Origin of the sequence: Marinobacter sp., from assembly GCF_052091845.1 — a bacterium.
Classification (GTDB): Bacteria; Pseudomonadota; Gammaproteobacteria; order Pseudomonadales; family Oleiphilaceae; genus Marinobacter.
In genome coordinates this window covers 1-57,307 of sequence record NZ_JBQDCO010000002.1, presented here as the reverse complement: position 1 = coordinate 57,307, position 57,307 = coordinate 1, and the positions used below count along the sequence as shown (strand labels likewise).

52 protein-coding genes, 1 tRNA gene and 1 other RNA gene are annotated in these 57,307 nt (G+C 54.1%); 35 read left to right on the top strand and 19 right to left on the bottom strand.

Annotation, left to right across the window (positions count from 1 at the left end):
• Window positions 1–10: 10 nt before the first annotated feature.
• Window positions 11–445: a DUF1090 domain-containing protein gene (locus ACTHYN_RS01045; RefSeq protein WP_441810633.1), complete on the bottom strand. Its 435-nt coding sequence runs from the start codon at window positions 443–445 to the stop codon at window positions 11–13.
• A gap of 100 nt (window positions 446–545) precedes the next feature.
• Here ACTHYN_RS01045 and ACTHYN_RS01040 point away from each other — a divergent pair, with 100 nt between their 5' ends.
• On the top strand, window positions 546–995 hold the full coding sequence (locus ACTHYN_RS01040; protein WP_441810632.1) for an META domain-containing protein: 450 nt from the start codon (window positions 546–548) through the stop codon (window positions 993–995).
• Window positions 996–1,066: 71 nt separating this feature from the next.
• Here ACTHYN_RS01040 and ubiB read toward each other — a convergent pair whose 3' ends face one another.
• From ubiB to ubiE, 3 genes are read right to left on the bottom strand one after another with little or no spacing between them, the layout of a single operon-like run.
• Window positions 1,067–2,710, bottom strand: a complete 1,644-nt coding sequence (gene ubiB / locus ACTHYN_RS01035; protein ID WP_441810631.1) for a ubiquinone biosynthesis regulatory protein kinase UbiB — start codon at window positions 2,708–2,710, stop codon at window positions 1,067–1,069.
• Window positions 2,707–3,348 (bottom strand): ubiquinone biosynthesis accessory factor UbiJ, encoded by a 642-nt coding sequence (locus ACTHYN_RS01030; RefSeq protein WP_441810630.1) that lies wholly within the window; start codon window positions 3,346–3,348, stop codon window positions 2,707–2,709. The genes ubiB and ACTHYN_RS01030 overlap by 4 nt, the downstream gene beginning before the upstream one ends.
• A complete protein-coding gene (ubiE, locus tag ACTHYN_RS01025) occupies window positions 3,348–4,130 on the bottom strand; it encodes a bifunctional demethylmenaquinone methyltransferase/2-methoxy-6-polyprenyl-1,4-benzoquinol methylase UbiE (protein ID WP_441810629.1) in 783 nt (260 codons plus the stop codon). Before ubiE ends, ACTHYN_RS01030 begins: the two co-directional genes overlap by 1 nt.
• 126 nt (window positions 4,131–4,256) lie before the next feature.
• On the opposite strand from ubiE, the gene ACTHYN_RS01020 reads away from it, so the two are divergent.
• Window positions 4,257–4,535, top strand: a complete 279-nt coding sequence (locus tag ACTHYN_RS01020; RefSeq protein WP_441810628.1) for a polyhydroxyalkanoic acid system family protein — start codon at window positions 4,257–4,259, stop codon at window positions 4,533–4,535.
• A 15-nt stretch (window positions 4,536–4,550) separates the two neighbouring features.
• On the opposite strand, the gene ACTHYN_RS01015 is transcribed toward ACTHYN_RS01020, so the two are convergent.
• Both ACTHYN_RS01015 and ACTHYN_RS01010 read right to left on the bottom strand, forming a co-directional pair.
• Entirely contained in the window at window positions 4,551–5,300 is a 750-nt protein-coding gene (locus tag ACTHYN_RS01015) for an FFLEELY motif protein (RefSeq protein WP_441810627.1), read from the bottom strand.
• Window positions 5,301–5,414: 114 nt separating this feature from the next.
• On the bottom strand, window positions 5,415–6,335 hold the full coding sequence (locus tag ACTHYN_RS01010; protein WP_441810626.1) for an alpha/beta fold hydrolase: 921 nt from the start codon (window positions 6,333–6,335) through the stop codon (window positions 5,415–5,417).
• Between the two features lie 396 nt (window positions 6,336–6,731).
• On the opposite strand from ACTHYN_RS01010, the gene ACTHYN_RS01005 reads away from it, so the two are divergent.
• The 4 genes from ACTHYN_RS01005 (at window position 6,732) to ACTHYN_RS00990 (ending at window position 11,728) form a co-directional block, all read left to right on the top strand.
• Complete coding sequence (locus ACTHYN_RS01005; protein WP_441810625.1) at window positions 6,732–8,129, top strand: WS/DGAT domain-containing protein; 1,398 nt, start codon at window positions 6,732–6,734, stop codon at window positions 8,127–8,129.
• 69 nt (window positions 8,130–8,198) lie between these two features.
• Window positions 8,199–9,719, top strand: a complete 1,521-nt coding sequence (exaC, locus tag ACTHYN_RS01000; RefSeq protein WP_441810624.1) for an acetaldehyde dehydrogenase ExaC — start codon at window positions 8,199–8,201, stop codon at window positions 9,717–9,719.
• A gap of 96 nt (window positions 9,720–9,815) precedes the next feature.
• A complete protein-coding gene (locus tag ACTHYN_RS00995) occupies window positions 9,816–11,219 on the top strand; it encodes a class II fumarate hydratase (protein ID WP_441810623.1) in 1,404 nt (467 codons plus the stop codon).
• Window positions 11,220–11,251: 32 nt separating this feature from the next.
• Entirely contained in the window at window positions 11,252–11,728 is a 477-nt protein-coding gene (locus ACTHYN_RS00990; RefSeq protein ID WP_441810726.1) for a CDP-archaeol synthase, read from the top strand.
• Here the strand turns inward: ACTHYN_RS00990 and ACTHYN_RS00985 are convergent.
• Window positions 11,722–12,699 carry a metallophosphoesterase gene (locus tag ACTHYN_RS00985; protein ID WP_441810622.1) on the bottom strand — a complete coding sequence of 326 codons (978 nt, stop codon included), beginning with the start codon at window positions 12,697–12,699 and terminating at the stop codon, window positions 11,722–11,724. The genes ACTHYN_RS00990 and ACTHYN_RS00985 overlap by 7 nt on opposite strands.
• 145 nt (window positions 12,700–12,844) lie before the next feature.
• On the opposite strand from ACTHYN_RS00985, the gene msrA reads away from it, so the two are divergent.
• Together msrA and msrB are read left to right on the top strand one after the other, a co-directional pair.
• On the top strand, window positions 12,845–13,504 hold the full coding sequence (msrA, locus tag ACTHYN_RS00980; protein ID WP_441810621.1) for a peptide-methionine (S)-S-oxide reductase MsrA: 660 nt from the start codon (window positions 12,845–12,847) through the stop codon (window positions 13,502–13,504).
• A gap of 38 nt (window positions 13,505–13,542) precedes the next feature.
• Window positions 13,543–13,968: a peptide-methionine (R)-S-oxide reductase MsrB gene (gene msrB / locus ACTHYN_RS00975; protein WP_441810620.1), complete on the top strand. Its 426-nt coding sequence runs from the start codon at window positions 13,543–13,545 to the stop codon at window positions 13,966–13,968.
• An 18-nt stretch (window positions 13,969–13,986) separates the two neighbouring features.
• Here msrB and ACTHYN_RS00970 read toward each other — a convergent pair whose 3' ends face one another.
• Window positions 13,987–14,970, bottom strand: coding sequence for a calcium/sodium antiporter (locus ACTHYN_RS00970; RefSeq protein WP_441810619.1), 984 nt, complete (start codon window positions 14,968–14,970; stop codon window positions 13,987–13,989).
• Between the two features lie 489 nt (window positions 14,971–15,459).
• Here ACTHYN_RS00970 and mqo point away from each other — a divergent pair, with 489 nt between their 5' ends.
• From mqo to ACTHYN_RS00955, 3 genes are all read left to right on the top strand, one after another.
• A complete protein-coding gene (gene mqo / locus ACTHYN_RS00965; RefSeq protein WP_441810618.1) occupies window positions 15,460–16,941 on the top strand; it encodes a malate dehydrogenase (quinone) in 1,482 nt (493 codons plus the stop codon).
• A gap of 179 nt (window positions 16,942–17,120) precedes the next feature.
• Complete coding sequence (locus ACTHYN_RS00960; protein ID WP_441810617.1) at window positions 17,121–18,353, top strand: ATP-grasp domain-containing protein; 1,233 nt, start codon at window positions 17,121–17,123, stop codon at window positions 18,351–18,353.
• A 53-nt stretch (window positions 18,354–18,406) separates the two neighbouring features.
• Window positions 18,407–20,431, top strand: coding sequence for a hypothetical protein (locus tag ACTHYN_RS00955; protein ID WP_441810616.1), 2,025 nt, complete (start codon window positions 18,407–18,409; stop codon window positions 20,429–20,431).
• A gap of 55 nt (window positions 20,432–20,486) precedes the next feature.
• On the opposite strand, the gene ACTHYN_RS00950 is transcribed toward ACTHYN_RS00955, so the two are convergent.
• The 6 genes from ACTHYN_RS00950 to smpB form a co-directional block, all read right to left on the bottom strand.
• Window positions 20,487–21,371 carry a chemotaxis protein gene (locus ACTHYN_RS00950; RefSeq protein ID WP_441810615.1) on the bottom strand — a complete coding sequence of 295 codons (885 nt, stop codon included), beginning with the start codon at window positions 21,369–21,371 and terminating at the stop codon, window positions 20,487–20,489.
• Window positions 21,372–21,691: 320 nt separating this feature from the next.
• Window positions 21,692–23,272 (bottom strand): BCCT family transporter, encoded by a 1,581-nt coding sequence (locus ACTHYN_RS00945; protein ID WP_441810614.1) that lies wholly within the window; start codon window positions 23,270–23,272, stop codon window positions 21,692–21,694.
• A gap of 84 nt (window positions 23,273–23,356) precedes the next feature.
• Window positions 23,357–23,629 (bottom strand): hypothetical protein, encoded by a 273-nt coding sequence (locus tag ACTHYN_RS00940; RefSeq protein WP_441810613.1) that lies wholly within the window; start codon window positions 23,627–23,629, stop codon window positions 23,357–23,359.
• Window positions 23,622–23,786, bottom strand: a complete 165-nt coding sequence (locus tag ACTHYN_RS00935; RefSeq protein WP_441810725.1) for a YhfG family protein — start codon at window positions 23,784–23,786, stop codon at window positions 23,622–23,624. Before ACTHYN_RS00935 ends, ACTHYN_RS00940 begins: the two co-directional genes overlap by 8 nt.
• A gap of 372 nt (window positions 23,787–24,158) precedes the next feature.
• Window positions 24,159–24,525: a transfer-messenger RNA gene (gene ssrA, locus ACTHYN_RS00930) on the bottom strand.
• 72 nt (window positions 24,526–24,597) lie between these two features.
• On the bottom strand, window positions 24,598–25,080 hold the full coding sequence (gene smpB, locus ACTHYN_RS00925; protein ID WP_441810612.1) for an SsrA-binding protein SmpB: 483 nt from the start codon (window positions 25,078–25,080) through the stop codon (window positions 24,598–24,600).
• Window positions 25,081–25,259: 179 nt separating this feature from the next.
• Here smpB and ACTHYN_RS00920 point away from each other — a divergent pair, with 179 nt between their 5' ends.
• The 3 genes from ACTHYN_RS00920 (at window position 25,260) to ACTHYN_RS00910 (ending at window position 27,648) form a co-directional block, all read left to right on the top strand.
• Window positions 25,260–26,792, top strand: a complete 1,533-nt coding sequence (locus ACTHYN_RS00920) for a sodium-dependent transporter (protein WP_441810611.1) — start codon at window positions 25,260–25,262, stop codon at window positions 26,790–26,792.
• A gap of 131 nt (window positions 26,793–26,923) precedes the next feature.
• On the top strand, window positions 26,924–27,367 hold the full coding sequence (locus ACTHYN_RS00915; RefSeq protein WP_441810610.1) for a type II toxin-antitoxin system RatA family toxin: 444 nt from the start codon (window positions 26,924–26,926) through the stop codon (window positions 27,365–27,367).
• Complete coding sequence (locus tag ACTHYN_RS00910) at window positions 27,367–27,648, top strand: RnfH family protein (RefSeq protein ID WP_441810609.1); 282 nt, start codon at window positions 27,367–27,369, stop codon at window positions 27,646–27,648. Before ACTHYN_RS00915 ends, ACTHYN_RS00910 begins: the two co-directional genes overlap by 1 nt.
• 10 nt (window positions 27,649–27,658) lie before the next feature.
• Here ACTHYN_RS00910 and ACTHYN_RS00905 read toward each other — a convergent pair whose 3' ends face one another.
• On the bottom strand, window positions 27,659–27,985 hold the full coding sequence (locus tag ACTHYN_RS00905) for an outer membrane protein assembly factor BamE (RefSeq protein ID WP_441810608.1): 327 nt from the start codon (window positions 27,983–27,985) through the stop codon (window positions 27,659–27,661).
• Between the two features lie 122 nt (window positions 27,986–28,107).
• Here ACTHYN_RS00905 and fur point away from each other — a divergent pair, with 122 nt between their 5' ends.
• Window positions 28,108–28,518 (top strand): ferric iron uptake transcriptional regulator, encoded by a 411-nt coding sequence (gene fur / locus ACTHYN_RS00900; RefSeq protein WP_441810607.1) that lies wholly within the window; start codon window positions 28,108–28,110, stop codon window positions 28,516–28,518.
• 99 nt (window positions 28,519–28,617) lie between these two features.
• Here fur and recN read toward each other — a convergent pair whose 3' ends face one another.
• Window positions 28,618–30,297: a DNA repair protein RecN gene (gene recN, locus ACTHYN_RS00895; RefSeq protein ID WP_441810606.1), complete on the bottom strand. Its 1,680-nt coding sequence runs from the start codon at window positions 30,295–30,297 to the stop codon at window positions 28,618–28,620.
• A gap of 245 nt (window positions 30,298–30,542) precedes the next feature.
• Between recN and grpE the strand changes: the two genes are divergently transcribed.
• From grpE to greA, 7 genes are all read left to right on the top strand, one after another.
• Entirely contained in the window at window positions 30,543–31,133 is a 591-nt protein-coding gene (gene grpE, locus ACTHYN_RS00890; protein WP_441810605.1) for a nucleotide exchange factor GrpE, read from the top strand.
• A 103-nt stretch (window positions 31,134–31,236) separates the two neighbouring features.
• Window positions 31,237–33,156 (top strand): molecular chaperone DnaK, encoded by a 1,920-nt coding sequence (dnaK, locus tag ACTHYN_RS00885; protein ID WP_441810604.1) that lies wholly within the window; start codon window positions 31,237–31,239, stop codon window positions 33,154–33,156.
• 76 nt (window positions 33,157–33,232) lie between these two features.
• A complete protein-coding gene (gene dnaJ / locus ACTHYN_RS00880) occupies window positions 33,233–34,357 on the top strand; it encodes a molecular chaperone DnaJ (RefSeq protein ID WP_441810603.1) in 1,125 nt (374 codons plus the stop codon).
• Between the two features lie 23 nt (window positions 34,358–34,380).
• Window positions 34,381–35,181 (top strand): 4-hydroxy-tetrahydrodipicolinate reductase, encoded by an 801-nt coding sequence (gene dapB / locus ACTHYN_RS00875; protein ID WP_441810602.1) that lies wholly within the window; start codon window positions 34,381–34,383, stop codon window positions 35,179–35,181.
• A 257-nt stretch (window positions 35,182–35,438) separates the two neighbouring features.
• Entirely contained in the window at window positions 35,439–36,569 is a 1,131-nt protein-coding gene (carA, locus tag ACTHYN_RS00870; RefSeq protein ID WP_441810601.1) for a glutamine-hydrolyzing carbamoyl-phosphate synthase small subunit, read from the top strand.
• 91 nt (window positions 36,570–36,660) lie between these two features.
• Window positions 36,661–39,879 carry a carbamoyl-phosphate synthase large subunit gene (gene carB, locus ACTHYN_RS00865; protein WP_441810600.1) on the top strand — a complete coding sequence of 1,073 codons (3,219 nt, stop codon included), beginning with the start codon at window positions 36,661–36,663 and terminating at the stop codon, window positions 39,877–39,879.
• 4 nt (window positions 39,880–39,883) lie between these two features.
• Entirely contained in the window at window positions 39,884–40,363 is a 480-nt protein-coding gene (gene greA / locus ACTHYN_RS00860) for a transcription elongation factor GreA (protein ID WP_441810599.1), read from the top strand.
• Window positions 40,364–40,442: 79 nt separating this feature from the next.
• Here greA and yhbY read toward each other — a convergent pair whose 3' ends face one another.
• Entirely contained in the window at window positions 40,443–40,754 is a 312-nt protein-coding gene (gene yhbY, locus ACTHYN_RS00855; protein WP_441810598.1) for a ribosome assembly RNA-binding protein YhbY, read from the bottom strand.
• A 321-nt stretch (window positions 40,755–41,075) separates the two neighbouring features.
• On the opposite strand from yhbY, the gene ftsH reads away from it, so the two are divergent.
• The 13 genes from ftsH (at window position 41,076) to pnp (ending at window position 55,657) form a co-directional block, all read left to right on the top strand.
• Window positions 41,076–43,013: an ATP-dependent zinc metalloprotease FtsH gene (gene ftsH / locus ACTHYN_RS00850; protein ID WP_441810597.1), complete on the top strand. Its 1,938-nt coding sequence runs from the start codon at window positions 41,076–41,078 to the stop codon at window positions 43,011–43,013.
• Window positions 43,014–43,127: 114 nt separating this feature from the next.
• Window positions 43,128–43,958 carry a dihydropteroate synthase gene (folP, locus tag ACTHYN_RS00845; protein ID WP_441810596.1) on the top strand — a complete coding sequence of 277 codons (831 nt, stop codon included), beginning with the start codon at window positions 43,128–43,130 and terminating at the stop codon, window positions 43,956–43,958.
• Complete coding sequence (gene glmM / locus ACTHYN_RS00840; RefSeq protein WP_441810595.1) at window positions 43,958–45,301, top strand: phosphoglucosamine mutase; 1,344 nt, start codon at window positions 43,958–43,960, stop codon at window positions 45,299–45,301. The genes folP and glmM overlap by 1 nt, the downstream gene beginning before the upstream one ends.
• Window positions 45,302–45,377: 76 nt before the next feature.
• Window positions 45,378–46,136, top strand: coding sequence for a triose-phosphate isomerase (tpiA, locus tag ACTHYN_RS00835; RefSeq protein ID WP_441810594.1), 759 nt, complete (start codon window positions 45,378–45,380; stop codon window positions 46,134–46,136).
• A gap of 24 nt (window positions 46,137–46,160) precedes the next feature.
• Entirely contained in the window at window positions 46,161–46,529 is a 369-nt protein-coding gene (gene secG / locus ACTHYN_RS00830) for a preprotein translocase subunit SecG (protein ID WP_441810593.1), read from the top strand.
• 7 nt (window positions 46,530–46,536) lie between these two features.
• Window positions 46,537–46,621 (top strand) — tRNA-Leu (locus ACTHYN_RS00825).
• Window positions 46,622–46,951: 330 nt separating this feature from the next.
• Window positions 46,952–47,413, top strand: coding sequence for a ribosome maturation factor RimP (gene rimP, locus ACTHYN_RS00820; RefSeq protein ID WP_441810592.1), 462 nt, complete (start codon window positions 46,952–46,954; stop codon window positions 47,411–47,413).
• A gap of 54 nt (window positions 47,414–47,467) precedes the next feature.
• Window positions 47,468–48,961: a transcription termination factor NusA gene (gene nusA / locus ACTHYN_RS00815; protein WP_441810591.1), complete on the top strand. Its 1,494-nt coding sequence runs from the start codon at window positions 47,468–47,470 to the stop codon at window positions 48,959–48,961.
• 17 nt (window positions 48,962–48,978) lie between these two features.
• Window positions 48,979–51,540 carry a translation initiation factor IF-2 gene (infB, locus tag ACTHYN_RS00810; protein ID WP_441810590.1) on the top strand — a complete coding sequence of 854 codons (2,562 nt, stop codon included), beginning with the start codon at window positions 48,979–48,981 and terminating at the stop codon, window positions 51,538–51,540.
• A complete protein-coding gene (gene rbfA / locus ACTHYN_RS00805; protein ID WP_441810589.1) occupies window positions 51,540–51,962 on the top strand; it encodes a 30S ribosome-binding factor RbfA in 423 nt (140 codons plus the stop codon). Before infB ends, rbfA begins: the two co-directional genes overlap by 1 nt.
• Complete coding sequence (gene truB / locus ACTHYN_RS00800) at window positions 51,959–52,888, top strand: tRNA pseudouridine(55) synthase TruB (RefSeq protein WP_441810588.1); 930 nt, start codon at window positions 51,959–51,961, stop codon at window positions 52,886–52,888. Before rbfA ends, truB begins: the two co-directional genes overlap by 4 nt.
• Before the next feature lie 77 nt (window positions 52,889–52,965).
• Window positions 52,966–53,235, top strand: a complete 270-nt coding sequence (gene rpsO / locus ACTHYN_RS00795; protein ID WP_441810587.1) for a 30S ribosomal protein S15 — start codon at window positions 52,966–52,968, stop codon at window positions 53,233–53,235.
• 307 nt (window positions 53,236–53,542) lie between these two features.
• On the top strand, window positions 53,543–55,657 hold the full coding sequence (gene pnp / locus ACTHYN_RS00790) for a polyribonucleotide nucleotidyltransferase (RefSeq protein ID WP_441810724.1): 2,115 nt from the start codon (window positions 53,543–53,545) through the stop codon (window positions 55,655–55,657).
• A gap of 197 nt (window positions 55,658–55,854) precedes the next feature.
• On the opposite strand, the gene ACTHYN_RS00785 is transcribed toward pnp, so the two are convergent.
• Window positions 55,855–56,733, bottom strand: a complete 879-nt coding sequence (locus ACTHYN_RS00785; protein ID WP_441810586.1) for an alpha/beta hydrolase — start codon at window positions 56,731–56,733, stop codon at window positions 55,855–55,857.
• Window positions 56,703–57,307: DUF7840 domain-containing protein (locus ACTHYN_RS00780; protein ID WP_441810585.1), on the bottom strand; the 605-nt coding region annotated here is incomplete at its 5' end. The genes ACTHYN_RS00780 and ACTHYN_RS00785, both read right to left, overlap by 31 nt.

The window sequence follows — 57,307 nt, the reverse complement described above, 5'->3', positions numbered from 1 at the left end:
TAACGAGCCACTACTCGCGCCCGGGCAAATCCGACAGTTCCTCGTCAAGGCGTTTTATCTCGCTGTTCTGTTTTTCGATTTTTTCCTGGTACTTACGGATTTTATCCGATTCTCCATCTTCTTCAGCCTCTTTGAGGTCAGCCTTATACTCCACGATATCTTCCTTGGCTTCCTCTATGTCTTCGACTAAATCTTCTCTAATACCCTTGTCAGTACAATGCTTTCTGGCGCCTTCCAATGCCTTTCGTAATCCATCTTCTTTATGCTTGTTGCCCATTGTTTTAGCGATGTTAAGTTGCGTCTCTATCTCGCAGAATTTCCGTTCGCAGCCCTTTAAGCTGCTACAGTCCGAAGAGGCCAGGGCCGAAGCGGACGCTAAAAGGAATAGCAATCCAGCGAAGGCGGTTGTTGTTATTGAGAAAAGTTGAGTCGGCGTTTTGAACATGAGCGTTCTCCGAGTATGACGGTTTGGCAAGAATCCAACATAAGCATGGCTGGCGCGATATTATGATGCCAATAAATCCATCCAGAAATAGGGTATTCGAATGAAATTAAATCGACTTTTCGCCATTGGGGCGGTCAGCTCCGCGCTTGTTCTAAGCGCCTGCGCAATAATGCCGGGTGCTGATAGCGACCGGGTAACAACTGAAAACCTGGTGCAGGGTGGCGAGTGGGTTGTGGAAGATATAGGTGGCAAAGGCCTTATCGATAGCTCGCATGTCAGCATGGTATTCAGGGAAGACAACCGGGTAGGGGGCAACTCGTCCTGTAATAATTACAATGGCGAATACCAACTCGACGGATCCGAATTTACCGTTGGCGATAATATCGCATCTACCCGCAGAGCCTGCGCACCGGCGCTGATGAATCAGGAAGACCTGTTTTTGAAGCTGCTGATGAATGTAAGTGAGGCGCGTCTTGGCGATAACGGCGAATTACTGTTGAGCACCCCGGAAGGCGACACTATTCGCGCTTTCCAGTCGTCGGCCAAGTAGATACTCTGACAGGTAGTTGGGCGACAGCTCTGGCTACCTGAAGGTGCTTCCTGTCGGGTTATCCTCACCTTTTAGCCACTGCCGCGCACCACAAGCGCGCCTGCACCCGCAAGCAATGCCCAGGACCATAGCGGCGCGCTCTCTGCCCAGGCGCGAGCCTCTGGCAGGGTTCCGATGGCAGCGGCAGCGATCAGTGCCACGGCTATAATCCCCCGGCGCCAGCGTCGGTCTGTTTTGCGTTGCTGCTCCCGCAGAAGAGCCAGTGTGTCCTGATTTTGCTTCTCAGTGGGGCCCGCGTTGCGCAGTTGTAGCAACGCATCGTGAACCAGTTGCGGCATTTCGGGAGACTGTTCCAGCCAGGCTGGCAGATGGGTTTGCAGGGACTTTATCAAACCGGATGGCCCGATGCGTTTGCGCATCCAGGTTTCCAGAAAGGGCTGTGCGGTACTCCAGAGATCGAGATCCGGATAAAGCTGGCGGCCCAGGCCTTCCACGTTCAACAAGGTCTTTTGTAGCAGCACCAGTTGCGGCTGTACTTCCATATTGAACCGGCGGGCTGTCTGGAACAGTCGCAGCAGAAAGTGGCCGAAGGAAATGTCCTTCAACGGCTTTTCAAAAATGGGCTCGCACACGGTGCGTATCGCCGCTTCAAATTCATTCACCCGGGTGTCCGGCGGTACCCAGCCGGATTGGATGTGGAGCTGCGCAACCTGCCGGTAATCCCTGCGGAAGAAAGCCAGGAGGTTGCGGGCCAGGTAGCTTTGATCGTCCGGTGCCAGGGTGCCAACAATGCCAAAATCTATGGCGATGTATTTTGGGTCTGCCGGGTTGGATGCGTCTACAAAAATATTACCCGGGTGCATGTCGGCGTGGAAGAAACTGTCCCGGAATACCTGGGTGAAAAAAATCTCCACGCCCTTTTCCGCCAGTACCTTCAGGTTCACACCGGCAGCCTTCAGCGCAGCAACATCAGCAATGGGAGTGCCGTGGATGCGTTCCATAACCATGACGGATTTGCGGGTGTAGTCCCAGTTGATAAAAGGGATGTAGATCAGCGAGGACCCTTCAAAGTTGCGGCGCAACTGGCTGGCGTTGGCGGCTTCGCGCTGTAGGTCCAGCTCGTCGTGAATGGTGGAGTCGTAGTCGGCGACCACGTCTACCGGATGCAGTCGCTTGCCTTCTGTCCAGTACTTTTCAAGCAGGCCGGCCATCAGGTACATCAGGGCAAGGTCCTGGCGAATAACCTTGTCGATGCCCGGGCGCAGCACCTTTACGACAACGCTCTGGCCGTTGGGCAGCGTAGCGGCATGTACCTGTGCTACAGAGGCGGAAGCCATGGGGTCGGCTCCGAAGGTCTCGAACAGTTCTGAAACTGGCGCCCCCAGAGAGGTTTCAATAATGGTACGGGCGGCGTCGCTGGAGAAGGGCGGCACCCGGTCCTGCAGGTTTTTCAGGGATTCTGCCATGTCGTCCGGCAGAAGATCACGGCGGGTGGAGAGGATCTGGCCGAATTTCACGAAAACTGGCCCAAGCTCTTCCAGGGCCAAGCGTAGGCGATCACCCCGGCTGAGTTTCGGCTGTGGGAAAAAGTGCCACGGTGCCAGCAGGAAAATAACTTTCAGCGGCCCGGGCAGCTCAGCCAGCGGCAAAAACGTATCGAGCCGGTAGCGGCAGAATACCCAGGAAATTCGAAACAGGCGTTGCAGGCGGGTCACGGAGTCTCCGGTTTGTCAGTGATACCACGACGTTCAATCTGGTTTACGCGGGCTTCCAGGCGTTCGGTGCGTAGGCTGAGGGTGTCGATATCCTCAAAGGTCGCTTCGAGTTCCCGGCGGCCCGGCAGTGCGCGGCTCTCTTCGTGAACGTATTCTTCAATGTTGGCGTTCAGAACGCCGAAAGCCTGGCGACTCCAGCTTACTGAGCTGCGAATGCGCTTGCCAATAAAGTGGGCAGGCACATCACCAATGTGTCTGGCCATAGCCGCTTCCCAATCCGGGTTGAGCTGGTCCAGCGCCCGTTGAAACTGGTGTGCCAGGTTGGTATCGCCCACCACTGCAAGGCGGTTGTCTGCAAATACACGGTTGTCGCCCGCAGCCAGTGCGGCGAACGCCAGGGGCTTACCACTGATTGTCAGGGCAGGTTCTTCCCCGGGCTGGCTGCGCACTTGCACGCGGTTGCCTGTTCTGTGGAGCGAACAGGTTAATGAAACCGGATCGGTCATGTGAAACTGCACCGGCCCTTCAAGAGCGTCCAGCAGCGCCTGCCGGCCCGAGGGGGTCAGTTCAAGGGCGTGGTTCAGCGCTCGCTCGATGATGGCTGTTGCCGCCGCAAGCAGGGTTGGGCCGGGAAACATCAGGGTTTGATTCCCACATGAAGAGCAACAACACCGCCGGTCATGTTGTGGTATTTGCAGTTCACCAGACCGGCGTTCTCCATCATGCCTTTGAGAGTATCCTGATCCGGGTGCATACGGATGGACTCAGCCAGGTATTTGTAGCTTTCACTGTCGCCGGCAATAAGTTGGCCCATCAATGGCAGGGCGGTAAACGAATAGGTGTCGTAAGCTTTGCTGAGCAACGGGTTGGTGGGTTTGGAAAACTCCAGAATCATCAACTTGCCGCCGGGTTTCAGTACCCGGGTCATATCCCGAATTGCCTGATCCTTGTCGGTTACGTTGCGCAGGCCAAAGGCAATGGAGACGGCGTTGAAGTTGTTGTCCGGAAAGGGCAAGTGCTCGGCATCGGCCTGCACATATTCAATATTGCCGGCGTACCCGCGATCAGTAAGGCGACTGCGGCCCACCTTCAGCATGGAGGCGTTAATGTCGGCAAGTACTACCTGACCATCCCGCCCCACAAGATCTGAGAACTTCATGGTCAAATCGCCGGTTCCACCGGCAATGTCCAGCACTTTATGGCCGGGGCGCACACCGGAAAGCTCAATGGTGAAACGCTTCCATAGCCGGTGAATGCCCATGGACATCAGGTCGTTCATGAGATCATATTTGCCCGCTACGCTGTGAAAAACGTCGGCCACCTGGCTGGCTTTCTGGCTTTTGGGTACATCGCGGAAGCCGAAATGGGTCACGTCGTCCTGGCCGTTGTTGGTGTTGGCCGGCGGTTGTTGTTCACTCATGGGGCATGTCCTGTCAGAATCTGAATCCCGTATTCTAACGGTTGAGGGGGTTGCTACAAGAGTGGCGGCATGTTTAATACCGCCTTACACTGTAAATCCTTTAACTTTTGAAGAGAAAGCTGATCCATGTCTGTCATTGATGTACACCGCGCCCATACCCTTGATAAAGATCATGCCCGTGATGCGGCAGAAGCGCTTGCCCGTGATCTGTCCAGCCAGTTCGATCTTGATTCCCAGTGGGAAGGTGACCACCTGAAGTTCAAGCGCTCGGGTGTGAAAGGTTACCTCAACATCACCGCTAATGATTTGCATGTGCACCTGGAGCTGGGCATGCTGCTGCGGCCGTTCAAGGCGAAGATTGAGAGTGAGATTCACAGTCAGCTGGATCAGGTTCTGAAAGCCTGAACCTTCAGGTTTTATTCACAGGTCGTCCGGGAGTGCAAACGGCTTCGGGTGGCCGTTGAGAATATTGTCCATAACCCGCTGCTCCCGGGTCACCAGGCGGTTAATGAGCAAGTCTACGTTATCCATCCTCCGGAATGCCGAGTACCCCCTCTGAAGGAAGTTGTGCAGATCGCTCAGGTTGGCCATTTCTGCTGGTGTACGGCTCATTGAGAGCAGCCAGCCCAGGGTGCGGTTACGCACATACCGGTCGAGTTGCTGGCCGACGTCGGCTACCAGTACCACTTGCCTTTTGCGTTGTTCCAGCATTTGGCTGGCGCGGTATGCCTCACAGTAGTGTTCAGCAGTGACGGAGTTGGCGGGAATATTACGCTCGTCCAGCAGTTCCGTTAATTCAAGATCCAACCGCTGGGTTATCAGGTTCAACTCTACCAGCCCGGCAAGCATTTCCAGTTGGTGATCTGGCAACCACTTGACCATTTTCGGGAACACCCGGTCTATATTGTCATCGCGCCGGGTCATGCTGGCAGGGGCATAAAGATCGGTTAACAGGAACTCCAGGCCCGCGTGATAGCCGGGGTGCTGATACAAATCCCGGTGGGTCGATTTCAGGCGTTCTGCCTGCCAGTCTGCAATAGCGAAGGTGCTGCTTAACAGGCGGTGGCCCGCTTTATGAAGCCGGAAATCGTGATAATCCAGTAACAACCGCTGCAAGCGATGGGCGCCTTCTGAGCGTACATCCGTGTTAACGAGTCGCTCACGGTACATGGGGAAAGCTCCGGTAAGATCTGTGTAGAGACCTGTAGTTTACCGGAGGTAAGGCGAGGGTGCAGTAAGGCGAGCTAATGGCCGGGCTTACTCATTTGTCTGTGTGGCCCAATGTCAGCCCAGGGCAACAGACACCGGCTTGAAATCTGGCAGCCATTCTTTGCTGTCGAGGGTTACGAAATGGCTGGGTGCACGGGTTTCAATAATGCGCATGGTGGTAGGGCTTTGGCGTGCGCTATCGAGCATGGCCTGTCGATCCAGCAGTCGGTCCACTGCCGGCACCAGGAAGGTGCCATGGCGAATGTGTTGGTATACGTCTGTCTCTGTGCGTTCAATCCACTCGTAGATATTCTCGATGTTGCGAACAATGGTCAGGTGATCGCGGGTGGCGTAAAACAGCTTGCTTAGCAGCTGCTTTTTGCGCGGGTTCATTTTGCCGAAGAACGTTTGGCCGTAGGCAGAGGAGGGCGCGCTGTTAATCAGGCGAATCAGCCAAGGCCACATGCCGTGGCTAACCGGCTCAAGGAGTGCGGAGACCAGCGGGTGAATTTTCCCCTGGGGCAAGGCGGGAGCTTCAAGAACCACTTCAACGTTTTCAAACAAATCGGGCCGCTGTCTAACGGCCTCCAGTGTTACCGCTCCGCCCCGGGAGTGGCCGTGAACTCTGACATTGCGAGTGTTTGGCAGATTCTCCAGTGCTTGGGTCAGAATGCCGGCGTCATACTCAATGGTGCTTTGCGGGTACTTTATTGGCAGTTCCCACTCGGCTGTCTCCGGAGTGATGCCGTTAACCGGAATGTGATAATTGCTGCAGGTGAGCAGAATCAATTCAGTGGTTGGGGCGTTGTAGGTCTGGGTGAAGTAGCAGTGGTTTTCCAGAAAGCCATGTACGCCGATAACGGTTTGCTCTGCTTCGCCACTGTGATTGCGAACAGAAACCGCCCCCTCACCAACGCGATATACGTGCCCTGAGAACATCTCTGAGTAGGCGCTATCAATTGGCTTGATCAGCTTGCGGATATGGTTTGCTTTCATAATGCGTCTCCCTCCCAGCACGTCTACAGCCTGAGCCTGCTTCTGGAATTTGGTCGTTCGACCCTGTTTGCGCTGGTAACCCTTTTGTACTCCCATTCGATCTTGTATTTAGTGGCGCTGGCGGCTCAATCGGTGCCTTGCTATGGCCAATTGGTAACGATCGAAAACTGGTAATAACTATCACATCAAGGCTTATATCCAGTATAGGAGTGAAGGTATGTTCATGTGTATTTTTTTGTAATTTTGCTCTGCTAGCACCTTTGTGGAGCCGGTGATGTATGTCTGGCACAATGCGGATCGCTGATTTTTTTAACTGGCGCATTCTTTAATTCCAGCACGCTTCAATTTCACCACTTCCGGGGACGTTCGGGTTTGAGTCACGAGCAAACGCATCTTATGCTTCCTTCGGACTCAGCCTGGCTGGCTCTGGAGAGTCCTCGAAACCCCATGGCCATCACTGTCATGATGCGGGTGGATGGCCTTACGGCGCCCAGGTTGCGGGAGTTTTTGCGGGTTTACTGGATGGCTTGGGAGCGTTTCCGCTATATGCCCGGAAAACGGGCTCCGGGCTGGCGCTGGGAGCCGGATTCGACTTTCGACCTGAGACATCATCTGGATGTGGTGCTTGAACGCTTCACCGAACCGGCACTTCAGGAATGGGTTTCTGAGCGCCTGAACCAGCCTTGGCCTTTATACCGCCCGTTATGGAAATTCTGGTTGGCACCGAACGCTGAAGGCGGTTCGGTATTGTTGCTTCGAATACATCACTGCTATGCCGACGGCGTATCACTGGCAGGCATTTTCGACCGCTTGTGTTGTGCTTCCCCGCAGCAGCATCCCGCAATATATGGCGCAACGCACAACGCTGACCTATCCCCCTGGATGTCTGCCGCCAAAGAGCGGTTAAGGCAACTGGCTGGCGGTGATGTTGTGGCATCTCCTACGGCCGCCGATAGCCCACAAGCAGGTGAACCGGAAGATCACCTGGAGCAGGCCGGTGCGTTTCTGGATCAGTTGTCCAGCAATGGCTTGAAACTGGTGAACGAAGTCAGTGGCTTTCTGGCAGAACCGGACGATACGCCATCCGACCTCAAGCGCCCGCTGTTGGGTCAGCGCTGTTGTCGGTGGTCTGTGCCTGTGCCACTCGATCGATTCCGCTCGGTTGCCAAGGCGACGAACGTGACCATTAACGACGTTTTGCTCAGCTGTGTAGCGGCAGCGGTTAGGCCCCGCCTTGGTATGTCCGCAGCAAGCCTGGAAGACACCATTATGCATGCCGCGGTTCCCGTGGATATTCGCAATCGCCTTCCAGATGATTTGCAGCCAGAGCCAGACTCCATGGGTAACTACTTCGGAACAGTGTTTGTGCCTTTGCCGGTAGATGGCGAGAGCGCTCTGGAGCGCTTATACCGCATCAAACAGGAAACCCGTCGGCTGAAAAAAAGCTGGCAGCCCGGAATAGCCTGGGGGCTGTCGGCCTGCGCATCTGTCATTCCCGAGGCTCTGCGCCAGCCGCTTTCCGATGTGTTCTATCGCAAAGCCAGCGCGGTGGTTTCGAATGTCATTGGCACTCCGGAAGCCAGATATATTGCGGGCTGTCGAATTACCGAGCAAATGTTCTGGGTGCCCCAGGCCGGAAATATAGGGCTGGGGGTGAGCATTGTGAGCTATGCCGGACAGGTTCAGTTTGGTGTGGTGGCAGACGAAGCTGTATTGGCCGACCCCGCCGCGTTTCTGGAAGACTGTTTGCTGGAGTTGGCGGAATTCCCTGGTGGTTCACCTATTGTTGTTTGAGGTCTACAGTAAGTAGGTAAGCGCGAACGACCGCGTTGTCCTTTATAAACACAACAAGAGGTGACGACCATGATTTACGCACAGCCTGGAAAAGACGGCTCCGTTGTTTCCTTCAAGACCCGCTATGGGAATTACATTGGTGGTGAGTGGGTAGACCCGGTTAAAGGCCAGTACTTTGAAAACATAACGCCGATAACCGGCGACGTTATTTGCGACATTCCCCGCTCTACGACCGAGGATATCGATTTAGCCCTCGATGCCGCACACAAAGCGGCGCCAGCCTGGGGTAAAACCCCGGCGGCAGAGCGCTCCAACATTCTGCTCAAAATTGCGGACCGGATTGAAGCCAACCTGGAAAAACTGGCCATCGCAGAAACCTGGGATAACGGCAAGGCGGTTCGTGAAACCCTTAATGCTGATATTCCGCTTGCGGCTGACCATTTTCGTTATTTCGCTGGCTGTATACGCGCCCAAGAAGGCCATATGGGCGAGATTGATGAAAACACCATAGCCTACCATTTTCATGAGCCTCTCGGGGTTGTTGGCCAGATCATTCCCTGGAATTTCCCTATTTTGATGGCAACCTGGAAGCTGGCACCCTGTCTGGCTGCGGGAAACTGCACAGTGCTAAAACCAGCAGAGCAGACACCTGCCAGCATTCTGGTTTTAATGGACGTGATTGGTGATTTGCTACCGGCGGGTGTAGTCAACATTGTGAACGGTTACGGCATTGAAGCCGGCGAAGCGCTGGCAACCAGCAAACGTATCGCCAAGATTGCCTTTACCGGTTCTACCCCGGTGGGGTCTCACATTCTGAAATGCGCCGCCGAAAACATCATTCCCTCCACGGTTGAGCTGGGTGGCAAGTCGCCCAATATCTATTTCTCTGACGTTATGGAAGGCGAACCGGAATTTGTCGATAAGTGTATCGAAGGCCTGGTTCTGGCGTTCTTCAATCAGGGCGAAGTCTGCACGTGTCCGTCGCGGGCACTGGTACAAGAGGACATGTTTGATACGTTCATGCAGAAGGTGGTTGAGCGCACCAAGGCCATCAAGCGTGGCAACCCGTTGGATACCGATGTGCAGGTGGGCGCCCAGGCCAGTAAAGAGCAGTTCGACAAGATCATGTCTTATCTGGATATTGGCAGGCAGGAAGGTGCCGAGGTGCTCACCGGCGGCGGTACGGAAAGTATAGGCGCTGAATTCGATAACGGCTTTTACATTCAGCCCACGCTGTTCAAGGGTGACAATAAAATGCGTGTGTTCCAGGAAGAAATCTTCGGTCCGGTTGTGGGGGTCACAACCTTCAAAACGGAAGAAGAAGCCCTGGCCATCGCTAATGATACGGAGTATGGCCTTGGCGCCGGCGTCTGGACCCGGGATACCAACCGTGCGTATCGCATGGGGCGCGGTATTCAGGCAGGCAGGGTATGGATGAATTGCTACCACGCGTATCCTGCCCACGCAGCCTTTGGCGGCTACAAGAAGTCGGGTGTTGGCCGTGAAACCCACAAGATGGCGCTAGAGCATTATCAGCAGACCAAGTGCATGCTGACCAGCTACGATATCAATCCGCTGGGCTTTTTCTAGCCCGGTAGTGGCTGGCCGCCTTTTGAGTGAGGTGTGCCAGCCACCTACATTGATGTGTCACCAGCCACCCTGGCGCACAAGCACACAGGAGGATGTATGAGCGAAAATGGAGCTGGAAGCGCAAACAGCCAAACCAGGATAGAAGCCGACAGCCTGGGCGATGTTTATGTGCCCACCTGGGCGCTGTGGGGCGCCCAAACACAGCGCGCCGTTGATAATTTCCCCGTGAGTGGCCAGCCCATGCCGCCCGCTTTCATTAAAGCTGTGGCGCATATCAAACAGGCTGCGGCCGAGGCAAATGCCAGCCTGGGGCTTCTGGATAATGGCCGTTGCGACGCGATTACCGATGCTTGCCAGGAGCTGATCCGCGGTGAGCATGCTGACCAGTTTCCGGTTGATCGGTACCAGACTGGCTCTGGTACCAGCACAAACATGAACGTGAACGAAGTCATCGCGGCCATCGCGGCCAAAAACGGCGTTGAAGTGCACCCTAACGATCATGTGAATATGAGCCAGAGCTCGAACGATGTGATACCCACGGCTATTCATGTGAGCTCGGTCATCGGGGTGCGGGCGCAACTTATACCCGCGTTAACGCATTTGCGCGGGGTTATTTACGAGCGTGAGGCCATGTTTTCGGAGCAGGTTAAAACGGGCCGCACTCATCTCATGGATGCCATGCCCATTACCCTTGGCCAGGAGTTGCGCACATGGCGGGAGCAGATACTGGCGGCGGAAACACGCCTTGATATGGCGGCTGAAGAACTGCTCGCGCTGCCCCAGGGTGGTACAGCCGTAGGCACCGGCGTGAATGCACTGCCGGAGTTTTCTGGTCAGTTTGTGAAATTTCTGAAGGGCAATACCGGTTATTCGTTCCGCTCCCTGGCGCACAAATTTACCGGCCAGAGTGCCGTTGACAGCCCGGTTGCGCTTTCATCCCAACTGCGCGGGCTGGGTATTGTATTTACCAAAATTGCCAATGACCTGCGATGGATGAACAGCGGCCCGATTCACGGGCTTGCGGAGATCAGCCTGCCCGCTTTGCAGCCAGGCAGCAGTATTATGCCGGGTAAAGTGAACCCGGTCATTCCCGAATCTGTGGCCATGGTCGTCGCGCAGATCACAGGGCTGGACAGCGCCAATGCCATAGCAGGGCAGTCCGGCAACTTTCAGCTAAACGTGATGTTGCCCCTTGTGGGTGGCAACCTGCTGGATATGATTGGCCTGCTTGCAAACGCCACCGGCCTGCTGGCTGATAAAGCCATCCGTAACTTTGCTGTTAACACCGAAGCACTGGACGCCGGTGTTCGTCGCAATCCGGTGCTGGTAACAGCTCTTAACCCGGAAATTGGTTACAGTCTGGCTTCGGATATCGCCAAGGAGGCCTACAAAACCGGTCGGCCTGTGATTGACGTGGCTGAAGAGGTCAGCGGACTCAGCCGGGCGCGTTTGGAGGAACTGATGGATCCGCTGAAGCTGACCAGAGGCGGGGTCGACTGAAATAAACGGGCATGGAGCACCGGCTATTGCTGATGATTCTTACGTTGTTTGTGATGCTGGTGCTGGCCAACGGCACGCCAGTTGTTGCCGCAAAGGTGCTTGGGCGCCGCTGGTCGGCGCCTGTGGATGCCGGTCGGCACTGGTTTGATGGTCGCCCGCTGTTTGGTAAGAGCAAGACCTGGCGAGGCGTTGTTTCCGGAGCACTGTGCTGCGCGTTGTTTGCGCTGGCTATCGGACACGGGTTTGTGTTCGGGTTGCTGTTTGGCCTGCTCGCTTTAGCCGGCGACCTGCTTAGCAGCTTTATAAAGCGCCGGCTGGAGTTAAAACCCAGTGCGCGTATGCCATGGCTGGATCAAGTACCCGAGGCGGCGCTTCCTGTATTTTATGCCCTGGAAAAAGGGCTGGTTGGTGCGTGGGAAGCGCTGGCGCTTGTGGTGTGTTTTACACTCTCCAATATGTGGATATCGCCTCTGCTGTATCGCTTGGGTATTCGCAATCAACCTCATTGAGGCTGGTTGCGGGTCAAGGTGTGAATCGTCACTTCTGGCGGGCAGTTCAATCGCACATTGACCACAGACGTACCTGCGCCGGGTGAGGTGTATCCCTGCATGCCGTTTGCCTGCCAGTAACCACGGCCAAGATGGCGTGGGCAGTCTGCATCCAGTGTGAGCGGAATGCCCCCCGGCAAGCAGATTTGGCCACCGTGGGTATGGCCGCATAGAAACATGTGATAACCGGCGTGGGAGGCTTCTCGCCATATTTCAGGCGTATGACTGAGTAGAAGGCTGATGCCGCCTCGGGGGATATTGTCGCCTGCACGGTGCAGGTTGTGGGCTTTGTAGAAGTGCGGATCATCCACGCCAGCGAGATAGAAATGCTCGCCGCTTCTTTCTATAGGAACCATCTCATTCATCAGCAGCGAATACCCCATGTCTTCCAGAGCCGGCACCATACGCACGCTGTCGTGGTTGCCGAGCACGGCGTAGGCTGGGCCCCGAATGGCCGCACGCAGCCGCGCCATGCCTTCGAGTGCCGCTTCAACCGGCCCCCGGGTCTCTTTGCGGTAATCACCGGTGAGTACGCACAGGTCATAATCCAGCGGGGATATCGTTCGTATAACTGCCTGTAGGTTGGCTTCGTCCATATCCACGTGTAAATCCGTAAGATGCAGGATACGAAAGCCTTCGAAGTTTATCGGCAGGCCAGACAAGTGAAACTGGTTGTGTGCTGTACTCAGGCGTCGGCTGTTTTTCTGCCCGCGGCTGTGCAGCCCCGCCAATCTCAGGCAAAAACGGATAAACCCGGGGGCCGACGTTGGGTTCTGAATACGAAACGATGGCGTATCCTGGCTAAGCATTCGAGCCTCGGTTTCGCGCTCAATACCCAGGCGCTGGCGCGCGTGAACAGGCCCCAGCCGCAGGCTCAGGCGGTGCTCGAGAAGCTCATCCTGGTGTTCGGGTGTGCGGTCCGGTGAGGTCATCTGCGTTCCTTTGGTTCGGGCCGAACTTGTGCATCCGGTTTGCTGCTACCTTTGCACATTATGCTAGGCAACAGAGGGGATGCAACCTGACGAGTTAACAGCCACAATTGTAATGTGTAGACATTTTTATGTAGCGGAGGTCATCATGACATCATCTTGCAGTATTCCTGGCCTGAACGTGGCCCGCAGTCGTTTTCCCGAGCCCGAGCAGGATCTGCCAGCGGAAGAGGGCGAACAGAGAGTCGTTCTTGCCGGCGGGTGCTTCTGGTGCGTAGAGGCTGTGCTGATCGCGATGGATGGCGTTGCCCGCGTGGAATCCGGCTACGCTGGCGGGTCGCCGGAAACAGCCAACTACGAGGCCGTGTGCACCGGCACAACTGGCCATGCAGAGGCTGTGGATGTGCACTATGACCCCGCCCGGGTGAGCTTTGGCGAATTACTGAGGGTGTTTTTTTCGGTAGCCCACGATCCAACTCAGCTGAATCGACAAGGCAATGACCGGGGTAAGCAATACCGCTCTGCCGTGTTTTATGAAACCCTGGAGCAAAAGCGCGTAGTAGAATCCTATATTCGCCAACTGACTGAGGCAGGCGTTTTCTCTGATCCTGTTGTCACTACTCTTGAGCCGTTAGAGGCGTTTTATTCGGCCGAGGCGCAGCACCAGAATTTTGCTGCCAGGAATCCCGGTCAGCCATACATCATGGCGGTGGCAGCCCCAAAAGTGGAAAAACTGATTGATGGTTTCAGTGACCGGCTCAAGCCGGAGTACACTGGTGCCGACACTAATTCAAAAGCCAGCTCCTGATTTGATTGCGCGGAAAAGCTGGCCTGAGGAGATGAATAATGAGCCGTTCTGCTGCAGGTTATGATGTAACGCCTTTAACCGAGGCACAGATAGAAGAAAAGGCCGCCAGCCTGACACCTGAAGAGCGCCAGATATTGCTGGATCATGGCACGGAACATCCATTCTGTGGCACGTTACTGGACAACAAGCTGGCGGGTGTTTACCACTGCCGGCTTTGCGACCTGCCTTTGTTCAGTTCAAATGCAAAGTTTGATTCAGGTACCGGTTGGCCCAGCTTCTTTCAGCCATTCGACAAGGAACACATCCGTTATATTGAAGATACAAGCATGGGTATGGCGCGCACAGAAGTGCGCTGTGTTCGCTGTGAAAGCCACCTTGGCCATGTGTTTCCAGACGGACCTCCGCCCACCGGTCAACGCTATTGCCTGAACTCCATTGCCCTGGCTTTTCAGGAAAACAGCTGAGCGATACAGTTGTGGCTGTCAGCTGGTGCTGGCCGCCACAACTGTCGACAAGAGGTAGCCGGTGTAAGCCACATAAACCAGTAGCAAAACAGCACCATCAAACCGGCTGATCAATTTGCGCCACCCTGTCGCCCCGAAGCCCATAGCCAACAGGCCAACAGTTAGCGCCAGCATTAGCGTCCAATCCCGGTATAACACCTCTGAGGCAACCGCCATAGGCTCGATAACCGCAGCCAGACCAACGACGGCAAGCGTGTTGAAAAGGCCTGAACCAAGGATGTTGCCCAGAATAAGATCGTGCTCATTTTTACGCACCGCCGCCATAGCTGCGGCCAGCTCTGGCAAGGATGTGCCAATGGCCACGATGGTTAAGCCAATCACCAGGTCACTCACTCCCAAGCTCTGGGCAATGGTCACGGCGCCCCAAACCAGTAAGCGAGAGCTGACTATCAGTAAAACAAGGCCAACCACCAGCCACATGATGGCGACTTTCATCGACATGAGATCGCTTGTGAGCTGCACATCTGATTCGTCTGCCAGGGCACTTTCCTTGCCGCGCATACCCTGAAAAATCGACCAGCCCATGACTGCTGCAAACACGCCCAGAAGCACCCAGCCATCCAGTCGTGAGAGCTCGCCATCCAGTAGTTGTGAGCCAGCTATTAAAGTGAGCACCACAAGCAGGGGCAGCTCCTTTCGAAGCACTTGAGAGTGGACCGCGATAGGTGCAATAACGGCCGTAAGGCCCACAATTAACGCGATATTTGTAATGTTGGAGCCGTAGCCGTTGCCGAGGGCCAGCCCGGGGTTACCATCCGCTGCCGCCATGGCTGAAACCGCCAGCTCCGGAGCTGAGGTGCCAAACCCGATAATGACCATGCCAATGAGCAAGGTAGGCATGCCCAGGTGTTTAGCGGTGGCTGCAGCGCCCTCTACGAACTTGTCGGCACTCCAGACCAGCAATATAAGGCCGGCGATGATTGCGCCAATAGCCATTACCATAAATACACCTCAGTCAGAATGTGTTTTTCGTAAGGCGCCGACCAAAAACCTTGGGTCATAAGGTGTCTGGCGCCAGAAAGGAGTGCAAGATACCGCAAATGGCCCGTTGAGGTCAGCCCTTTTAAGAGGAAGTGGTATCATCACCGGCTGGCAAAGGCATGACACTGAAGTTGCGACGATTCTGCGAGGTAAAGAAGGGAAGGTTTGCGGTACCTTGCTGCTCCATGTGCGGACTATTACTTATAACCCAATGGACGATACAGTTCGTATGCTAATCAAATAGCCGCTAAATTAAGATTTAAGCCGCGAATCTATCCATCGCAACGCTGATCGCATTTTATTATTTCTGCAAAAATCCGGATAATTGCGGGCACATTCAAAACGGGTGCACACGGCATCGCTTTATACCTTGCGAATTGCCGGTACCGACAGACCCTTCCGCTGATCGTGGAGGGGTTAAAGGCTCAAACTAGCTAAGGTGAAGAACCAATGGCCGCTAAACAGGCAGACGTAGTTCTGGTCGGGGGGGGCGTCATGAGCGCGACTCTCGGCATGATGCTAACGCAACTGGATCCGTCCATGAAAATCGTCATGTTGGAGCGCCTGGATCAGGTTGCACATGAAAGCACCGATGGATGGAACAACGCAGGCACCGGGCACGCAGGGTATTGCGAGCTGAATTACACGCCGCAGACAGAAGACGGTGATGTAGCCATTGAGCGTGCGTTACAGATTAATGCGCAATACGAGGTTTCCCTGCAATTCTGGTCCCACCTGGTAGAGCAGGGTATGTTGCCCGAGCCGGCCAGGTTTATTAACCGCACGCCACACCAAAGCTTTGTTTGGGGTGAAGACGATGTGGCATTTCTTAAGCGCCGCCATGAGCGCATGAGTGCCCATCACCTTTTTCGCGATATGGAGTATACGGAATCACCGCATGAGCTGGAGCAGTGGTTGCCGCTTATTGTTGAGGGTCGGGACCCAATGCAGAGAGTGGCCGCAACGCGTATCCGCCATGGTTCGGATGTGGATTTTGGTTCTCTGACCCGAAACATGGTTAAGTATCTGCAAACTCAGCCCAACTTTGAGTTAATGTTGGATAGCCCGGTGCACTATATAGATCAGCGCGATAATGGGCGCTGGAAGGTCCGGGTAAAAAACCAGAAGACCGGCGAGCAAACCAAGCTGGAAAGCGGGTTTGTTTTTCTTGGCGCTGGCGGTGGGGCACTGCCGCTGCTGCAAAAATCCGGGATCAGTGAAGCCCGTGGCTATGGCGGTTTTCCGGTCAGTGGTCAGTGGCTGGTATGTCGCAAGCCCGACGTCGTGGAAAAACACCACGCCAAAGTTTATGGCAAGGCACCCATTGGTGCGCCACCCATGTCTGTGCCTCACCTGGATACCCGTATTATCAATGGCGAGCCGGCGTTGTTGTTTGGCCCGTTTGCAGGCTTTACCACTCGCTTCCTCAAGCAAGGGTCTATTTTTGATTTGTTCGGCTCAGTGCGCACAACCAACCTCAAACCAATGCTGTCGGTAAGCAAAAGCAACATGGATCTTACCCGCTATCTGATTGGTGAGGTATTTCAGTCGCAAAGTGATCGTGTGAAGGCACTGCGTAACTTCTTTCCCGAAGCTGAGGAGAAGAACTGGGAGCTGCGCAATGCTGGCCAGCGGGTTCAGATCATCAAGCAGGCTGAAGGTGGCGGTGGAAAACTGGAATTCGGCACCGAAATTGTGGCTGCAAAAGACGGCACGCTGGCGGCCTTGCTGGGCGCGTCACCGGGCGCGTCTACCGCCGCTAATGCGATGATCAGCGTGATTGAGCGTTGTTTCCCGGAGAAAGTCCAGACAGCTCAGTGGCAGGAGCGCATGAAGGTAATGGTGCCTTCTTACGGTCAGTCATTGGTAGACGACGAAGCGCTGTTGACGAAGGTTCGCAAAAGAACGCTTTCTACTTTGAAATTGGGCTGATCTCCCGATCAAAAGTCAAACTACCTCTGCGCACTCTTAGCTCGGCCCTGAAGCACTGTGAGCATTGTCGTTAAAACCGATGTTCGCAGTGTTTGTTGCTTTTCATACCCTAATGATATTTGCGATTCCTATATATCGGCGTAGGGTTTGAAGAACAATCCGAAACAAGGAGAGAGCCTGTGGGAAAGCACAAATACAATCCTGATAAGGGGTATGTTGCGTTTCTTGGTTGGAGCCTCAACGCCGTAGAAGCGGCTGACAAGTTTGATCGCCGCTATGTGGTCGTAGCGCCGGATTGGGCCGAACCCTACTGCAAAGAGCACGATATCCCCTACGTGCCGTGGAATTTTGAACGCTTAAACGATCGGTCTTTTGAAATTGCCCAAACCCTCAAGGATATGGGTGTGAACGTTTCTATTCCATTGTTTGAAGAAACGGTGGAGTGGGCTGGTGCGATTAACTCGGTGCTCCTGGACAAGCCGCGACTGTTTGGCCAGGCGATGCTGCTGCGCGACAAGGCTTTGATGAAGCGCCGTGCCCAGCTTGGTGGTATACGGGTAGGTATTTTCGAGGAGGCTCACGATAAAGGCGACGTCGTCCGTTTTCTGAAGCGGGTCAACCAGACCCTGCTCAAGCTAGACGGCGATCCCAACGACCCGATTCACCTGAAAGCCTTTGATAAGGCCGGTTGTCTTGGTCATCGGGTTATCCGTACCCCCGACGAAGTGGATACCATCCCCGAAGAAGAGTTCCCCGTGTTGATGGAGTCCCACCTGGATGGTTGGGAATTTGCGGTGGAAGCCTGGGTTCATAATGGCAAGATCGCATTTTTGAATATTTCCGAGTATGTCACGCTGGGTTACTCTGTTTTTGTACCCGCGACACCCGATCTTGAGAAATACCGTGACCAGATTCGAGGCGAAATCGAAAAACTGATCAAAACGTTCGACATTGATTTCGGCTTTTTGCACCCGGAGTACTTTGTAACCAGCGATAGCACCATGTACTTCGGTGAAGTGGCGTATCGACCACCAGGGTTTAAAGTGTTTGAATTACTTGAGAGAGCTTATGGCTTTAACGCCTATCAAGGTCTGATTCTCGCCTTCGATCCAAAAAGTACGCCTGAAGAAGTTGCAGCGTTCTTTCCGAAAGAGGTGGTGGATGCCAAGGGCTACGCAGGCTGCTTTGGTGTGTATCCACGGCGCCGCGTTGTCAGCAAGTTGGAAATTCCTGAAGAAACCGAGAATCACGAGTACTTTGAATCTCACGAGCTTACGTCGCCACTTGAGGAAACTGTCACCAAGCGAACGGCATTTGGCACCCATTGGGGGCTAGTGTATTTCTTTGGTGAAGATCCATATGTAATGCGCGACCTGCTGAAGCATCAGGAAGATGTCGATTTCTATATATAATCGGGCGTTGTATTACATCAAACGGGTTTGGTGCAGGCCCTGAGGAATATCGTTTGAACGATCATCAATCGGGCAATGCCGTACCGGCAGTGAGTTTGGACAAACTGGCACAGAGGCTGGATGACGCAATTCTGGCCTTGGAGGAAAGCAGATCTTTTGCAAAGGTCGGCAAGCTTCCACGTGTGTTTGACCTTATTCGCAGAATTCTGTTGCAGCCAGAAGGGTGTGCGGTGGTTGAAGCGCGTGCCGAGCGCCTGGAAACTGCGGGTCTCTTTGATGGCACAGACTGGGCCGAACCTGCCATTTTGCTGCCTTCTTTGACCACCCAGGCGTTGCAAAGCCAGAACGCAGATACAGTGGTTATTGAGGCGGCCAGCGAATTACGTTTGCTCGCCGTTGCCCGGGGAGCCTATCTGCATCCCACTGTGTCGGCTGAGCAGGCGCGTCATTACCTCACTCAGGTGCTTGCGATAAACCTGGGGCTGCTTTTTGGCATGACCGGTGAAGCCGAACGTGAGCAGGGCAGGCTGGCACTTATAAGCCAGCATGTTGTGCAGCATGTGGCTCACCATATCGGTTATGAACACGTGATCGACAGCTTGATTGAGGAAATCTGGCGAATTTTGCAGCAGCGGCCTATCCAGGTCGCTGATGTGCGCAAAATGATTACCCAGATCGCGATCTGCAGAGCTGAGCCAGACGCAGACCTTGGCAGTGCCGGGCGCGGCGCTGACAGGCTTATCTCCAGTCTGTATGGCCCAACGCGAGGGAGCAGTGAAGACCCGGGCACTGTGGTCTACGAGCAGCGTCTGGAGACCATGGACTCGCAAACCCTGCAAAACGAAGCCACTGGCTTTGCCCGCTCCATGCACGACACCGGCCTGGTGTCGCCGTATCACGCCAGCTTCGTGCGTTACATAATGGAGGGCCAGGATAACTTGCTCGGTGAAGCACTGGGGCTTTCCAGTACCGGCCGGGATTGCCTGATGTGCTATCGCGAACTGGTGCATGAGTTGATTGCTGAGGGAGTGTTTCCCGAGACAGCCCAAGGTATTTACGGCCTGGCGCTGATGCTTGAACGGGGCATTCTCTATCAACCACCTCTGGCGCCCGCACTCTGGCGCCAGGCTCGGCTGAACCTGTGTCCGGAGGCCCGCGAGCGCCTGCAAATTGCTAATGGTTACCAGCCGCAGGCTGGCGCCTGGCTGATTCAGGGTGTACTGAACATGTTGGGGCAGCCACTGGGTGTTGGTCAGGGTAATAACCCGACTTGCCAATCGGCCAGAGCGCTGTCCATGTGGGCGTATAATGACCCTGATTATCTACTGCAGATGGTCGCCTGGGCGGCCAGGGATAACGAAATTATTATGCATTTTGAGGGGCAGCCGGTGTCTTCGGCCCATAGCCTTGGCGGCGTTGCTTCTGAAGTTGCCTTTGATTTGGATCCGGTCTCATTGGTTGTGGTGCCACACCTTGACCGGATCTATGCCGAAATGGGCCGAATGTGTATCGGCCGTGAAGGAGATCCACACAGATGGGTAAACCCGGAATTCCACGGCTGGTCTGCCGGTCGGGGCTTCGCCATTAACGTGGATGTGGCTACGGGTAATCTGAGTGACCTCGAAGGCTTTATTCGCCACTTCTATGCCAGCTACCATCCTTACTACAATGGCAACCAGCCTCTCATACATCCTCAGCCAGCAGGCGTTGCAGTCACGGACAGAGCCGCACGGTTTATTGGCTGGCATGCCATTACCATGCTTCGGGCAGCCCTGGATCCCGAAGGCGAGATGCGCGTGTATTTCTACAACCCTAATAACGACAGTGGTCAGAGCTGGGGCGATGACATTAACGTGAGTACGGAAGGCTGCGGTGAAAGGTTCGGTGAGGCGTCTTTGCCATTCGAGCAGTTTACATCCCGGCTGTATATTTTCCATTTTGATCCGCTTGAGCGAGGCGAACCTGCCGAAGTCGGTGAAGAAGAGCTGCAACGGGTTATGGACCGGGTGTATCGAAGCTGGGGAGCAAATCGCTTGCCTGCAACCGGATTGCAGGCGGAGCCGCCCCTGTCCGAATAGGCTCGCTGCGGCAGACGGTCCTGGCCTGGTACGAGAAAGCGTAACAAGCCGACAGTTACGCTGGCGCAGCGCCTCTGAGCATGGCATGCAGCAGTTCATGGGCGTCAAACTTGGTAAGCGCCTCATTGGCGCCTACCTGGTTGGCGTAACTCAGGCTCATCTCACTGTTCAGGGATGTATGCAGAATGATGTAAGGCTGCTTCAGTTCGGCATTGTCCCGCACATCGAATGTCAGCTCGTAGCCATCCAGCCCCGGCATTTCAATATCGCTTACCAAAAGATCAACGGGCCGGCCGAGTTCGTTGTCCTTCAGCAATACCTGCAACGCCTCGTCACCGCTTGCCGTGACCTGATAGGGGATGTCCTTGTCGTCCAGAACATCGCTCAATTGCTTGCGGGCAACCCGGGAGTCGTCCACTAGCAGAATGTTCAGGGCTTTGAGGGTTTCGCTCTGAACATCCGTGAGTGCGACTTCTCCCGAGTCCAGTGAATCCGGGTACACGTTCGCCAGCAACATTTCCACATCCATAAGCTGCACTGTATCGCCTTCAACATCCAGCAAGCCGGTTATAAAGGCTCTGTCCCCCAGTGCTTTGGGTGGCGTTTGCACCTTTTTCCAGTCCGTTTCTATAATCCTTTCTACACCACGCACGATAAAACCGATTTCCCGACGCTGCACATCGGTGATCATAATCGAAGCTGTCGTTAGCTCTTCCGTCGTTAAAGCCGGATAACCAACCGCAGCAGCCATATCGATTACCGGCAAAGCGGTGCCTCTGAAACTGAGGGTTCCGGCAACAGCCGGGTGGCTGTGAGGTAGTTTGGCCAGGGCCCTGAAGGGCAGTATTTCACGGATCTTCAGGGTGCCTATCCCAAATAGCCGGGTGCCAGACAAACGGAACAAAAGAAGTTTCTGGGATTGTTTAGCCTTGCTGGACATAACGCCGGGTCCTTCTAACTTGATATCTCACGAAGATAGCAAGCTTACCTGCTGTAATCATCCGATAAAATGAAAACGTTGTACCAAGCAAGGCTTATTTGGTGGTCATTTAAAAACACAGTGCTCAATCGTTGTCGTTTGTACCGGCATCTGCGCGTTGGCATGAGTGGTCAGAAGCTTCTATCAGCTACACAGGCTATGCAGGCATTTGTGCTAGAGAGGTTGCGGTAGGAAGGGGAGTGACGTTGCGGAAACTTCTCGTTGTAAACTCACCTCTCCCGCAAAAGCAGAGTGCTTTCGGAGAGAGGGAGTCAGCGAGTTTAGCCTTTTTGCGGTTCTGGCAGCTGAGCTATCAGATTCTGCTCGCGAGCCATGGCATAGGCTGCTTTAGGGCCAAGCCACAGAGACGGCAGAATGATAAACGACACAGGTATGGCGGTTACCACGATAAACTGCTGAAGCGCACCGATTTGCCCGGCCCCCATAGACAGAAGAACGCCTGCGGTAACGGCCATGGCAATGCCCCAGAATGCACGAACAAAGGTGTTCGGCTGGTCGTGGCCTGAGCTTACAACGGCAATGGAGTAGCTCATGGAGTCGCCGGTGGTGGCTACGAAGATCGTTGTCAGTACCAAAATGGCCAGAGCCATAAAGCTACCGCCAGGCAAGGCCTGGGCAACGGTGAGGGTGGCTACATCGAATTGGAAGTTGTTCAGGGCTTCGGCCAGGTCGATGGCACCGGTCATCTGATAAAAGATGCCGGAGCCGCCCAACAGTGTGAACCACATGGTGGTCGCGATAGGCGCCATAACAGCCACCGCCAAAATCATTTCCCGAATGCTTCTGCCGCGGGAGATGCGAGCCACAAAAATCGCCATCAGTGGGGCATAGCCAATAAACCAGGCAAAGAAGAACACTGTCCACCACTGCATCCACCAGGCGGGTGCGGTATCCGCTGTCATTGTGGCCATTTCCATGAACGAAGACACGTATTGCCCCATGCTCTGGAAATAAGTGTTGGTCAGGTACAGAGTAGGTCCGAAGATATAAATAATGGCGGCAACGGCCAATGCCAAAAACACGTTCATCCGGCTCAGGAACTGAATGCCGCGGTGAAGCCCGCTAACGGCCGAAGTGACATAGATAACCGCCAAACCAACCAGAATGGCCATTTGCAAGGTTAGCCCGTCGGTCAGACCGAACAGCTCACTGAGCCCAAAGCTCATTTGGGTGGCCAAAAAACCAATAGGGCCAACGGTGCCGGCAACAATGGCGATCACACAGCAGGCATCGACCACACTGCCCAGCCAGCCGCTCATCACGCGCTCGCCGAATACCGGGTAAAGCAATGTTCTGGGTTGTAGCGGCTTGCCCTGCACATAGTGCGCGTGTGCCAGAACAATGGCCGTTAAGGTGCCCAGAACAGCCCAGGCCAGAAAGCCCCAATGCATAAACGATTGGGCCAAGGCGTGAGACACAGCTTCGGCGGTGCCTGGCTCAGAGCTATAGGCGGGTGGCGTTACAACAAAGTGATAAACTGGCTCGCCGGCGGCAAAAAACACGCCGCCGCCTGCCAGCAGCGTACACAGAATGATCGACATCCAGCGGAACGTGCTCATTTCCGGTTTGTCCAGGTTTCCTATTTTAGCTTTGGCGGCAGGCGTACAGGCTAAGGCAATGGCAATGAAGAATGTGGCCAGCAGGAGCATTTGAAAGTAGGTGCCAAACACCTTGGCTGTCCAGGCGAAGCTGGTGCTGACAAGCGATGCGACGCCTTCGAGATCGAACAGAGAAAAGCCAACGAACAGCACCACAAAACCAACGCTGAGCGTAAGTACTACCGGATCACCAAGCTGGGCTATGGAGTAATCTCCCCCACGCTTGAGATTGTCATTCTTCATAAAACTACCCTTGCGCCCAGGCGCATCTATTATTCAAGGGGCGCGACCTTGCCACAAAAGCGACACTACTACCAACGCAGCGAGCTATTTCCAGATCAGAGGAAACCAGGCAATGGCAGGCTGGTAGCCAGCGACACTTGCCCAGCTTCTGTCTTCGGCAGCCACTCGATGAATCGCTTTGAGGTAGTCTAGATCGTAAGGAGGGGAACAGAACTCGATTGTATCGGCGTTAACATTGGAAATATCCCGCTCTGCCGCGTGAAGGAGCTCGCCATCCCTTATGTTTAGAAGGTTGACTAAAACATCTGAGTTTTCGTAGCAGTAGCTGTCGTTGCCGGCGCCATACTTGTCAAGCACACGTCATAGCCAGCTTTTTGTATTTCTGGATTAGTATGGACTTGCTTGACCCTGAGCTATTTTCACTGACCTGAAAGCCCTCCAGACGCATGCTGGCTTGATAGTTAGCCATTCTGGTTCTTCTGACATGTGCCGCCTTCTGCTCATTTGAAGGCATGCTGGCGTCTGAATTTTGAGCCATAGCGAAATAACCCCTCATTGGTCAGGTAAATTTGATCCGTTTCGGCGTGATCGCGGAATTGAAAGAAGCTCTAATTGGTCACGCTTCATTATATCAGTTTTTCAAAGCCTTACCATTAAGGCGAGAAATACGTCCCATAGACAAAGGCGGGAGCCGGTTTCAAGTAACACAGAGCCACAGCGAGCCACAGAGGAAAATAAAAGATTTTGAGCAGTGGGGTGGCATCACTTTCAAAATTGGACAAGGAGGGAGCTTTTCTCCGACTTGGCCATTTGGTGGAGTCGACACAAAAGCATCCGCCCATAAACGAAAAAAGCCCCTCAAATTAGGGGCTTAATTCGGTTTGGTTGGTGGAGACGGCGGGAATTGAACCCGCGTCCGCCGGCACTCTGCCTCGAGATCTACATGCTTAGTGTCCTTCTATTAATTTAATCTCAAACGACCCGAAGGTCAGGGTGTAAGAGACGAGTTCTTTAAATCTTAGCCGTTAAACAGTGAACTCTGGTTAACGGAGCATCCCGTAAGCGATGACGTCCTGAGATGTAGCTCTGGGCTACGGGCGACCCAGTCAGGACGACTAACAGGCCCTTAGGCCGCTAGTGCGTAGTTTTCGTCGTTTGCGACTATTAACGTGCAGCTTTGGATTTACGAGATTGGCTGCCATCTCGACATGCACCCAAGGGTTTGCAACCAGCGTCGAAGCCATGTCGTCCCCTTGTATGTCTAGTATATGCGGCCCCGGTCGACAAACTCAAGGTCTGACTCGCTTTGTTTTCAGAGACTGGTCTCAGGAGGCGTTGTTTTCTCGCATAATGCGTTGTTTCTGGCGATTCCAGTCGCGCTCTTTCTCGGTAGCGCGCTTATCGAACATCTTCTTGCCCTTCACAAGAGCAATTTCACATTTAACTTTGTTGCGCTTCCAGTACAGCGCCATGGGTACGCACGTTTGGCCTGCCTGGCTGGTTTCGCCGATCAGCTTGGCCAGTTCTTTGGCGTGCAGTAGCAGCTTTCGGGTTCGGGTCGGGTCAGCAATAACGTGAGTAGACGCCTCGGTAAGAGGTTGAAAATGGCCACCCAGCAGGAAGGCTTCACCATCTTTCAGTAGCACATAGGCGTCTGTTATCTGAGCTTTGCCCGCGCGCAGCGATTTTACTTCCCAGCCAAGCAAAACCATGCCGGCTTCAAAGCGTTGCTCTATATGATATTCGTGTTTCGCCTTCTTGTTCAGGGCGATGGTACTGCTCGGCGTACCGGGTTTTTTCTTGCTCATGAATCAGTTATCCGAGTTCGGACGAATGAACGGGCCGGCCAGGCGCGGGCCGGAAAAACATCCATTGTAGCTCAGGACTACCAGACCGGTCACGAAATCAACTTTAAAGGTGCAGTTGGCTCGTGTGTGAATGAGGCCTTCGGCTACAATACGAGCTTCGACACTTTTCAGGGGCGAAAATGCCGACGCCGTACCAGACACCTATCGGGTCGTTTACCCGTAAATCAACCTTTTTCTGGGCTGCAGTGGGCGCAACCGTGGGGTTAGCTAACCTTTGGCAGTTTCCTTACCTGGCCAGCATTCATGGTGGTGGCCTGTTTGTTCTCCTGTATCTGAGTTGTCTTTTGCTGGTCACGTTGCCTTTAATGGTGACCGAGGCGGTAGTTGGGCGTTATGCACGCCATGGCATTGTTTTAGCGATGGATGATTTGATTCGCCGCGCAAAATGCTCGAGGGCCTGGATGGCCGTGGGTCGGTTCAGCATTTTGGGTGCTTTTCTAGTGTTGTCGTTTACCGCGGTCTTTGGCGCCATTGCTCTGGCTTATGTGTTTTTTGGTGCAAAGGGGCAGTTTTCTGCCGCGGGCCAGGCAAAGGTCACTGGGGTTCTTGCCGGGTTGGTTTCTGATCCAAGAGAAGTTCGCGAGTTCATGGGCTGGCATGCGTTCTTTTTGGCAATGGTGCTGTGGGTTTCCGGGCAGGGTGTGGCCGGTGGTCTTGAACGTGCGTTCAGAATTGTCGTGCCGGGCACGCTGGTGCTTTTGCTTACGCTTTTCGGGTTTGCTGCCTGGTATGGCGGGATTGATGGCGCGGTTGGGCAGATACTTCAGATGCGCCCCCGGGAACTTTCGTGGGCCAGTCTTAGTGCGGCTTTGTTTCACGCCTTTTACACCCTGGGTCTGGGTGTTGGCGTGTGGGCCATTCTGGGCTCATATACCACGTCAGACACTCAGCTTAAGCGGTCTGTTCTCGCCGTTGTTTTGATCGACACGCTGGTTGCAATTTTGGCAGGGTTGATGATTTTTTCAGTGACGATGGAGGCAAATACGTTTGAGAGCCTGCGTGGGTTCGGTCTGCTGTTTGTTTCACTTCCGCTTGCGCTTGCCGAGTTCCCTGCAAGCCAGTTTGTTATCGCCATCGTGTTTGCCATCGTGGTTATGATTGTGTGGGCAACGTCGCTGGCGCTGCTGGAGCCAATTGTTGGCTGGTTTCGCGAGTGGACAGGCGCGCCCCGCGGGTTGTCTGTATTTTTGGTGGGATTTGTCGTTTGGCTCGCCGGCTTGGCTTCTCTGTTTTCGTTCAATGTGTGGGCCGAATTTCGTGTGGGCGGTGCTACGGGATTTCGTTGGCTTGAGCTGGTAACCGGTGGGCTGATGATCCCGCTGGTGGCGACTTTATTAGCCCTGTTTACTGGCTGGTGCCTTACCCGAAACCTCTCAAAAACGATGGTTGGGGGCGCACCCGGGCTTTTTATTGCAATTTGGTTTTGGGTTATGCGTTTGGTTTTGCCTTTGGTTGTTGCGTATATCGGTATTCACTATACGGCTGCCTCGTTGGTTGGGCTGTGCAAAAATGGAAATGATGTATTTTGGTGCCAGCCTACCGCAGGAGCGGACGTTCGAGAGGGTGGCAGGGCCACCCCCAAGGCCGGAGACAATGAGCCAGAAGAGCTGGTTCCGGCAGACCCGCTGCCTGCAAGTGGTCATGGTGAGTAGCAATTGCCTCCCGAAAGTGCCCCTAAAGAAGACGATATCCTTTATCATAGCGTCTGATTACGACCATGCAGGCACTTCAAAAGTCTGTATTCGGTTTTAAAGTAGGTTTGTAAGCAGGACAATCGTTTCCGATGCCCCATCAGATTAATAAAACAGCCTTGGTTATGCATTCAGCCGAGCGCATGTTTCACTTGGTCAATGACATTGCCCGTTACCCCGAGTTCCTTCCCTGGTGTGCGGGTGCAGAGGTTCACCAGCAAAACCCCGATCAAATCATGGCTTCATTGGACATAGCTAAAGGCGGAGTGCGTCATACGCTTACCACCCGCAACCAGCTGCTAACGCCAGAAGCTATTGATATGAGCCTGGTGGACGGGCCATTTCGCAACCTTTCAGGTCGTTGGCGTTTCAAGGCGCTGGATGAACATGCATGCAAAGTCATTTTAACGCTCGAGTTTGAGTTTTCGGGTGCTTTGTCGCGTATGACCTTCGGGCCTGTCTTTAATCAGGCAGCGACAACGATGGTCGATGCGTTCTGCCGTCGGGCTGATGATATCTATAGGGGAGGCGCCTGATGCCGCAAGTGGAAGTGGCTTATGCTCGGCCAGATAAACAGGAGATTGTGTCTGTGCAGGTACCAGAAGGCGCGACAGCGGTTGACGCTGTAAAACTGTCAGGTATCGTCGCGATCTTCCCCGAGATTGATGTTGAATCAATCGATATGGGCATATTTGGCAAAGCCATTAAAAAACCCGCGAGTCACGAGTTGCGTGATGGGGATAGGGTAGAGTTGTATCGGCCGCTTAAGATTGACCCGAAACAGGCACGCCTGAATCGGGCCAAAAAGAAATCCTGACCGTCTCAGCTCAGTAGGCCGGGGTTTCTTCCAGTAGCTGGGCTTCGTGGTGAGAATAGAGATCATCCTTGTAATGCACAATGATTCGTTGCTCTTCAATGTCACCGCCGCGGCGCTGGAATGTATAAACGTAGTATTCGCGAGAGCTGTCAACCGGATTTAGCATCAAAGGGGTGCCAAGCAAGGCCTGAACCTGGCTGCGGGGCATTCCTTCGTTGAGTTTGGTCAGCTCTTCATCGGTAACAATATTGCCTTGCTGAACGTTGATCTTGTAAACGCCAGGGAAAGCACAACCGGATAGAACCAGGGTGAGTATGAGAGCTGTGAGCTTTTGCATCGCCGGAGGAAATCCTCTATCTTGAAATCGCCTGCCAAGGGCAGGTGTGGCACGGGTTAACCGTTAAAAGGCGGCTTCATCATACCGGAAGCCGTGAGGCACACCAAAGAGTGAATCGTAACATGTCATCTGAAAACGCCGAATTACGAAAAGTCGGTCTTAAAGTTACTCTGCCAAGAGTGAAAATTTTCAACATCTTGGAGAATGCTAAGGATCACCACCTCAGTGCTGAGGATGTGTACAAGCGGCTTCTTGATCAAGGCGATGATGTGGGGCTGGCTACTGTGTACCGGGTGCTCACTCAATTCGAGACAGCGGGGCTGGTGTTGCGCCATAACTTTGAAGGCGGCCATGCCGTATTCGAGATGGCGGGCGAGGATCATCACGATCATATGGTTTGTACCCAGACGGGCCAGGTAATTGAATTTGTTGATGATGTAATCGAAGAGCGCCAACAGAAAATAGCAAAAGAGCACGGCTACGAAATTGTTGAGCACAGCCTGATTCTCTACGTTAAGCCTATTAAGCCGTAAGCAAGCTGCATTAATAACGGAATAAAAAAGGGGGCAGGCCGTAAAGCCTGCCCCAACAGCTCTCAGGGTCGAGAGGGGGAAGTGGTAATTGTCATCAGGTCAGTGATGGGTTGCCTGCCCTTTGGAAAACATTTCTGTTGCGTGGGCAATGGTGTGTTCAGTCATGTCTACGCCGCCCAACATTCTCGCAACCTCGCCAATTCTGCCTTGATCATCCAGAGATTCGATTTTCGAGAAGGTTGTATCCTGTTGCGTGAACTTGCTGACAAATAAGTGTTGATGGCATTGGGCTGCCACTTGTGGCAAATGGGTTACGCAAATAACCTGGCCGTTACTTCCCAGTGAGCGCAGTAGTTTGCCAACCACCTCAGCGGTGCCACCGCCAATCCCCACATCCACTTCGTCGAAAATGAGGGTAGGGGTGGTCGATGTCTGCGCAACGACTACTTGAATCGCCAAGCTGATCCGTGAAAGTTCGCCGCCGGAAGCCACTTTGGCCAAAGGCCTTGCGGGTTGCCCCGGATTTGCGCTGACCAGAAACTCGATTTCTTCCAGTCCGTGCGGCGCCGGCTCATTTTGGCCGCTGCGATTCAGGTGTGTGACAAACTGAACCGACGGCATGCTTAGTTGTGCCAGCTCGCCGGCAATGCGTTGGTCCAGTTCGCCCGCGGCTCTGGTCCGGACATCTGAAAGTTTGCCGGCCAGTTCATTAAAGCTTTTGAGCTGGCACTTCAGTTCGTCTTCCAGTTTCTCCAGGCTGCCTTCGCCACCGTCCAGCTCTGCCAGTTCGGCGCTTTGCCTTGCGTGAAACTCCGGCAGCGTCTCCGGGCTAATGCGATGTTTGCGGGCCATTTGGTATATGGCGCTGAGCCTGTCTTCAACCTCTGACAGGCGTGCCGGGTCTGCTTCATAGTCGTCGACAAAGTGACGTAGGTTGTCACCGGCTTCGCTGATTTGTATCTGGGCTTCGCTCAGCATTTGAATGGTGTCGGCCAGTGCGGAGACTTCGACCGGAAGTTGTTCCAGGTGCTGCAGTGCTTGCCGTACCAGCCCGGCGGCACTGGTTTCATTTTCGGTGCTCAGCAGCGCGGCCTGGTGGCTGCTATGAAGTATCGCATCGGCCTGACTCAGTTGCGCTTGTTCCTGCTCAAGAAGCTCTTGCTCGCCGGCCTCAAGCGCCAGGCGGTCAAGTTCTTCTACCTGGTAGCGCAGCAATTGCAGTCTGGCTTCAGATTCTTCTGCGTTTTGCTGGCGTTCACTGAGTTTTGTGCGGGTTTGGTTCCATGCCTTCCAGGCATCGCGGGTTTGGCTGGCAAGCTCTTCGGCACCCGCAAATTCATCGATCAGCTTGCGGTGGGTTTCTTTGCGTAGCAGCGATTGATGCTGGTGTTGACTGTGAATATCCATCAGCAACCCGCCCAGATCTTTCAGGTGGGCGAGAGGGCAGGGTTGGCCGTTGATGTATGCTCGCGACCGCCCGTCTTTGCTGATTGCCCGGCGCAGGATGCAATCGTTGTCGTCATCCAGTTCATGGCTTTCCAGCCATTGCCGCGCTTCCGCAATGCCGGAGACATCGAATGTGGCGGTAATATCTGCACGTTTGGCCCCATAGCGCACGGCGCCTGCATCGGCACGTCCCCCCATGGCGAGCCCCAAAGCGTCGAGCACAATGGATTTGCCGGCACCGGTTTCGCCTGTGAGTGCGGTCATGCCCTTATTGAATTGCAGTTCGACTCTTTCGGCAATTGCGTAGTTGGAAACGGTGAGCTGTGTGAGCATGCAGATAACCTCCGCCTTTTAAAAATACTGTGCATTCATACAGTCACTGTGAATGTATACAGGGTTTTTCGGGTTTGCAAGTGCCCTGGTGCAAATTTATTCAGCGATGCACGCTTTGGTGGTTGAAACCTGACTGGCAAGCCCCATATCCGTTCGCAATAACGTTCTTCCGGCACCGCGTGGCCGGAGCCCAAGTTCAACTGGTCGCGTTTTAGCCGACCACCGGAGATCTGGCAGGAGTAGTCATGAGCACCGACGAAAACCGCAATGAACAGGTAGATGAGTTAAATGAAGCCGTTGAGGCGTCTGCGGAAGACGAGCAGGAAGTTGAGCAAGATGAGGTTTCTGAAGTGGAAGCGCTGAGTGCGCAACTTCAGGACTCCCAGGAGCAAATGCTGCGATTCCAGGCAGAGATGCAGAACGTGCGCCGCCGCGCAGAGATGGATGTTGAGAAAGCCCATAAGTTTGCGCTGGAAAAGTTCGTGAAAGAGCTGCTGCCGGTAGCAGATAGCCTGGAAAAAGCGGTTGAGAGCACCGAGGGCCAGGAAGATGCAGGTGAACTGGTGGCTTCTATTCGTCAGGGCGTTGAGATGACACTGAATCTGTTCGTGTCGAGCCTTAAGAAGTTTAATGTAGAGCCGCTGAACCCGGTGGGCGAGCCATTTGATCCCCAGCAACACGAAGCCATGTCTATGGTGCCGGCCCCGGATTCCGAGCCGAACAGCGTGGTTGCGGTGGTTCAAAAAGGCTATTTGTTAAACGGGCGTGTGGTGCGGCCAGCAATGGTCATGGTTGCTAAAGCTCAGGATGCACCAAAAGTTGACGAGCAGGCTTGAAATATCAGCGAAAGCGCCAATATAGCCATTAAACAGCATTAGCCGGATAAAACGTTTCCGGATAACTATTAAGTACAGCATTCAGAATAATTGGAGCGAATCAATGAGCAAGATTATCGGTATTGACCTCGGAACGACCAACTCCTGTGTTGCCATCATGGATGGCGATAAGGTTCGGGTTATTGAAAACGCAGAAGGTGATCGCACCACTCCGTCGATCATTGCGTACACCGATGACAACGAGACCCTGGTTGGCCAGTCAGCCAAGCGCCAGGCCGTTACCAACCCGGATAACACTATTTACGCCATCAAGCGTTTGATCGGTCGTCGCTTTAAAGACGATGTGGTCCAGAAAGACATTAAAATGGTGCCTTATAAAATCACCGATGCAGATAACGGTGATGCCTGGGTAGAAGTGAAGGGCGAGAAAATGGCACCGCCTCAGGTGTCTGCAGAAATTCTGAAGAAAATGAAGAAGACTGCAGAAGACTACCTGGGCGAGACCGTAACCGAAGCTGTTATCACTGTGCCGGCTTACTTTAATGACAGCCAGCGCCAGGCAACGAAAGACGCGGGTAAAATTGCCGGTCTTGAGGTGAAGCGGATCATTAACGAGCCAACCGCTGCAGCTCTGGCCTATGGTCTGGACAAAAAAGGTGGCGATCGCACCGTGGCGGTTTACGACCTGGGTGGCGGTACTTTCGACCTGTCCATTATCGAAATTGCAGATGTCGATGGCGAGCACCAGTTTGAAGTGTTGGCTACGAATGGCGACACCTTCCTGGGTGGCGAAGACTTCGATATGAAAATCATCGAATTCCTGGCCGACCAGTTCAAGAAGGATAGCGGCATTGATCTGCGCGGCGACTCCCTGGCTATGCAGCGCCTGAAAGAAGCTGGCGAAAAAGCCAAGATTGAGCTTTCCAGCAGCCAGCAGACCGACGTAAATCTGCCGTACATTACAGCAGATGCCAGTGGTCCCAAGCACATGAACGTGAAGCTGACCCGCGCCAAGCTTGAGTCGCTGGTCGAAGATCTGATTCAGCGCAGTCTTGAGCCATGTAAAGTTGCCCTGCAGGACGCAGGTATGAAGGCTGGCGAGATCGACGAGGTTATCCTGGTTGGTGGTCAGACCCGTATGCCGCAGGTCCAGGAAAAAGTAAAAGAGTTCTTCGGCAAAGAAGCCCGCAAGGACGTAAACCCGGACGAAGCCGTTGCCATGGGTGCTGCAATCCAGGCAGCCGTACTGTCAGGTGATGTAAAAGACGTGCTGTTGCTGGACGTGACTCCGCTTACCCTGGGTATTGAAACCATGGGTGGTGTGGCCACACCGGTTATCGACAAGAACACCACGATTCCGACCAAGAAGTCGCAAACCTTCTCTACAGCGGAAGATAACCAGACAGCGGTTACCATCCACGTTGTGCAGGGTGAGCGTAAGCAAGCGACGCAGAATAAGTCCCTTGGTCGTTTTGACCTGGCCGATATTCCGCCGGCATCGCGCGGTGTTCCGCAAATCGAAGTAACCTTCGATATCGACGCTAACGGTATCCTGAACGTGTCTGCAAAAGACAAGGCAACCGGTAAAGAGCAGTCCATCGTGATCAAGGCTTCTTCTGGCCTGAACGATGACGAAATCGAGAAGATGGTGCAGGACGCCGAAGCGAACGCTGAAGAAGATCGCAAGTTCGAAGAGCTGGTGCAGGTTCGTAACCAGGGTGATGCCATGGTTCACGCCGTGCGCAAAACCCTGTCGGAAGCCGGTGACAAAGCCAGTGAGAGCGAGAAAGAGTCTATCGAGGCGTCCATCAAGGAGCTTGAAGAAGCACTTGCTGGCTCCGATAAAGACGATATTGAAGCCAAGACTCAGAAGCTGACTGAAGCTTCCTCAGAGTTGGCGCAGAAGATGTACGCAGAAGAAGAGGGCCAGGGTGAACAGTCTGGCGGGCAGGAAGAAGCCCAGTCTGCTGATGATGCAGTAGACGCCGAGTTTGAAGAAGTCAAAGACGACGAAAAGAAGTAATTCTGACGTACATCAGGTAGTTGGAAAACGCGGAGTTGCTCCGCGTTTTCCTCGTTAAAAAACAGGGTTTTAAAGCATGGCCAAGCGCGATTATTACGACATTCTCGGGATTTCCCGGGATGCGGACGAGAAAGAAGTCAAGCGAGCGTATCGAAAGCTTGCGATGAAATATCATCCCGACCGTAATCCGGAAGATACAGACGCCGAGAACAAGTTCAAGGAGGCCAGTGAAGCCTACGAGGTGCTGGCCGATCAGTCCAAGCGAGCTGCTTACGATCAGTTTGGTCACGCCGGCGTGGATGGCCAGGCTGGTGGTGGGTTCGGAGGTGGTGGCAACTTCTCCGACATCTTCGGCGATGTGTTTGGTGACATTTTCGGCGGCGGTGGCCGTGGTGGTCGCAATACTCGTGGCTCGGATCTACGCTATACCCTGGAGTTGGATCTTGAGGAAGCGGTAAAAGGAAAAACTGTCGAGATCACTATTCCCGGGCACCGGGAGTGTGAAACCTGTGACGGTAGTGGTGCCGAAAAAGGCTCCCGTGCTGAGACCTGCGGAACCTGTAAAGGTATGGGCCAAGTCCGTATGCAGCAGGGTTTCTTTGCGGTACAGCAGGCTTGCCCTACATGTCGTGGTTCCGGCCAGGTTATCAAAAACCCCTGTAAGTCGTGCCAGGGGCAGGGCAGGGTTCGGGAAGAGAAGACTCTCTCCGTGAAAGTGCCGCCAGGTGTTGATACCGGGGACCGTATTCGGCTTTCTGGCGAAGGCGAGATGGGCGTAGATGGTGGCCCGCCGGGTGATCTGTATGTGCAGATGGCGGTGCGCGAGCATTCAATCTTTACCCGCGATGGTCGCAACCTGTATTGCGAAGTGCCCATCAGTATTATTGACGCCACGCTTGGTGGCGAGCTGGAGGTGCCAACATTAAACGGCCGCGTGAAGCTCAGAATTCCGGCTGAAACCCAAACGGGCAAGCTTTTCCGGTTGCGTAGTAAGGGGGTTAGCCCGGTGCGCGGTGGCCCTTCTGGCGATCTTTTGTGCCGTGTGATTGTTGAGACGCCTGTCAGCCTGACAAAACGCCAGAAAGAGCTGCTTGAGGAGTTTCAGACAACCCTTGATAACAGTAATGGCGCAAATCACGCGCCGAAGAAAACATCTTGGTTTGAAGGTGTTAAGAGCTTCTTCGACGAAATGAAATTCTGAACAGTTTCATACAGGGATAGATCATGAGGGTAGCAGTCATCGGCGCCGCCGGGCGTATGGGTAAAGTGCTGATAGAGGCAGTTGACGGCACAGAAGGTCTTGAGCTGGGCGCCGCTGTAGTTGAGCCGGGCAGCAGTCTCATTGGCGCCGATGCTGGCGACATGAGCAGTATTGGAAAAACCGGTGTTAAAATGGCCGGTACTCTGGCCGACGTGAAAGATGATTTTGACGTGCTTGTTGATTTTACTTTCCCGGACTTGACGTTGGAGAACGCAGCGTTCTGCAAGGCTAATGGTAAAATGCTTGTTGTTGGCACCACCGGCTTGTCTGATGCTGAAAAACAGCAGTTGGCCCTCGCCGCAGAATCTACTCAAGTGGTGTTTGCGCCTAATATGAGTGTGGGGGTTAACGTGGCTCTAAACCTCCTGCGCACAGCCGCCGCGGCGCTGGGCGATGATTACGACGTCGAGATCATCGAAGCGCATCACAGGCACAAAAAAGACGCCCCCTCCGGCACTGCCCTGCGCATGGGTGAGGTGGTTGCCGATGCACTTGGCCGCGACCTCAAAGAATGTGCGGTCTACGGTCGCGAAGGCTTCACTGGAGAGCGTACTCGCAAAGAAATTGGTTTCGAAACCATTCGTGCCGGTGACGTAGTGGGCGATCACACCGTACTTTTTGCCACCGAAGGCGAGCGCATAGAGATTACCCACAAGGCGAGTAGCCGAATGACCTTCGCAAAAGGTGCTATGCGTGCCGCGCTATGGCTGAAAGGTAAGCCTTCCGGTTTGTATGATATGCAGGATGTGTTGAATTTGAAGTGAGTTTTAGATAACTCTGAGGCACACTGCCGTCGCCAGAGCTATATTCGATTTCCGTGGACAGAAAACCTCATATTTTATACAATAAGGCGGTTTAACTGCACCAAGCGTAGGCCTTGAAAGGCTCAGGGAACAGAAAGTTCCCGGATAACAATAAGCGGGACGGGGTTTTTACTCCCTCTCGCTTTTTTGCGACCTGAATTTGCGCTTGCGTTCCTGCACGTGACGAATTAATACGCCACCCGATGAGGATACAAGCCTTGAGCACACCCGCAATCCTTGCACTCGCAGACGGAAGCCTGTTTTACGGCACCGCCATTGGCGCCGAAGGCGAAACCAGTGGTGAGGTAGTGTTCAACACTGCCATGACCGGTTATCAGGAAATACTGACCGACCCGTCCTACGCCCGCCAGCTCGTTACCCTGACATACCCGCACGTGGGCAGTACCGGCGTAAACGAGGAAGATGTCGAGTCTGATCGAATCCAGGCTGCCGGCTTGATTATTCGCGACTTGCCCCTGGTGGCCAGTAACTGGCGCAGCACCGGGACATTAGACGAATACCTGCGAAGCAACAACATTGTTGGGCTTGCTGATATTGATACCCGGCGCCTCACACGTATCCTGCGGGACAAGGGTTCTCAGAGTGGCGCCATTGTGGCCGGCGCTAACGCAACTGCCGAGCGTGCGCTGGAACTGGCCAACGCATTTCCCGGCCTTCAGGGCATGGATCTGGCTAAAGAAGTGTCCTGCAAAAAGGCCTATAACTGGACTCAGAGAGAGTGGACCCTTGGCGAAGGCTATGCCGAGGGTGGCGAAGCAAGGTTCAAGGTTGTGGCCTGGGACTATGGCGTTAAGTTCAATATTCTGCGCATGCTCGCATCCAGAGGTTGTGATGTGACAGTAGTGCCAGCGCAAACCCCGGCTTCCGAAGTGTTGGCGATGAGCCCGGATGGCATATTTCTATCTAACGGCCCGGGTGATCCAATGCCTTGTGACTACGCAATCAAGGCAATTCAGGATGTACTGGAAACGGACATTCCCGTGTTTGGCATTTGCCTGGGGCATCAGCTTTTGGCCCTGGCCAGCGGTGGGAAAAGCATAAAGTTGAGCCATGGCCACCACGGTGCAAACCACCCGGTTCAGCGGCTTCCAAACGGCACAGTTATGATTACCAGCCAGAACCATGGGTTTGCGGTTGATGAAGCGTCCCTGCCAGATGTGCTGGAAGTCACTCATAAGTCCCTGTTCGATGGCACTCTTCAGGGTGTTCGTCGCACGGACAAGCCAGCGTTTAGCTTTCAGGGTCACCCAGAGGCGAGCCCAGGACCGTGCGACGTGGCACCTTTGTTTGAGGAGTTTGTTCGCCTGATGGAAGCCCGGGCGAAATAATTCCGACTCACGGACAGATACGCCACTCCAGATACACGCCGCGTTCTTTGCGCTGCAAGAATTCAAATGTTGCTGACAGGTTAACCAAGACATGCCAAAACGGACCGATATTAAGAGCATCCTGATTCTGGGCGCAGGCCCGATTGTAATCGGGCAGGCGTGCGAATTTGACTACTCCGGCGCTCAAGCCTGTAAGGCCCTGCGAGAGGAAGGTTACCGGGTCATTCTGGTTAACTCGAACCCGGCCACCATTATGACCGACCCGGTGATGGCGGATGCCACCTACATCGAGCCGATTACCTGGCAAACTGTCGCCAAAATTATCGAAAAAGAAAAGCCTGACGCCCTTTTGCCCACTATGGGTGGACAAACTGCACTGAATTGCGCGCTGGATCTGGAAAAGCATGGTGTGTTGGCTGAGCACGGGGTAGAAATGATCGGCGCCAATGCCGATACCATCGACAAGGCCGAAGATCGTCGGCGCTTTGATCAGGCCATGAAATCCATCGGGCTGGAATGCCCTCGCGCTTCGATAGCCAATAGCATGGAAGAGGCCTGGAAAGTTGCTGAAGATATCGGCTTTCCGTGCATTATCCGCCCATCTTTTACTATGGGTGGTTCCGGGGGTGGTATTGCCTACAACCGGGACGAGTTTGAGGAAATTTGTCTGCGCGGCCTGGACCTTTCGCCCACCAAGGAATTGCTCATCGATGAGTCGCTCATTGGCTGGAAAGAGTATGAGATGGAAGTTGTCCGCGACACTGCGGATAATTGCATCATCGTGTGTGCCATCGAAAATTTCGATGCCATGGGTGTGCACACCGGCGACTCAATTACCGTGGCGCCAGCTCAAACACTAACCGATAAAGAATACCAAATCATGCGCGATGCCTCGTTGGCAGTAATGCGTGAAATTGGCGTAGAGACCGGCGGGTCCAACGTGCAGTTTGGTATTCACCCGGATACCGGTCGCATGGTAGTTATTGAGATGAACCCGCGGGTGTCGCGTTCATCAGCACTGGCTTCCAAGGCTACAGGTTTTCCGATTGCCAAGGTCGCTGCCAAACTGGCCGTGGGTTATACCCTTGATGAACTGCGCAATGAGATAACCGGGGGGGTAACACCGGTCTCGTTCGAACCCAGCATCGACTATGTGGTTACCAAGATCCCGCGGTTTACCTTCGAAAAATTCCCTCAGGCCGACGCCCGGCTGACAACCCAGATGAAATCTGTGGGCGAGGTTATGGCCATTGGCCGTACGTTCCAGGAATCTTTGCAAAAGGCGCTTCGTGGGTTGGAAGTGGGTTCTGATGGTTTCGATGAAAAGCTTGAAGAGTTCACCTCGGACAACTCCCGCGAAACGCTCACCCGCGAGCTTAGCATTCCCGGCGCCGAACGTATCTGGTACATCGGTGATGCTTTCCGGTCTGGTATGAGTGTCGATGAGGTTTTCGAGCTTACCAAGGTTGACCCCTGGTATTTGGTGCAAATTGAAAACCTGATAGGTGAAGAGCAAGCTCTGAAATCTGCCGGGAAAGCCGATATTGATCACGCCACCATGTTTCGGCTCAAGCGCAAAGGGTTCTCGGATGCCCGTTTGGCAACTCTGCTGGGCCTTACAGAGGTAAGCCTGCGCAAATTAAGGCATGATCTGGGTATCCGCCCTGTTTATAAGCGGGTTGATACCTGTGCTGCCGAGTTTGCTTCCGATACAGCTTATATGTATTCCACTTACGAGGAGGAGTGCGAGGCCGAGGCGAGCGATCGCGAGAAGATTGTCGTTATAGGCGGCGGTCCTAATCGTATTGGCCAGGGTATAGAGTTTGATTATTGCTGCGTACACGCAGCGCTCGCCATGCGCGAAGATGGCTACGAAACCATCATGATCAACTGCAATCCGGAAACCGTATCTACCGATTACGACACGTCTGACCGGTTGTACTTTGAGCCGATCACCCTCGAAGACGTACTGGAAATCATCAACGTCGAGAAGCCCAAAGGCGTGATTGTTCAGTATGGCGGCCAAACACCGTTGAAGCTGGCCCGAGGCCTAGAGGCGGCTGGTGTTCCTATCATCGGCACCAGCCCGGACGCGATCGACCGCGCAGAAGACCGTGAACGCTTCCAGCAGATGATCAATCGCGTGGGGCTGAAGCAGCCTGAAAACGCCACTGTGCGCAGCCATGAGGAAGGCATTCTGGCCGCCCGCGAGATCGGGTATCCATTGGTGGTTCGCCCATCCTACGTATTGGGTGGCCGCGCCATGGAGATTGTCTATGGCGAGGAGGAGCTGGCCCGTTACATGCGTAGTGCTGTGCTGGTATCCAATGACAGCCCGGTGTTGCTGGACCACTTCCTTAACGCGGCTATTGAGGTGGATATAGATGCCATCTGCGACGGGAAAGACGTGGTTATCGGTGGCATTATGCAGCACATCGAGCAAGCGGGTATTCACTCAGGTGATTCAGCGTGCTCCTTGCCGCCATATACGTTGCCGGCTGAGGTGCAGGACGCCATGCGCGAGGCTGTTAAGAAAATGGCCATTGAGCTGGAAGTTGTTGGTCTGATGAACGTTCAGCTGGCTTGGCAGAATGATGAGATTTACGTGATTGAGGTTAACCCGAGAGCCTCGAGAACCGTGCCGTTTGTATCCAAGGCTATTGGTGTGTCCCTGGCCAAGGTAGCGGCACGGGTAATGGCTGGCATCTCCCTGGCAGAGCAGGGCTTCACCAAGGAAATTGTGCCCAGCTACTACGCTGTAAAAGAATCGGTTTTCCCATTCAACAAGTTCCCGATGGTCGACCCGATTCTGGGGCCGGAAATGAAATCTACGGGTGAAGTGATGGGTCTTGGCGACAGCTTTGATGAAGCGTTTGCGAAAGCGTCGCTAGCTATTGGCGAGCGCCTGCCTTCTGAAGGCACCGTGTTTGTGTCGGTGCGCGATGTCGATAAGCCTGGCGCTGTCACCCTGGCCCGGGATTTGGTTGAGGCCGGCTTTAAGCTTGTTGCCACCGCAGGTACAGCGAAAGCTCTCAAGGAGGCTGGCATAGAATTAGAGCACGTAAACAAGGTGGGCGAGGGTAGGCCCCATATCGTCGACGCCATCAAGAACGGACAGGTTCAGCTTATTATCAATACCACCGAGGGGCGCAAGGCCGTGTTGGATTCGGCGCATATACGCCAGTCCGCACTGCAAACCAAAGTTGCTTACACAACAACACTGGCGGGCGGTGAAGCCTTCTGTCGGGCTATTAAGTTTGGCCCCGAGCGCACAGTGCGCCGCCTGCAAGACCTTCACGCAGGAAAGTGAAATTATGAGTGAAAGAGTACCTATGACAACTGCAGGCGAAGCCTGTCTTCGTGAGGAGCTTCAGACGCTGAAGTCTGAAGATCGTCCTCGTGTTATTGCCGCGATTTCCGATGCCAGAGAGCATGGCGACCTGAAAGAAAATGCCGAATACCATGCAGCCCGTGAGCAGCAGAGCTTTATTGAGGGCCGGATTCAGGAAATTGAAGGCAAACTCTCGGCCGCTCAGGTGATTGATGTCACCACTATGGAAAATGCCGGCCGGGTGATTTTCGGTACCACGGTTCATCTCATGAACATGGATACCGATGAACAGGTGGTTTACAAAATTGTTGGGGAAGATGAGGCCGACATTAAGTTAGGTAAACTGTCTATTTCTTCACCCATCGCTCGTGCGTTGGTGGGGAAATTTGAAGACGATGTGGTTGCGATTCGCGTGCCATCCGGCACAGTGGAATACGAGATCGAAAAGGTTGAGTACATCTGACTCGTTTCGCGACAACGAGAGGTAAAAAGCCGGCTGCGTCAGACGCAGCCGGCTTTTTGTTTTAAATGTCTGTCGGCCGTTAGTTTTTGTGACGTAGCAGGTTAGACAGCTTGAGGTTAGGCTGTTTGGCTCTGCGCAAAATGACGGCAATTTTTCCGATTGTCTGCACTACCTCGGCCCCACTGGATTCGCACAGGGCGTTAATCGCTTCCTGGCGTGCTTCCCGGTCCTGGCTTGCCACTTTGATTTTAATAAGTTCGTGGTCGTTCAGGGCGCGGTCAAGTTCTTCCTGCAGGTTTTCGGTCAGGCCCTTGTCGCCCACAATGATCACGGGTTTCAGGTTGTGGGCGATGGCCCGGTATTCCCGGCGCTGTTCCGGTGAAAGGCTCATGATGTAATCTCTTTATCGGTGCAATTAACAAAAGGTCAGCGGCATATTCGCTGGCAACATCGTATAATTGGCTGATTGTAACAGACAACCTTGCATACAGATTGCTTTGCAGACGTTGTAATTTCCGAGATGGTGCCCACATATACGTAGTATGGGGATTTGTCGGGCGTTCAGACGCGTCTTCAGGTGGATCCGCAGTTACGTTTTTCTTTGGCCGATTCGGATGGGCCGTTTCTGGTGGATAGGCGTACAATTGGTGTAAGGTGTCCTAAAAGAGTGGTTCCCTCGCAGGCGCGCTCTTCAATTCACAGGTGATGATCCTTGAACGATATGGCAAAAAATCTGGTTCTCTGGCTAATAATAGCCGCAGTACTGTTGATGGTGTTTCAGAACTTTTCTCCCACCACCAGCGGGCAGCAAGTCAATTACTCTCAATTCGTTGAAATGGTTCAGCAGGGCCAGGTCAACAAAGTCACCATTGATGGCCTGGAAATCCAGGGCACTCGCGGCGATGGCTCTCAGTTTGAGACGATCCGTCCCCAAGTGTCTGATAACAAGCTGATGGACGATCTTCTGGCGAATGAGGTGGAGGTGATCGGCAAAGAGCCCGAGCGCCAAAGCCTTTGGACGCAGTTGCTTGTTGCGGCTTTCCCGATCCTGATCATTATTGCTTTGTTCGTGTTCTTTATGCGGCAAATGCAGGGCGGCGGTGGCGGCAAAGGCCCCATGTCGTTCGGCAAAAGCAAAGCCAAGCTGATGAGCGAAGATCAGATCAAAACCACGTTTGGCGATGTGGCCGGTGTGGATGAGGCCAAGGAAGATGTTAAGGAGTTGGTGGATTTCCTGCGGGACCCCAGCAAGTTCCAGCGTCTTGGTGGCAGTATTCCCAAGGGTGTTTTGATGGTGGGGCAGCCGGGCACGGGTAAGACCCTGCTGGCAAAAGCCATAGCCGGCGAGGCCAAGGTTCCGTTCTTTTCGATTTCAGGTTCCGACTTCGTGGAAATGTTCGTGGGTGTGGGTGCATCTCGTGTGCGCGACATGTTCGAGCAGGCCAAGAAACAGAGCCCTTGTATTATCTTTATTGACGAAATTGATGCGGTGGGTCGTCATCGTGGTGCCGGCATGGGTGGTGGTCACGATGAACGTGAACAGACCTTGAACGCGCTACTGGTTGAAATGGACGGCTTTGAGGGCAACGAGGGCGTGATCGTTATTGCCGCCACTAACCGCCCGGATGTTCTTGATCCGGCATTGTTGCGCCCGGGTCGTTTCGACCGCCAGGTTGTTGTTGGTCTGCCTGATATTGTCGGCCGTGAGCAGATCCTCAAAGTGCACATGAAAAAAGTTCCACTGGACGAGAACGTTGAGCCTGCGTTCATTGCACGCGGTACACCGGGGTTCTCTGGTGCTGACCTGGCCAACCTGGTTAACGAAGCCGCGTTGTTTGCGGCTCGTCGTAATCAGCGACTGGTGTCTATGGAAGAGTTTGAGCTGGCCAAAGACAAAATCATGATGGGCGCTGAGCGGAAGTCCATGGTGATGAGCGAAAAAGAAAAGCAGAACACTGCCTATCACGAGTCTGGTCACGCGATTGTGGGCCGGTTGATGCCCGAGCATGATCCGGTTTACAAAGTAAGTATTATCCCCCGTGGGCGTGCCCTGGGTGTGACCATGTTCTTGCCTGAAGAAGACAAGTACAGCCACAGTAAGCGCTTCCTGATCAGCTCTATATGCAGTCTGTTTGGTGGCCGAATTGCGGAGGAGCTTACCCTTGGTTTCGACGGTGTGACTACTGGTGCATCGAACGACATCGAGAGGGCCACCAGTTTGGCGCGCAATATGGTGACTCGCTGGGGGCTGTCAGAGAAGCTTGGGCCGTTGCAGTATGATACTGACAGTGAGGAGCCGTTCCTTGGCCGCTCTGCTGGCCAGGCTCAGACAGTATACTCGCCAGAAACTGCCCAGCGTATCGACGAAGAAGTTCGCAACATTATCGATACCTGTTACGAGAAGGCGACGCAGATTCTGGTTGATAATCGCGATAAGCTGGATGTAATGGCTGAGGCATTGATGAGGTACGAAACCATCGACCGGCACCAGATTGATGACATCATGGAAGGCCGCACGCCACGTCCGCCAAAAGGCTGGGACGATAACGGGCCAACGGGTGGTATTAAAGCCGACGACCCCGAGCCGTCCGGAAAGCCTGCGGATGATGACCGCCGACCAGATGTTGGTCGCCCAGCCGGAGAGCATTAAGGCTCCGGGTTCTGGTTCATCCGGTATACTCTGCGCCGCCCTGGTTACGGGCGGCGTTTGTTTTGCGACGTGGTATTTTAGAGTCCGGGCTCGATTGGCTGGGGGTGGCTTGCTATGGAAGTAAAATTCGCCGGGCAGGTGCTGGATATGTCCCGCTGCCATGTAATGGGTGTGCTTAATGTAACGCCAGACTCTTTCTCCGATGGCGGACGCTTTAATCAGCCGGAGTCGGCGCTTTTAAGGGCGCGCCAAATGCTGGCCGATGGCGCTGCATTTGTTGATGTGGGTGGGGAATCCACGCGGCCGGGCGCTGCCAAAGTGTCAGTTCAGGAAGAGTTGGACCGGGTTTGCCCGGTAGTAGAGCTGATAACTCGGGAGCTGGATGTCGTTGTTTCCGTAGACACCAGTACGCCCGAGGTGATGTCTCAGGCGGTAGAGCTTGGTGCAGGCTTGATTAACGATGTGCGTGCTTTGGGCAGGGACGGCGCTGTAGCCGCGGCCGCAAATGCTGGCGTGCCAGTGTGTATCATGCATATTCAGGGTGAGCCGGAAACCATGCAGGATCGACCGGAATACCAGAATGTGCTGCGGGAAGTTGGCGAGTTTCTGACCCAGCGAGTTCGTGCGGCTACCCGGGCTGGCATTGATCCTCGCAACATAATTCTGGATCCAGGCTTCGGGTTTGGTAAAACTCTTGAGCATAACCTTCGGTTGTTTGCCTCGTTAGATCAGCTGCAGGCGTTGGGGCACCCGCTGCTGGTTGGGCTCTCCAGAAAGTCCATGTTGGGCCATATTACCGGTCGCGATGTTAATGAAAGGTTGCCGGCGAGCCTTGCAGCCGCAACCCTATCTGCATTTAAAGGTGCGAGCATTGTTCGTGCACACGATGTCAGGGAAACCGTAGATGCCATCAGAGTTGCGATGGCCGTAAAGGAGGCAGTTTGATGGCAGGAAGAAAATATTTTGGCACAGATGGAATTCGTGGCCGGGTAGGAGAGCACCCAATTACGCCGGAGTTTATGCTGCATCTTGGCTGGGCTGCCGGGCAGGCTTTTAAAAAAGCAGGTCAGCGAAACAGTGTACTGATAGGCAAAGATACCCGGTTGTCAGGATACATGTTTGAGTCCGCGCTGGAGGCGGGGCTGTCTGCAGCGGGTGTTGATGTGAAGCTGTTGGGTCCTATGCCCACCCCTGCCATTGCTTATCTTACCCGCACATTCCGGGCATCTGCAGGCATCGTGATCAGCGCTTCCCATAACCCGCATCACGATAATGGCATCAAGTTTTTCTCTGCCGAAGGCACAAAGCTGGATGACGCACTGGAGGCCGAAATTGAACGCTGGCTTGATCAGCCTATCGAAGTGTGTGGTGCCGGCGATCTGGGCAAAGCGTCAAGAATAGAAGACGCTCCGGGGCGCTACGTTGAGTTTTGTAAAAGCACTGTGCCAAACGAGTTCAGGCTCGATCACTTGAAGATTGTTCTGGATTGCGCCCATGGTGCGACCTATCACGTTGCGCCTCAGGTTTTTCGTGAGCTGGGTGCTCAGGTGTCGGTCATAGGTGCTGAGCCGGATGGCCTCAATATCAACTTGAATGTCGGCTCCACCTACCTGGGTGCTTTGAAACAGGCGGTAACCGATAAGGGCGCAGACTTGGGCATTGCTTTCGATGGTGATGGCGACCGGGTGCTGATGGTTGATCGCGACGGGTCCGAGGTTGATGGTGATGAACTGCTGTTTGTAATTGCCTCTCAAAGGTATTTCGAAGATCGCCTTAAAGGCGGTGTTGTTGGAACGCTGATGACCAATTTGGGGGTTGAGCTGGCTTTGGCGGAGATGGGCGTTCCGTTTGAGCGGGCCAAGGTGGGCGATCGCTACGTAATGGAGCGTTTGGTTGCCAATAACTGGGTTCTTGGTGGAGAAGGATCCGGGCACATGGTTATCCGTGATTGCACCAGCACCGGAGATGGTATTGTCTCCGCGCTTCAGGTTTTGCTTTCTATCGGCAAGTCTGGCAAAACATTGGCCGAGCTACGAAAGGGTATGAGTAAGTTGCCACAAACGATGGTTAATGTGCGCGTGGCGAAGCGCTTCGACCCACTCAGTCGCGATGATATCTCTGCGGCGGTTCAGAAGGCCGAATCGGAACTTGGTGGCTCAGGTAGAATTTTGCTGCGGGCGTCCGGGACCGAGCCTTTGATTCGCGTGATGGCAGAGGGTAAAAACGCCGATATGATTCGCCGTGTCGCGGAAGAGTTGGCACTGGTTGTGGAAAATTCAACACCCTGATTTTGTTGGTTTCAGGCGGTTGTCTGTTGTGAGGGACTGCTGTATAGTGCGCCCTCCCTTACATTCGGGATCTGATATGCGTCGTAAGATAGTAGCCGGAAACTGGAAGATGAACGGGTCGCGAGACCTCTCGGAAGAGCTGGTAGGCTATATTCGGTCTGAGGCCGAAACCCTCGATAGCGGCGTGGAGGTGGTCATTATTCCTCCTGCAATTTATATCGGGGACGTTTTGAAGCAGGCCCATAAGTTATTGTCTGTTGGTGTTCAGAATGTAGGGCAGTGGCAGTCTGGTGCCTATACCGGAGAAATTTCTTCCGAGATGGCTAAAGATGCCGGTTGCCGCTATGTGCTCGTAGGTCACTCCGAGCGTCGGCAGCTTTTTGGCGAAACCGATGAGCTTGTTGCCGCAAAGGTATCCCGGGTTCTGTCTAGCGGGCTAACAGCGATTGTGTGTGTTGGTGAGACGCTGGATGAGCGTGAATCCGGGCAGGCAGAGGCAATAGTGGCCGCCCAGGTGCGTTCAGGTTTGGCGCAAGTGGAGAAAGGCGATTGGCAGAATGTTGTGGTCGCTTATGAGCCGGTTTGGGCAATAGGTACGGGTAAAACGGCCACGTCAATGGATGCTCAGGCTATGCATGCGGCCATAAGAAGTGTGCTGAAAAATATGGGCGCTCCGGCCGAAGAGATTTCACTGCTTTACGGCGGCAGTGTGAAAGCGGATAATGCAGCCGCACTTTTTGCAGAGCCGGATATAGATGGCGGTTTAATTGGCGGTGCATCGCTGGTCGCAGAAGATTTTGTTAGTATTTGCCGGTATTTCCCGGCAGGTACCTAAAGTTAAAGGTTTGCGAGACTCGATATGGATTGGATGGAAACACTGGTAGTCGTTGTGCACGTCGTTATTGGGGTGGCGCTGGTGGGTCTGATACTGATCCAGCAGGGCAAGGGAGCGGATGCAGGTGCGGCCTTCGGTGGTGGCGGCGCGTCGCAAACGGTGTTTGGCAGTCAGGGTAGTGGTAGTTTCCTGACCCGCGTAACCGCCATGCTCGCTATCGTGTTTTTTGTAACAAGTTTCTCGCTGGCAGTGTTTGCCAAGCAGCGCGCAGAGGTTGCAGGCGAGGCAGGTATTCCTGTTGTTAAGGAATCCCGTCAGGCCCCTGCTGATGACGCGGATGCTGCCAGGAGCGGCGCGGAAGAAGGGGAGCCTGCGCTTCCCGATCTCGAGTAAGGAGTTTGCCCAAGTGGTGGAATTGGTAGACACGCTATCTTGAGGGGGTAGTGGCGAGAGCTGTGCCGGTTCGAGTCCGGCCTTGGGCACCAATTAAAAAGAAAAACGGCTTGGATTAGACTTGAACTATCCAGGCCGTTTTTTTGAGCAGTCCTTGACCAGTTCGCCCGGCGTCTCTATACTCCGGCGAATATTGGAATCCTGCATCGTTTGTTGCCGGGTTTCTGGCAGGCCAGGTGTCTGTCAGCAGGAAGCGGGATACCGGTTAGCTTCCTGCGAGTTCTTGCAACAAAAGGCCCCGGTTTTCGGGGCTTTTTGATTAAGGGGCCTGGCACAAAGGGCCCTGGTGCGTAAAAAGGGCTGATTAACAGCCCTTTTTTTGTTTTTGGGTTCGGAAACTTTCATAACGGAGACCGCCTAACTTGTCAGGCAAGCATAAACAACTGGAAGACATTCTACGGCCTGTAGTGGAAGGGTTGGGTTACGAACTCTGGGGCATCGAGTACCGCTCCAGAGGTTATCAATCGCTTTTGCGGGTTTTTATAGACGATGTCGAAAATGGCGTGGGCGTAGACGACTGCGAGAAAGTCAGCCGCCAGGTCAGTGGTGTAATGGATGTGGAAGATCCCATCAAGACAGAGTACACGCTTGAGGTTTCGTCTCCGGGAATGGACTGCCCTCTATTCCGGCTTGAGCAATATCAGGCATTTGTAGGGCATAACGTACAAATTCGCTTGCGCATGGCGTTTGATGGCCGGCGCAAGTTTCAGGGGCTTATAAAAGCTGTAGAAGGCGATGAGGTTGTCGTGATTGTTGACGATCACGAATATCTACTGCCTTTCGACAGTATCGAAAAAGCCAACATTGTTCCGGTATTCGAGTGAGCTATTTGAATAACTCAGTAGATGCACAGTTTATTTTCAGGGCAGGGTATTCCAATGAGTAAAGAGATCTTGCTGGTGGTTGAAGCCGTCTCGAACGAAAAAGGCGTCGAGAAGGATGTCATTTTCGAGGCTATCGAACTGGCACTCGCCACTGCTGCCAAAAAACGTTACGAGGATGAAGAGTCGGATGTGCGTGTATCAATTGATCGCCGCACCGGTGAGTACGAAACCTTCCGCCGTTGGTTGGTCGTGGATAATGACGCTGTGCCAGCGCTGGGTACCGAGCTAACGCTTCAGGAAGCCGAAGAAATCGACAGCGAATTGAAGCCTGGAGATACCTACGAAGAGAAGGCTGAGTCAGTGGCCTTCGGTCGTATCGGAGCCCAGGCTGCCAAGCAGATCATCTTTCAGAAGGTTCGTGAAGCTGAGCGCAGCAAGATCGTCGACAGCTATCGCGATCGTGTGGGTGAGCTGGTTTCGGGTACCGTTAAAAAGGTTACGCGCGATAACGTCATTGTTGATCTGGGCGCCAACGCCGAGGCGCTTTTGCCAAGAGAGCATCTGATTGCGCGTGAAACCTTTCGCATGGGTGACCGGGTCCGTTCGCTGCTGCTGGAAATTCGCACCGACCATCGTGGCCCCCAGCTGATTCTCAGCCGTACTGCACCGCAGATGCTGATTGAGCTGTTCCGTATTGAAGTGCCTGAGATCGCAGAAGAACTGATTGAGATCCGTGGCGCCGCACGTGATCCTGGCTCTCGCGCCAAGATTGCGGTAAAGACCAACGATCGACGTATTGATCCTGTTGGCGCTTGTGTCGGTATGCGAGGGTCGCGTGTTCAGGCCGTTTCCAACGAACTGGGCGGCGAGCGTGTCGATATAGTGTTGTGGGACGACAACCCGGCTCAACTGGTTATAAATGCCATGGCCCCGGCAGAAGTGGCCTCCATTGTAATGGACGAAGACCGCCACACGATGGAAGTGGCTGTCGCTGAAGACAACCTGGCCCAGGCCATTGGCCGCAACGGACAGAACGTTCGCCTGGCGACCGATCTTACCGGCTGGACTCTGAACGTAATGACCGAAGAAGAAGCGGGCGAGCGCCAGGAGCAAGAGCACAACACCCTGGTTGAGCATTTTACAGCGCATCTGGATGTGGATGAAGAGTTTGCAGGTGTGCTGATAGAGGAAGGCTTTACCTCTATCGAGGAAGTCGCCTACGTGCCTATGGATGAGATGCTGGCGATTGAAGGTTTTGATGAAGACACCGTCACAGAGCTACGTCGCCGGGCTAAAGACGCCTTGTTGAATCAGGCTCTGGCGGGTCAGGAAGCCCTCGATGGCGCCGAGCCGTCAGAAGACCTTCTGGGCATGGAAGACGTGGATCGCGGGTTGGCGTTCAAGCTCGCCGGCATGGGCGTGCGCACGATGGAAGATTTGGCTGAGCAATCGGTTGACGATTTGCTCGATATCGAAGGTATGGATGAAGAGCGTGCAGGACAACTTATTATGGCCGCACGCGCCCCCTGGTTTGAAGACCAGGCTTAATTCGGGAGGAGACCAGTATGGCTGAAGTAACGGTAAAACAACTGGCCGAAGATGTAGGCGCTCCCGTGGATCGTTTGCTGAAACAGATTGTAGAAGCTGGCTTGAAAGCCCGCTCAGAAACAGACTCTGTAACCAGCGATGAGAAGCAACAGCTGCTGACTTATCTGAGAAAGGCCCACGGTGATGCAAATGCTGAACCGCAGAAAATTACGCTGAAGCGGAAAACCACAACGACGCTCAAGGCGGGTAAAGCCAAGGCAGTTAACGTGGAAGTGCGCAAGCGCCGTACCTATGTAAAGCGTGCGGAGGTGCAGCCGGAAGAGGAAGTTGCGGCACCGGCAGCAGCACCAGCAGCACCGGAAGATGTTCAGCAAGAGCAGATAGCGGAGCCGGTAAAAGCGGAGCAACCTGCGAGTGTAGAGACACCGAAAGCAGAAACAGACGCACCCTCTGATGCGGCGAGCAAAGATGTAGCAGCCCCGGAAGAGCAGGCGGCTGCCGAAAAAGCCGAGCCGAAAAAGGCTCCGGAACCCGAACCGACGCCCGCTCCGGCAGATATGCCAATACCGCCTCCTGAAGGTGAGAACAAAGGCCGTAAGCCGAAGAAGAAGAAAGAAGCGGTTCGTGGGCGTGGTGATGATGCTGAAGACGGAAAGCCTAAGAAAAAGCAGGCTGGGCATCGTGGGCCGCGTAACCGTCCGGCGGATGCGATCGCGGAAGACGACGACAGCAGCACCCTGCGTAAGCCGCTGCGAGCGAAAAAGAAACCCAAAGAGAAGCGTCATGGCTTCGAGAGGCCGACCAAGCCAATGGTCAGAGAAGTAGAAGTTCCGGAAGTTATTACCGTTGGTGACCTTGCCCAGCGTATGGCCGTCAAATCTGGTGACGTTATTAAAACATTGATGGGCATGGGTGTGATGGCAACCATCAACCAGGCTCTTGATCAGGAAACATCGACACTGGTTGTTGAAGAACTGGGCCACAAGGCAATACCAATCAGCGACGATGCGTTTGAGCACGAAGTGCTCAGCGAGTTTCAAACAGAGGGCAAGGACAAGACCAAGCGCGCCCCGGTAGTGAGCGTGATGGGCCATGTTGACCATGGTAAAACATCGTTGCTGGACCATATTCGCCGCACCAAGGTTGCCTCTGGCGAATCCGGTGGTATTACCCAGCATATCGGCGCGTATCACGTAGAAACCGATCACGGCATGGTGTCGTTCCTGGATACCCCGGGCCACGCGGCTTTCACCGCCATGCGTGCGCGTGGTGCCCAGTGTACGGACATAGTGATCCTGGTGGTTGCCTCTGACGACGGCGTTATGCCACAAACCAAAGAAGCGGTTCAGCATGCCCGCTCCGCTGGTGTGCCTATCGTTGTTGCCATCACCAAGATGGACAAGGAGCAGGCTGATCCGGACCGAGTGAAGACCGAACTTGCCGGCATTGACGTTATCCCTGAAGACTGGGGCGGCGACGTGCAGTTTGTACCGATTTCGGCCCACTCCGGAGAAGGTATTGATAATCTGCTGGAAGCAGTGCTTCTGCAGGCAGAGATTCTTGAGCTGCAGGCAGCGCCAGATGCGCCTGCCCAAGGCATTGTAGTTGAATCCAGTCTTGAGCGGGGCCGCGGGCCGGTAGCAACCGTACTCGTGCAGAACGGTACGCTGCGTCGCGGTGAAATGGTTGTTGCAGGTTCTTACTTTGGTAAGGTGCGTGCCATGACCGACGAAGCCGGCAAGCAGGTTAAGGGCGCTGGCCCGTCGATTCCGGTTGAGATACTTGGCCTTAACGGCACGCCGAATGCCGGCGACGAGTTTTTTGCCGTGGCTGATGAGCGCAAAGCCAAGGAGCTGGCCGAGTTCCGTCATAACCGTGAGCGCGAGCAGCGTTTACAGCGGGCGCAAGCGGCCAAGCTTGAGAATCTGTTCGAGAACATGGGCAAAGATGAGGTTAAAACCCTCAACGTTGTACTAAAAACCGACGTGCGCGGCTCCCTGGAGGCGATCACCAAGTCGCTGCAGGATCTGGGTAACGAAGAGGTGCAGGTTAAGGTTGTGTCCTCGGGTGTTGGCGGTATTGCCGAAACGGACATCAGCCTTGCAATGGCCACTAATGCCGTCATTTTCGGGTTTAACGTACGTGCCGACATAGCGTCAAAGCGTTTGGTTGAGCAGGAAGGCCTGGATCTGCGTTATTACAGCATCATCTATAACTTGCTGGACGATGTGAAAGCAGCGTTGACAGGTATGCTGGCGCCGGAATTCCGCGAAGACATTGTTGGCATCGCGGACGTACGCGATGTGTTCCGCTCGCCGAAGTTTGGTCAGGTGGCTGGCTGCATGGTGACCGAGGGCAATGTATACCGGAATAAGCCAATCCGTGTTCTGCGCGACAACGTGGTGATCTTTGAAGGCGAGCTGGAATCCCTGCGCCGCTTTAAGGATGACGTGCCTGAGGTGCGCAACGGCATGGAGTGCGGTATTGGTGTTAAAGGCTACGATGTGAAGGTTGGTGATCAAATCGAAGTCTTTGATCGTGTCAGGGTCGAGCGTAAGCTCGAGTCCACGGGGGCCTAATGGCAAGAGAGTTCAGTCGTGTTGATCGCATAGGCGATCAGATGCAGCGTGAGCTTGCTCAGCTGATTCAGCGCGAGGTTAAAGATCCGCGGTTAGGTATGGTGACGGTTAACGCAGTCAAGGTCAGTCGTGACCTTGGTTACGCCGATATCTATGTCTCCTTGCTGTCTACCGAGGAGCTCACCGCTGATTCACCCGAAGTACAGGAATCTGTTTCGGTGCTGAACAAAGCGTCTGGTTTTCTGCGAGGTCAGGTGGGAAGAGCAATGAAGCTGCGGGTTGTGCCCCAGCTTCGTTTCCACTTTGACGCGCTTCAGGGGTACAGCCGTAAAATGGACAGCCTGATTCGTGAAGCGGTGGGTGATAAGCCTGCCGTGGACCGCAACGACGAAAAACCGCATGACCCGGAGGCAAGCGATTGAGCCGCAGACGCAAAGGTCGTGAGGTTAATGGCATTTTGGTCATCGACAAGCCAGCGGGTATTACGTCCAACGGTATCCTGCAGGAGGTAAAGCGTCTTTATGGCGCAGCCAAGGCTGGTCATACTGGTGCTCTGGACCCGATAGCGACAGGGGTTCTGCCCCTGTGCTTTGGTGAGGCCACAAAGTTCTCGCAGATGATGCTGGATAGCGACAAGGCCTACATTGCCACGGCGCGGCTGGGTCAGCGCACTGAAACTGGCGACACCGAAGGTGCCGTAGTGTCGGAAAGGCCAGTGCCGGAAAACCTTACCCCGGAGATAATCGAGCCTGTGCTTGAGAAGTTTCGTGGCGACATCCAGCAAGTCCCCTCTATGTATTCCGCCCTTAAGCACAAGGGCCGCCCGCTCTATGAATACGCCCGCGAGGGCATTGAAGTAGAACGCCCGGCACGTCCGGTCACTATCTACGAACTTCAGCTTCTGGAGATTCGCGAAAACGAAATGGATATAGCCGTAACCTGCACCAAGGGTACGTATATTCGCTCACTCGTTGAAGATATTGGCGAGCAGCTCGGCTGTGGCGCCCATGTGAATGCATTGCGACGCACATTGGCGGCCGGGTTTACCCTGGCCAGCGCTCACCCGGTGCCTGATCTTGAGGCGATTCGCGAACGTGGCGACAGCCTCGATGGCCTGTTGGTCGCCCCGGATGCAGCGCTTTCGATGTTCCCGGAGCACCGCTTGAGTGGCCAGCCGTTGGTGTCGATATTGAACGGGCAACCGGTTAGAATACCGGGGCAGGCTTTTGAAGGCTTCGTTCGTATTTATGGTAACGAGGGTTTCGTAGGGCTTGCAGAAGCATTGCCAGAGGGCGGGGAAACCCAATTGGTGCCTCGCCGGCTGGTAAGTAACAGCGGTAAAAATTAGTTATATCGCTGTATAGCCGGGCTGTAGAGATGCGCGGTCCGGCTGGATTTAATCGCATCGCAGACATGAGGTGAGTTATGGCACTTTCTGCCAATGAAAAAGCACAGATCGTTCAGGATTATCAGCAAGCTGATGGCGACACCGGCTCCCCGGAAGTGCAGGTTGCACTGCTGAGCGCTAACATCAACAAGCTGCAGGATCATTTCAAGACCAACAAGCAGGATCACCATTCCCGCCGTGGCCTTATCCGGATGGTAAACCAGCGTCGTAAGCTGCTGGACTATCTTCGTAAGAAGAGTGCTGACCGGTACCTGGAGCTGATCAAGCGCCTTGGACTACGTCGTTAATCAGGTCTTGGGGCCTGACGGCAGCTTTCGGAAATTTTCCGTAGCTGCCACCAGCCGGTGGGTTCCTTAGGGGGCCCACCGGTTGTGCTTTTGAGCACCGCATCAAGTATTTCGGTGAATCCGGATGTTCTGTCGTATTGGAAAGCTGAAATTGATAGCAGGTTGTTGAAAGCCCAGGCGGGGCGCATTGTCAGCGCACCCACTGTTTAGCCGGGGTTTTGCAACAGCCTGTTAGCTTTCAGGCAGAGTTTTCTCAGGATCACACGTCAATCATTCTGAACAGATAACGCAGGAGTTCGTTGTGGATCTGCAACCGCGTAAAAAATCATTTGAGCTGGGTGGCGAAACCGTCACTCTGGAGACGGGCCGTGTTGCCCGTCAGGCTACCGGTTCCGTTCTTGTCACTGTGGGTGATATTTCGGTTCTGGGCACCGTTGTTGGTGCCAAGGAAGCCAAGCCGGGTCAGCCTTTCTTTCCGCTGACTGTTAACTATTTCGAAAAAACCTATGCCGTGGGCAAAATCCCGGGTGGTTTCTTTAAGCGTGAAGGGCGTCCTTCCGAGAAAGAAACCCTGACATCCCGTTTGATCGACCGACCGATTCGTCCATTGTTCCCGAACGGCTACATGAACGAAACGCAGGTTATCTGTACGGTTATGTCGTCCAGCAAGAACCAGGACCCTGATATCGCCGCGATGCTGGCTGCTTCCGCCGCTTTGTCGATTTCGGGTATTCCGTTCGCCGGCCCAATCGGTGCCAGCCGTGTAGGTTACACTGACGAGAAGGGGTATTTCCTGAACCCTAGCTTTGAAGACCTTGGCACGTCCCAGCTAGACATGGTTGTTGCCGGCACTGAAGACGCCGTTCTGATGGTTGAATCTGAAGCCAAAGGCTTGAGCGAAGACCAGATGCTGGGTGGCGTGCTGTACGCCCACCAGGAAATGCAGGCAGCCATTACCGCCATCAAAGAATTTGCTGCCGAAAACGGCAAGCCTCGCTGGGATTGGCAGCCCGCCGCTGAAAACACCGAGTTGTTGGGCGCAATCAAGTCTGAGTTTGCCGGCGCTATCGAAGAAGCTTATGGCATTCACGACAAGATGGCACGCTACGCTCGTCTTGGTGAGATCAAAACGGCAGCCGTTGAAAAACTGGCAGGCGAAGAAGAAGGCCAGCCTTCCGCTGACGAAGTCAAAAAGAACTTCGGAAAAGTTGAGAAGACCGTTGTTCGCCAGCAGGTTATCGATGGCAAGCCACGTATTGATGGTCGTGATAACAAAACGGTCCGTCCGATCGAAATCGAAGTGGGCATTCTGCCGAGCGTTCACGGCTCTGCACTGTTTACCCGTGGTGAAACTCAGGCGATTGTTACCACTACCCTGGGTACGTCACGCGATGTGCAGACTATCGATGCACTGGAAGGCGAGCGTAAGGATCCGTTCCTTTTCCACTACAACTTCCCTCCGTACTCTGTAGGTGAAGCCGGTCGTGTTGGCACACCTGGCCGTCGTGAAGTGGGCCACGGCCGTTTGGCCAAGCGGGGCGTGATGGCTGTTATGCCAACTATGGATGAGTTCCCGTATGCCATTCGTGCGGTGTCTGAAATTACCGAATCCAACGGCTCCAGTTCCATGGCGTCTGTTTGTGGTTCAAGCTTGGCGTTGATGGACGCTGGTGTGCCGCTGAAGGCACCAGTAGCCGGTATTGCTATGGGGCTGGTTAAGGAAGGTGACAAGTTTGCCATTCTGACCGACATCCTGGGTGATGAAGACCACCTGGGCGACATGGACTTCAAGGTAGCCGGTACTAAAGACGGTATCACTGCTCTGCAGATGGACATCAAGATCCAGGGCATTACTGACGAGATCATGGAGCTTGCTCTGGAGCAGGCGCACGGTGCCCGTCAGCACATTCTGGTTGAGATGAACAAGGTTATCTCTGAGTCGCGCACTGAGCTGTCTTCACGTGCTCCAAGCATTACTGCGATCAAGATCAACCCTGAGAAGATTCGGGATGTTATTGGTAAGGGCGGTTCCATGATCCGTTCTATCTGTGACGAGACGGGTGCTTCTATCGATCTGGACGACGACGGAAACGTTAAGATCTACGCAGATAACCAGGAAGCAGCCCAGGCGGCAGTTAATCGGGTTAAGGAAATCACCGCCGAGATTGAAGTAGGTGCTATTTACAAGGGTCGCGTTGAGCGCATTGTGGACTTCGGTGCCTTTGTTAATATCCTGCCTGGCAAGGATGGTCTGGTGCATATTTCCCAGATCTCCGAGCGCCGGATCGAGAACGTGACTGACGAGCTGAGCGAAGGTCAGGAAGTTCTGGTCAAGGTGTTGGATGTGGACAACCGTGGCCGTGTGAAGCTGTCCATGAAGGAAGTTAAAGAAGGCGAGCAGCCGACTGACTTTACTGACTGATAGCTAGTCACTACTAAAAACCCGCCTTTCCTTTGGATTGGCGGGTTTTTTGTTTTTTGGCCTCTAGCTCGGAGATGGCAGGTATTGGGTAGGGCTTTTCAAAACACGCTGTGAATACGTCCTTGTACGCTTGGCTCTGCCATCCATGGCTCCGCACAGTTTTGAAAAGCCCTACCCAATACCTGCCGCCTGCAAACTTAGTTCTGCCCCAAAAATTCGAGTACCGAGTTCTTATAAGCGGGAATGATAAACGTCGCCGCATGGGGTGTATCTGTTTGCAGGAACTGCTTTGGTTCACCGGCGGCCTCATAGAGTACCTGGCCGTGGTGGAAGGGGATGATGCCATCACGAACGCTGTGGATGATCATAAGCGGCACAGGGCTGATGTTGGCAATCTGGTCCACGCCTTCGTAGTCGTCCGGGATGGTCCAGCTCAGAGGTATCTGGAGGGGCCAGGTTAGCCAGAAGTTTCCAAGCTTTTCTTTGGCTATGCCGCGAAAGCCAGAGAAGGTCCCGTCCAGAATCACGCCGGCGAGTTCAGGCGTTTCGCCTCTTTGCACCCATTCGCTAGCCAGGGTGAGCCCCAGTGCGCCGCCTAAGCTTTGGCCGAGGATAACTACAGGTGTGTTTTGAGAGTTCCCTTGACTCATGAGCCATCGCAGCCCGATTTCGGAATCGTGGAGAGCACCTTCTATGTCCGGTGCGCCGGTAGACTTGCCGTAGCCTCGATAGTCGATGGTGAATACGTTATAGCCTTCTGCGGGCAGCCAGGCTACGTTGAGCAGATGGCTGCTGATGTTTTGGGCGTTGCCATGGAGAAAATAAATAGTGCCGTTAGGCTGGCCCTCAGCCGGTAGCCACCAGCCGTGAAGGGTTTCGCCGTCGGCAGTGTCCAGGTAGATGTTTTCATAAGCCAGGTTAAGGCGATCCGGGGTTATGTAAGTAGTCTGGTCCGGGTAGAAAAACAGGCTACTGCAGCCGCTTTGCAGGAGCATGGCGAATAAGAGCAACAATGCCAAAATGGGTGTTTTCAGGTTGTGCATTGTTAGAAGTAGGTGTGCAAGCCGGCTTGCCATGTGCTTTGGTACCTGTCGTAGTGATCTTCCCGTGTAAATTCTGCAAACAGACTAAATTCTCGGCCTATGTGCCAGTTGGCCTTCGCGTATAGCTGATCCTGCCTGTGCTGGCCGCTTACGATCCAGGCTTTGGTTTTTACACCACCAGAAAAACTGAAATAGTCGCTTTGATGCAGCAAGCCGATATCTGCTCCGGGTGCCGCATCGTAGCCTCGGCGCAGGTCGTCGTCGATTTCCAGGTCAGCGGTGGCAATGGCGAAGGCCTGGGTTCCTTGGCCCAAAGACCAGCTGCCACCTGCACCACCTTCTAGATAAGGTGTTAAAACTCGTTTGCTGCCAGTATCGGTGCGGCGGCCACCAAAGCCTACTTGCCAGGACAGTGGTGAGAAAAAGGCGTTTCTCGGGCTTAGCGAGCGGATTTCGAGGCCCGTAAGTTGTTCAAGTTGCAGTTCGTCGTTGTCGTGGTAAAGGCGCGCGTCCAGGCGGAAAAACTGTAGCTGAGCACCACTGCGGTAGCCGGCGGGTGGGTCGAGAACATCATGATAGGCTGGCCGGAATGTCAGTTGGGTGAACT

Bases quoted from the DNA above. Each gene is read 5' to 3' on its own strand.
- ACTHYN_RS01045 (WP_441810633.1), bottom strand. From the start codon at position 445: ATGTTCAAAACGCCGACTCAACTTTTCTCAATAACAACAACCGCCTTC.
- ACTHYN_RS01040 (WP_441810632.1), top strand. From the start codon at position 546: ATGAAATTAAATCGACTTTTCGCCATTGGGGCGGTCAGCTCCGCGCTT.
- ACTHYN_RS01030 (WP_441810630.1), bottom strand. From the start codon at position 3,348: ATGTTTCCCGGCCCAACCCTGCTTGCGGCGGCAACAGCCATCATCGAG.
- ubiE (WP_441810629.1), bottom strand. From the start codon at position 4,130: ATGAGTGAACAACAACCGCCGGCCAACACCAACAACGGCCAGGACGAC.
- ACTHYN_RS01020 (WP_441810628.1), top strand. From the start codon at position 4,257: ATGTCTGTCATTGATGTACACCGCGCCCATACCCTTGATAAAGATCAT.
- ACTHYN_RS01015 (WP_441810627.1), bottom strand. From the start codon at position 5,300: ATGTACCGTGAGCGACTCGTTAACACGGATGTACGCTCAGAAGGCGCC.
- ACTHYN_RS01010 (WP_441810626.1), bottom strand. From the start codon at position 6,335: ATGAAAGCAAACCATATCCGCAAGCTGATCAAGCCAATTGATAGCGCC.
- ACTHYN_RS01005 (WP_441810625.1), top strand. From the start codon at position 6,732: ATGCTTCCTTCGGACTCAGCCTGGCTGGCTCTGGAGAGTCCTCGAAAC.
- exaC (WP_441810624.1), top strand. From the start codon at position 8,199: ATGATTTACGCACAGCCTGGAAAAGACGGCTCCGTTGTTTCCTTCAAG.
- ACTHYN_RS00995 (WP_441810623.1), top strand. From the start codon at position 9,816: ATGAGCGAAAATGGAGCTGGAAGCGCAAACAGCCAAACCAGGATAGAA.
- ACTHYN_RS00990 (WP_441810726.1), top strand. From the start codon at position 11,252: ATGATTCTTACGTTGTTTGTGATGCTGGTGCTGGCCAACGGCACGCCA.
- ACTHYN_RS00985 (WP_441810622.1), bottom strand. From the start codon at position 12,699: ATGACCTCACCGGACCGCACACCCGAACACCAGGATGAGCTTCTCGAG.
- msrA (WP_441810621.1), top strand. From the start codon at position 12,845: ATGACATCATCTTGCAGTATTCCTGGCCTGAACGTGGCCCGCAGTCGT.
- msrB (WP_441810620.1), top strand. From the start codon at position 13,543: ATGAGCCGTTCTGCTGCAGGTTATGATGTAACGCCTTTAACCGAGGCA.
- ACTHYN_RS00970 (WP_441810619.1), bottom strand. From the start codon at position 14,970: ATGGTAATGGCTATTGGCGCAATCATCGCCGGCCTTATATTGCTGGTC.
- mqo (WP_441810618.1), top strand. From the start codon at position 15,460: ATGGCCGCTAAACAGGCAGACGTAGTTCTGGTCGGGGGGGGCGTCATG.
- ACTHYN_RS00950 (WP_441810615.1), bottom strand. From the start codon at position 21,371: ATGTCCAGCAAGGCTAAACAATCCCAGAAACTTCTTTTGTTCCGTTTG.
- ACTHYN_RS00945 (WP_441810614.1), bottom strand. From the start codon at position 23,272: ATGAAGAATGACAATCTCAAGCGTGGGGGAGATTACTCCATAGCCCAG.
- ACTHYN_RS00935 (WP_441810725.1), bottom strand. From the start codon at position 23,786: ATGCCTTCAAATGAGCAGAAGGCGGCACATGTCAGAAGAACCAGAATG.
- smpB (WP_441810612.1), bottom strand. From the start codon at position 25,080: ATGAGCAAGAAAAAACCCGGTACGCCGAGCAGTACCATCGCCCTGAAC.
- ACTHYN_RS00920 (WP_441810611.1), top strand. From the start codon at position 25,260: ATGCCGACGCCGTACCAGACACCTATCGGGTCGTTTACCCGTAAATCA.
- ACTHYN_RS00915 (WP_441810610.1), top strand. From the start codon at position 26,924: ATGCCCCATCAGATTAATAAAACAGCCTTGGTTATGCATTCAGCCGAG.
- ACTHYN_RS00910 (WP_441810609.1), top strand. From the start codon at position 27,367: ATGCCGCAAGTGGAAGTGGCTTATGCTCGGCCAGATAAACAGGAGATT.
- ACTHYN_RS00905 (WP_441810608.1), bottom strand. From the start codon at position 27,985: ATGCAAAAGCTCACAGCTCTCATACTCACCCTGGTTCTATCCGGTTGT.
- fur (WP_441810607.1), top strand. From the start codon at position 28,108: ATGTCATCTGAAAACGCCGAATTACGAAAAGTCGGTCTTAAAGTTACT.
- recN (WP_441810606.1), bottom strand. From the start codon at position 30,297: ATGCTCACACAGCTCACCGTTTCCAACTACGCAATTGCCGAAAGAGTC.
- grpE (WP_441810605.1), top strand. From the start codon at position 30,543: ATGAGCACCGACGAAAACCGCAATGAACAGGTAGATGAGTTAAATGAA.
- dnaK (WP_441810604.1), top strand. From the start codon at position 31,237: ATGAGCAAGATTATCGGTATTGACCTCGGAACGACCAACTCCTGTGTT.
- dnaJ (WP_441810603.1), top strand. From the start codon at position 33,233: ATGGCCAAGCGCGATTATTACGACATTCTCGGGATTTCCCGGGATGCG.
- dapB (WP_441810602.1), top strand. From the start codon at position 34,381: ATGAGGGTAGCAGTCATCGGCGCCGCCGGGCGTATGGGTAAAGTGCTG.
- carB (WP_441810600.1), top strand. From the start codon at position 36,661: ATGCCAAAACGGACCGATATTAAGAGCATCCTGATTCTGGGCGCAGGC.
- greA (WP_441810599.1), top strand. From the start codon at position 39,884: ATGAGTGAAAGAGTACCTATGACAACTGCAGGCGAAGCCTGTCTTCGT.
- yhbY (WP_441810598.1), bottom strand. From the start codon at position 40,754: ATGAGCCTTTCACCGGAACAGCGCCGGGAATACCGGGCCATCGCCCAC.
- folP (WP_441810596.1), top strand. From the start codon at position 43,128: ATGGAAGTAAAATTCGCCGGGCAGGTGCTGGATATGTCCCGCTGCCAT.
- glmM (WP_441810595.1), top strand. From the start codon at position 43,958: ATGGCAGGAAGAAAATATTTTGGCACAGATGGAATTCGTGGCCGGGTA.
- tpiA (WP_441810594.1), top strand. From the start codon at position 45,378: ATGCGTCGTAAGATAGTAGCCGGAAACTGGAAGATGAACGGGTCGCGA.
- secG (WP_441810593.1), top strand. From the start codon at position 46,161: ATGGATTGGATGGAAACACTGGTAGTCGTTGTGCACGTCGTTATTGGG.
- nusA (WP_441810591.1), top strand. From the start codon at position 47,468: ATGAGTAAAGAGATCTTGCTGGTGGTTGAAGCCGTCTCGAACGAAAAA.
- infB (WP_441810590.1), top strand. From the start codon at position 48,979: ATGGCTGAAGTAACGGTAAAACAACTGGCCGAAGATGTAGGCGCTCCC.
- rbfA (WP_441810589.1), top strand. From the start codon at position 51,540: ATGGCAAGAGAGTTCAGTCGTGTTGATCGCATAGGCGATCAGATGCAG.
- rpsO (WP_441810587.1), top strand. From the start codon at position 52,966: ATGGCACTTTCTGCCAATGAAAAAGCACAGATCGTTCAGGATTATCAG.
- ACTHYN_RS00785 (WP_441810586.1), bottom strand. From the start codon at position 56,733: ATGGCAAGCCGGCTTGCACACCTACTTCTAACAATGCACAACCTGAAA.